This is a genomic window from Cryobacterium cryoconiti, from assembly GCF_004403065.1.
In the GTDB taxonomy this organism is placed as follows: Bacteria; Actinomycetota; Actinomycetes; order Actinomycetales; family Microbacteriaceae; genus Cryobacterium; species Cryobacterium cryoconiti.
Window position 1 is genome coordinate 1 of sequence record NZ_SOHA01000012.1, and the last position, 57,671, is coordinate 57,671.

Sequence of the window (57,671 nt, forward strand, 5' to 3'; positions counted from 1 at the left end):
CCGTCCTCGCACGGACCGTCCGGCGTACAACAACGACCGTCCGTCCTACGGTGACCGCGCTCCGCGCACGGACCGACCGTCGTACAACAGCGACCGTCCCCGCACCGACCGCCCCGCGTACAACAACGACCGTGCCCCGCGCACCGACCGCCCCTCGTACGGCAACGACCGTCCCCGCACCGACCGTCCGGCGTACAACAACGACCGTCCGTCCTACGGTGACCGCGCTCCGCGCACGGACCGACCGTCGTACAACAGCGACCGTCCGCGCACGGACCGTCCCGCGTACAACAATGACCGCCCGGCGCGCACCGAGCGTCCGTCCTACGGCGACCGCCCGGCCCGCANCCCGCGTACAACAATGACCGCCCGGCGCGCACCGAGCGTCCGTCCTACGGCGACCGCCCGGCCCGCACCGACCGTCCTGCCTACAACAACGACCGTCCCTCGTATGGCGATCGTCCCGCCCGCCCCGAGCGCGGCGGCTACGACCGTTCCGAGCGGGCGAACTCCGACCGTCCGTCGCGTCCTGCCCGCTCGGCGTCCGACGGCGGCCACTCCAGCAATTTCTACCCCGACCGCGACACCAAGGCGCACTTCGCCGCCGGTGACGACGTCGTGCTCGAGCGCCTCGAAGCCATCGCGACGACGGCTGCCGAAGTCGTCGGCGTGACCTTCGGCGACCTGGGGCTCGGCGAGAACATCGTGCGTGAGCTCGCCACCCTCGGTGCCGCAACGCCGTTCCCGATCCAGGCTGCGACCATCCCGGACGTGCTGGCCGGGCGCGACGTGCTCGGCCGTGGCAAGACCGGTTCGGGCAAGACCATCGCCTTCGGTGCTCCCCTTGTGGAGAAGCTGCTCGAGAACAACGGGGCCAAGGACCGCAAGATGGCCCGCAAGCCGCGCGCGCTCATCCTGGCGCCGACCCGTGAGCTGGCCCTGCAGATCGACCGCACCATCCAGCCCATCGCTCGCAGCGTCGGCCTCTTCACCACCCAGATCTACGGCGGCGTTCCGCAGTACCGTCAGGTCAGCGCCCTCCAGCGCGGCGTGGACATCATCATCGGCACCGCCGGCCGCATCGAAGACCTGATCGAGCAGGGTCGTCTCGACCTCAGCGAGGTCGTCGTCACCGTCCTCGACGAGGCCGACTACATGTGCGACCTGGGCTTCCTCGAGCCGGTTCAGCGCATCCTGCGTCAAACCAAGAAGGGCGGCCAGAAGCTGCTCTTCTCGGCCACCCTCGACAAGGGCGTTGCCTCGCTGGTCAAGGAATTCCTGATCAACCCGGCCGTGCACGAGGTTGCCGGCGAAGACCAGGCCTCCTCCACGATCGACCACCGCGTGCTCGTGATCGAGCACCGCGACAAGAGCGCCATCATCGGCCAGCTTGTCGACCGCCAGGGCAAGACGCTGATCTTCTCCCGCACCCGTGCCTACGCCGAGCAGCTCGCCGAGCAGCTCGAAGATGCCGGCGTGAAGGCCACGAGCCTGCACGGCGACCTGAACCAGGCCCGCCGTACCCGCAACCTGCAGATGCTGACCAGCGGTCGCGTCAACGTGCTGGTGGCAACGGATGTCGCCGCTCGCGGCATCCACGTGGACGACATCGACCTGGTCATCCAGGCCGACGCCCCCGACGAGTACAAGACCTACCTGCACCGCTCCGGTCGCACCGGTCGCGCCGGCAAGTCCGGTACCGTCGTCACGCTCATCCCGAAGCAGCGTCGACGCCGTATGGACGACCTGCTCGAGCGCGCCGAGATCGAGGCCTCGTTCACGAACGCGGCCCCCGGCGACACGTCGGTCCGTGACCTCGCCGGCATGTAGTCAGCAGCACCCGCACTAACGCGAGAAAGGGCATCCACCGTCACGGTGGATGCCGTTTCTCACGTTCCGGGGCAGGACGGCCTCAGCGGCGAGCGGCGCGCCGCCCGGTTGCCCGCACGATCGCCTTCCGAATCTCCTCGATCCAGAGCACGGACGACCCGACCAGCACGCAGAGGCCCCACTGGCTCCCCGTGAGTGCGGTGGTGTCGAAGAGTCCCTGGAGCATGTCGATCTGCACCACGAGAACCTGCAGGATGATCACGGCGGCGAGTGCCAGCCAGATGCTGCGGTTGGTGAACGTCTGGAGTGAGAAGACGGAGTGGGTGTCCGAGCGCACGTTGAGCAGGTTGAACACCTGGAAGAAGACGAAGGACGTGAACGCGAGGGTCGTCGCGAAGGCGGCGTCCCCGGCACTCTCCGGGAACAGGGCGGGCGCCTGGGTCAACACCGTCAGGGTTCCCGCGGCCATGACCAGGCCGAGCCCGAGAATCCGCAGCATCCGGTCCCGGGTGAGCAGAGGCTCGTCGGACGGGCGCGGAGGCCGGCTCATCGTTCCGGGTTCGGCCGGATCCAGACCGAGGGCCAGGGCGGGAGGGCCGTCCATGATGATATTGACCCAGAGGATCTGCAGCGCCGTGAACGGTGCACCCGCCGCCCAACCGGTGACGCCCGCGATCAGGAAGATGAGCACGAAACCCCACGCCGTGGTCAGCTGGAACCTGACGAACTTCAGGATGTTGGCATAGATGCCGCGTCCCTCCCGCACCGCGGCGACGATCGTCGAGAAGTTGTCGTCGGTGAGGATCATGTTCGCGGCGCCCTTGGAGACATCCGTGCCGGTGATCCCCATGGCGATCCCGATGTCGGCCTGCTTCAACGCCGGCGCGTCGTTGACGCCGTCACCGGTCATGGCCACGACGTTGCCGCCGGACTGCAGCGCCCGGACCACCCGGATCTTGTGGGCCGGGGTGACCCGGGCGAGCACCCCGTAGTCGGCGGCGCGGGCGGCGAGTTCGTTGTCGTCGAGCTCGTCGAGCGTGGGACCGGCGGCAGCCTCGCCCGGCAGGCCCAGGTTGCCGGCGATGGCCGAGGCCGTCACGAGATGGTCGCCCGTGATCATGTGCACGCGGATGCCTGCGCCGAGCGCCACCGAGATGGCCTCAGCAGCCTCGACGCGGGGTGGGTCGACGATACCGACGATGGCGTAGAGCGTCAGTCCGGTGACCAGCGAGCGACCCGAGTCGTCGTCCGGAACGGTCTCGGCATCGAGGGTGCGTCCGGCGATCATGATCGTGCGCAGGCCCTCCCCGGCCAGCTCCTGGATGGTGTCGTGGATTCGTTGCTGCAGCGTGTCGTCCAGAGAGCGGATGCCGTCGTCGGTGAGTACCGAATCCGTCAGGGGCAGCAGGGCGCCCGGTGCGCCCTTGGCGAAGCAGCGGTGACCGGATGGTCGCGGTCCTCCGGTCGTCGGCTCTGCCGGACGGTGGAACGTGGCCATGAATTTGTAGTCGGAGTCGAAGGGAACTTCGGCCACCCGGGGGTAGGTCCGTCGTGCCCCCGCGACGTCGATGCCGCCCTTCTCGGCGAGCACGGCGAGGGCCCCTTCGGTGGGGTCGCCGACCAGCACGCCGTTGTTCAGCACTGCGTCGTTGCACAGGGCCATGGTCAGGAACGCCTCGGTGAGGTCGGGCATCGAACGGTCGTCTCCGGTGAGGATCCGGCCCTCGGTGGAGTAGCCCTCGCCGGTGATGCGGAAATCGCGGCCGTGGGTGTGCAGGCGTCGGGCCGTCATCTCGTTCATGGTCAGCGTGCCGGTTTTGTCGGTGGCGATGTGGCTGACGCTGCCGAGCGTTTCCACCGCCGAGAGTTGCTTGATGATCGCGCCCTGGGCGGCCAGCCGCGAGGCACCCATCGCCAGGGTGAACGCGACGACCGCGGTGAGACCCTCCGGAATGGTCGCGACGGCCAGCGAGACGGCGGTGATCAGCAGCTCGGTCCAGGACTCGCCGCGCAGGAGCCCCAACACGAAGACGATCGCCACCACGACCAGCGCCGCGACGGTGAGCAGCTGGGCGAGCTGGTCGATCCTGCGCTGCAGGGGTGTCTTCTCGGTCGTCACTTCGTTCAGCAGCCCTGCGATACCGCCGACGGCCGTGCCCATGCCGGTGTCGGTGACGACCATGGTGGCCCGGCCGCGGGTGACCAGGGTGTTCATGAAGAGCATGTTGGTACGGTCGGCGAGCGGCAGTCCGGCATCGTCCAGCGCGGGGATCGTCTTGCCGACCGGCTCGGATTCCCCGGTCAGGGTTGCCTCGGCCACCTGAAGCCCGGAATGCTCGATGAGGCGACCGTCGGCGGGAACGGAGTCGCCGGCGTCGAGCAGCACGATGTCGCCCGGCACCAGCTCGGAGAACTGAACCTCGACTTCGGTGCCCCCCCGGCGAACGACGGCCTTGCCTTCCGACAGTTTTTGCAGCGCCTGGAGACTGCTCTCGGCGCGTCGCTCCTGCACATAGTTCAGAACGGTGTTGAGGATGATCACGGCCAGGATCACGATCGGAGTCTCCAGCTCCCGCGAGACGACGGCACTGACGACCGCGGCCACCATCAGCACGATGGTCATCTTCTCGCCCAGAAGGCGCACGATCTTGCGCCAGGTCGGCACGCGGTTGGGCTTCTGCAGCAGGTTCGGTCCGGACTGCCTCCGGCGGTCGTCGACCGCGGCCGCGCCGAGCCCGGTCCGAACGTCGACGTCCTGCGTCGCGAGGGCCTCAGCGGCCGAGAGTGTGTGCCAGGCGGTGCGCTCGGTGGTTGCCGCTACGGGAGAGGGGATAGGCATCCGGCTGAATCAGCGTTTCGCTGGTTTGCGCGTGACCAGAACCGGGCAGACCGCGAGCCGGGTGCATTGGTCGCTGACCGAGCCCAACAAAAGGCCGGCCAGGTTGCCGCGGCCGCGGGAACCGACCACGAGCATGCGTGCCTCCCGGGACACCTCGATCAGGCTCCGGGCGGGCCCCGCGTGCACCGCCCGGTAGTCGGCGCGGACGTGCGGGAAGGCGTGCACGATCGCAGCGGTGTCTTCGATCAGAGCGCCCCGGACCGCTTCAGAGTATTCCTCGAACGATGACACGAAGCCGAACTCCCAGTTCGCGGGCCGGGGGGCGGTGTCGATCGACCAGGCCCGCACGATCACGATCGGGGCGTGCAACTGGTCGGCGAGCCCGAAGGCCGTGCTGAGCGCGTAGTCCGCAAAGGGTGATCCGTCGTGGCCGACGACGATGCTGCCGGCCGGCGCCGGCGCAGGGCTGGAGCCCTCGGCGGTCTCGAGGGGTGTGCCTGCGGGGGTTGTGCCTTCGGTGTTCACGGCGGACTCTCCGAACTGAGGGACGAGTGGGGCAGAACGATCAGAACACTCCCAGATTACCGAACTGCAGTTCAGGTGTCCAGCGGGTGGGGCGGGATCGGCACGAGCACGGCCAGCAGCTCGTCGAGTTCGTGGCCGTCCGCCACGGGATGCCGGAACGGTCGTCCGGTGGCGATCTCGTAACTGTTGCGCCGCCCGATCCTGGTTCTCGTGATGTAACCGTCCGCCACGAGGTCGGCGATGATCTTCTGGGCTCCGCGTTCGGTGACGCCCACCCGGGAGGCCACGTCACGCATCCGGCACTGGGGGTCGCGCGCGATCGTGACGAGAACGTGCGCGTGGTTGGTCAGGAAGGTCCAGCGGGCATCGCTCCCGGCGGTGGGCCCAGGCTCCTGGTCGGCGTCCGATGCGTTCATCTAAGCGAGATTAGTCCACCGGAGTCGTTCTGTCCCGGCCGTCTCGCGCCGGGCGGGGGAGCCTATGCGCGATCGGGCGCGTCGATGATCAGGTTGGTGATGCGCGCGGTGCACAGCCGGCGGCCCTGGTCGTCGCTGATCACGATCTCGTGGCAGGCGATCGTGCGCCCGAGACGGATGGCCGTGGCCACGCCGGTCACGATCCCTGAGCGGGCGGCGAGGTGGTGCGTGGCATTGATGTCCAGCCCCACGGCGCTGCGCCCCGGGCCGGCGTGGATCACGGCCGCCCAGGAACCGAGCGCTTCGGCGAAGGCGACGGATGCCCCGCCGTGCAGCAGCCCGAACGACTGCCGGTTGCCCTCCACCGGCATCGTCGCGACGACCCGCTCCGCGGACTGCTCGACGATGGTCACGCCCATCTTCTCGTCGAGTTCGCCGAGGGTGATCTTCCAGTTCCCGTTCACGCGTCTCCTATCGGTGGTCGAGCTTGCCGAGACCCGGTGGTCGAGCTTGTCGAGACCCGGTCGAGCCGGCCCGGTGGTCGAGCTTGTCGAGACCGGTCGAGCCGGCCCCGACCGGCACCCGCAGTCCGTCGAGTGCCACCGCGAGCACATCGCTGGCCAGCTGCCCGGCGTCTTCCGGGCCCTCCGGCCGGTACCACTCCACGATCGAGTTGACCATGCCGAACAGAAGCCGGGTCACGATGCGCGGGTCGATGTCGCCGCGCAGCGAGCCCTCGTCGCGGGCCTCCACCACGAGGGCGGACACGGACCGGTCGAAGGCGCGGCGGCGGGCGAGCGCTGCGCGCTCGACATCCGTGTTGCCGCGAACCCGCAGCAGCAGTGTCACGTAGGGCAGCCGGGAGGTGAGCACTTCCACGGCGCCGCGCAGTACCGCGGCGAGCCGATCGATGGCCGGGCCGACCTGGGCGCTCTGCTCGAGCAACACGCCTTCGAGTCCGCCGAGAGCCTCGTCGAGAGCCTGTTCCAGCAACTCCTCCTTCGAACTGAAGTGGTGGTAGATCGCCGATTTCGACAGGCCGAGGCGGGTCGCGAGCACCCCCATCGACGTGGCGTCGTAACCGAACTCGTTGAAGGCGCCGACCGCGACCTCGAGAATGGCGCGCTGGTCGTAACCGGGGCGGCCGCGTTTGGTGAGGGCTGGTTCAGACATAATCGAGAAGTCTCTCACGGGCCGGGTTCTTGGGGGAACGACCGGCCCGTGACGGCTGGGTTGTGGCAGGCTCAGCGCAGGTCGTAGACACGCTTGTGCTTGCCCGTGCTGCGCTCGAGCGTGCCGGGTTCGACGATCAGCACGCTGACGCTTGACCCGATCAGGTCCTTGATCCGGTGGATCAGCAGTGCCGAGGCGATGTCGGAGGCGACATCCGTGGCGTGCTCGTGCCGTTCGATCCGCACGGTGAGCTCGTCCATCCGGTTCGGCCGGGTCAGCTCGATCACGAAGTGCGGGGAGAGGCTCGGGATACTCAGCACGATCTCCTCGATCTGGGTCGGGAACAGGTTGACGCCGCGCAGGATGATCATGTCGTCGTTGCGGCCGGTGATCTTCTCCATCCGGCGCATGCCGGGGCGCGCCGAGCCGGGCAGCAGGCGGGTCAGGTCCCTGGTGCGGTACCGGATGACCGGGAACGCCTCCTTGGTCAGCGACGTGAACACGAGCTCACCCTGGGTGCCGTCAGGCAGCACCAGGCCGCTGTCGCCGTCGATGATCTCGGGCAGGAAGTTGTCCTCCCAGAGGTGCGGACCGTCCTTCGTCTCGATGCACTCGTTGCCCACGCCCGGGCCCATCACCTCGCTGAGCCCGTAGATGTCCAGGGCGTCGAAGTCGAGGCGGTCTTCCAGTTCGAGCCGCATCTGGTTGGTCCACGGCTCCGCGCCGAGCACGCCGGCCTTCAGGCTGGAGGAGCGCGGGTCCATGCCGGCCGCGACCATGGCATCCGTGATCGTCAGGAGGTAGCTGGGTGTGGCCATGATGACGTCGGGCTCGAAGTCCTGGATCATCTTGACCTGCTTGTTCGTCTGGCCGCCGGACATCGGGATCGCTGTGGCCCCGAGCGCCTCGATGCCCGCGTGCGCACCGAGGCCGCCGGTGAACAGGCCGTAGCCGTAGGCGTTGTGCACGCGCATGCCGGGACGCACGCCCGAGGCTCGCAGGCTTCGGGCCACCAGGCCCGCCCACATCGCGAGGTCGTTCTTCGTGTAGCCGACGACGGTCGGCAGCCCGGTGGTGCCGGAGGAGGTGTGGATGCGCGCAACCTGGTCCATCGGCACCGCGAACATACCGAACGGGTAGGAGACCCGCAGGTCGTCCTTGGTCGTGAACGGCAGGAGGGCCACGTCCTCCAGGGTGCGGATGTCGTCCGGGTGCACACCGACCTCGTCGAACTTGCGTGTATATAGAGGTACGTTCTGGTAGGCGAGCCGAACCGTCTTCTGCAGGCGCCGCAGCTGCAGGGCCTGCAGCTCATCGCGGGACATCCGCTCTTCGGGGTCGAGTTCGTCCTGCGCCGGCGCGTGCAAGCGGGTCTTGGTCATCGTTGACATGAGGCCTCCTGGTGAAGTGCGGGGTTAAAGTGCGGGTGCGGCCGGGGCGGGCAGGGGGAAGTTGGTGGTGCGGCTGCGCCCGCGGAACTCGGCGACCGGCACGCTGTGTTCATTGGTGACGCGCACGTCGTAGAGGCCCGAGCGCCCGCTCTTGGTGCGGAGTACGGCCGTGGCCGTGAGGGTCTGCCCGGCAGCGGTCGGCTTCAAAAAGGTGATGTCGGCCCCGGAGGCGAGCGTGACATGGTGGTCGTCGTTGCAGGCGATCGCGAACGCGGTGTCGGCCAGGGCGAAGACGATCCCGCCGTGGGTCACGTCGAAGCCGTTCATCATGTCGTCGCGCAGGAGCATGGAGACCACGGCACGGCCCGGTTCCGAGGAGCGCACGACCATGCCGAGTGAGGCGGAGGCCCGGTCGTTCTGCATCATGGCCCCATTGGAGGGCGGTAAAGCATCCGTCATGTGGTTCTCCTCATTGAGTTCCGCTGGCTGCAACGCATGGTTGCCGGGGTAGTAGGGAAACCATATACTAACTGAACGATCGGTTGGTAAAAGTTCGCCAAACCCAGGAGTCAACGATGACAATCCCGCCAGTTCCCTACGCTATCGCCCCGGAGAACGCCGCAACGGTGTCCGCCGAGGAGCAGCAGTTCAACGACCTGATTGCCGCCGATTCTCGAATCGAACCGCGCGACTGGATGCCGGACGGCTACCGCAAGACCCTCATTCGCCAGATTTCCCAGCATGCGCACTCCGAGATCATCGGCATGCAGCCGGAGGGCAACTGGATCACCCGGGCGCCCAGCCTCAAGCGCAAGGCGATCCTGCTGGCCAAGGTGCAGGACGAAGCCGGCCACGGCCTCTACCTCTATTCCGCCGCGCAGACGCTCGGCGTCAGCCGTGACCTGATGACGGACCAGCTCATCGCCGGCAAGGCGCGCTACTCCTCGATCTTCAACTACCCGAGCCCGACCTGGGCCGACATGGGCTCGATCGGCTGGCTCGTCGACGGCGCCGCGATCTGCAACCAGGTGCCACTCTGCCGGGCGTCCTACGGTCCCTACGGCCGCGCCATGGTGCGCATCTGCAAGGAGGAGTCGTTCCACCAGCGGCAGGGTTTCGAAATCCTGCTCGAACTGATGAACGGCACGCCCGCCCAGCGCGAGATGGCCCAGGACTCGGTCAACCGCTGGTACTGGCCGGCCCTGCAGATGTTCGGCCCGCCCGACGACGACTCGCCCAACTCGGCGCAGTCGATGGCCTGGAACATCAAGCGGTTCTCCAACGACGACCTGCGCCAGCGGTTCGTCGGAATGCTCGTGCCGCAGGCCGAGGTCCTCGGCGTCACGCTGCCGGACCCGGACCTGCGCTGGAACGAAGAAAAGGGTGCCTACGACATGGGTGAAATCGACTGGACCGAATTCCACGAGGTGCTCGCGGGCCGTGGCCCGGCGAACGCGAGGCGCCTCCAGCGCCGCCGCGACGCGCACAACGAGGGTCAGTGGGTGCGTGAGGCTGCTGCCGCGTACGCCGCGAAGCAGGCCGTGAAGGCGGTCGCATAATGAGCGCTCCCGGTGCATCCGAGAAGGAGATCTGGCCCCTCTGGGAAGTTTTCGTGCGCTCCAGCCGCGGAATCAGCCACACGCACGTGGGCTCATTGCACGCCCCCGACGCCACCCTCGCGGTGCGCAACGCGCGTGACCTGTATACCCGCCGCAACGAGGGCGTCTCGATCTGGGTCGTTCCCGCCGACGCGATCACCACGAGCGACCCGGATGCGAAGGGCGCCTTCTTCGAATCGCCCGCCGGCAAGAACTACCGCCACGCCAGCTACTACACGAAGAGCGAAGGGGTGAAGCACCTGTGATGGATCACGGACAGGCCCCGGTCGCCACCGAGCCCGACGCTCACGGCCACGTCGACGTCGACACGGTCCAGCTCTCCGCGGAACTGGTCGAAGCGGCATCCGTCGCCTCGCACGACGTGGCGGAGTATGCGCTCTGGCTCGGCGACGACTCGCTCGTGCTGGCCCAGCACCTGGGCTGGTGGATCTCCCGCGCCCCGGAGCTGGAAGAGGACATCGCCCTCGGCAACATCGCCCTCGACCTGATCGGGCACGCCCGCTCCCTGTTGCACTACGCCGGGGCCGAGTCCGGCCGCACCGAGGACGACCTGGCCTACTGGCGAGACGAACCCCAGTGGCGGTCCGCGCACCTGTTCGAACAGCCCAACGGGGACTTCGCGCACACGATCGCCCGCCAGTTCATCGCCGCGCACTACCTGTTCGAGCTCTACAGCGCCCTGATGGAGTCGACGGATGCGACGCTCGCCGCGATCGCGGCCAAGGCCGTGAAAGAGGTCGACTACCACCGCGACCACTCCATCCAGTGGGTGCTGCGCCTCGCTCAGGGCACCGACGAATCCCGCCGGCGCATGATCACGGGCCTCTCCGACCTGTGGCCGTTCGTCGACGAGCTCTTCGTCGACGAACCGCTGATCGACCGGCTCGAGGGAGTCGCCGTGCGACCGTCATCGCTCCGTGCCACGGTCGAAGCCGCCATGATTCCCGTTCTCGCTGAAGCTGAGCTCGAGGTTCCCCGCGGCTTCATCTCCTCCGGGGGCGGACGCCGCGGCGACCACTCCGAGAATCTCGGGCCGCTGCTCGCCGAGCTGCAGGTGCTGGCCCGGGCCCACCCGGGCGCGAAATGGTGACCGTGGCATCCGTTGCCCGCCCGCGCCCGAGCGACGCGGCCTCCCAGCAGGCCTGGGACATCGCCGCCGAGGTCTGCGACCCGGAGGTCCCCGTGCTCACGATCGAAGACCTGGGTGTGCTCCGGTCGGTCACCGTCACGGACGCCGGAACCCACGTCATCCTCACGCCGACGTACAGCGGATGCCCTGCCATGGAGGCCATGCGCGACGACGTCACGGCGGCCCTGACCGGGGCCGGCTACCGAAACGTCACCGTCGAACTCGTGCTCGCTCCGGCCTGGACCACCGACTGGATGAGCGAGGAGGGCAAGGCGAAGCTGGTCAGCTACGGCATTGCCGCCCCCACCGGCCACTCCGGCGTGCGCCCCACCGGCGCCGTCCGGCTCCAGCTCGCGGTTAAGTGCCCGCGCTGCTCCTCACTGAACACGCGGGAACTCGCCCGCTTCGGTTCGACGTCGTGCAAGGCGCTCTACGAGTGCCGGGACTGCCTCGAACCGTTCGACTACTTCAAGGTGTTGTAACCATGGCCGCACTCAATCTGGGCAGTACCGATTCCGCCGTTCTCGACCCTGCCGACTCGGTCGCCGATTCCTCCGCTACCGACCCCGCCGGCGCGCCCGCGAAGCGCCGCGCCCGGTTTCACACGCTCACCGTCGGCGAGGTGCGCCAGCTCACCCAGGACAGCGTCGAGGTGACCTTCCTGGTTCCCGACGAGCTGCACGGGGAATTCGACTACGACCCCGGGCAGCACCTCGCCCTCCGCGCCACGATCGACGGCCGGGAGCTGCGGCGCAGCTATTCCATCTGCCGCCCCCGCACGGTCGGTTCGGTCAGCGTCGCCATCAAGCGTGACCTCGGCGGCGTCTTCTCCAGCTGGGCGAACAGCGAGCTGCGCGCCGGCGACCAGCTCGACGTGATGAGCCCGCAGGGCACCTTCACCACCGCTCTGGAGACCCTCGACGACACGCACATCGTCGGCATCGCCGCGGGCAGCGGAATCACGCCGCTGATGTCGCTCGCGCACACCGTGCTCGAACGCTCGGACACCTCCCGTTTCACGCTCGTCTACACGAACCGCACCGCGCTCGACGTGATGTTCCTCGACGAGCTCGCCGACCTGAAGGACCGGTACCCGGCCCGTCTCGCGCTGCACCACGTGCTCTCCCGCCAGTCCCGCTCCTCCGCGCTGCTCTCCGGCCGCATCGACGAGGAGAAGCTGCGCCTGATGCTGGCCAGCATCATCCGCCCCGCCTCCGTCGACGAATGGTTCCTCTGCGGGCCGTTCGAGCTGGTGCAACTGTGCCGCGACACGCTGGAGAGCGTGCAGGTCGACCCGCGTCACATCCGCTTCGAGTTGTTCACGACGGGCGAGCCCACGCATGCCGCCGGTGACACCGGGCGGCCCGTGGTCGTCGGGATCGGCGACAAGACCTTCGAGATCGAGTTCACCCTCGACGGCGAGAGCGCCACGGTGACCACGCCGGTCAACGCGAAGGAGAGCATCCTGAACGCCGCTCTGCGGGTTCGGCCGGACGTGCCGTTCGCCTGCGCCGGGGGAGTGTGCGGAACCTGCCGCGCCAAGCTCGTCAGCGGCGACGTCACGATGACCGAGAACTACGCCCTGGAACCCGACGAGATCGCCCGCGGCTACGTGCTCACCTGCCAGTCGCACCCCACGACCGACAAGGTCGTCGTCGACTACGACGTGTAGCGCGTGTTGAAGCGCTGATCATGTTGACGCGCTAATAAATAGGTACGGCGCGCAAGCGCGGAAAGTGGTTCCCGTGATCGATCTGACCATCATGGACGACGTGGCCTACGTCGTCCTGAACGCCCCGGACAAACTGAACGCCCTCGACGAGGCGGCCCTGGCCGAGCTCGACGCCGCCTACGAGACCGCGGAAGCGGCCGGCGTGCGCGCCCTCGTGCTGCGCGGCGAGGGACGGGCGTTCTGCGCCGGCCGCGACATCTCGGGTGTCGACCCGCGGGACGACGATGTGATGGGTTTCCTGGGGGGACTCGTCACGCCGTTGCTGCAGCGCATGAGCGCCTTCCCGGCCCCCACCTTCGCCGTCGCGCACGGAGCCTGCCTCGGGGTGGGCCTCGGCCTGCTGATCGCCACGGATGTCGTCTATGTCGCCGACACCGCGAAGATCGGGTCCCCGTTCGCGAATCTCGGTGCCACGCTCGATTCCGGCGGCCATGCCCTGTTCGTCGACCGACTCGGCGCGCACCGCACCCTCGACCTGATCTACTCCGGCCGGCTCATGTCGGGAGCGGAGGCCGTGGCCTCCGGTCTGTTCAGCCAGGTCTTCCCGGCCGCCGAGGTGACGGATGCCACGGTCCAGGCCGCCGAGCGGGCCGCACACGGTGCGACGCAGGCGTTCCTCGCCAGCAAGGAGCTCGTGCGCGCCCTCCGCGACGACCGCCTCGGCCTCTGGCAGAGCGTCGCCGCGGAGAACCGGGCCCAGGCGGCCCTCTGCGACACTGCGGATTACCGCGAGGGCTTCGCCGCCTTCCAGCAGAAACGCCAGCCCGCCTTCACCGGCCGCGGCTGACCTGGCCCGCGCGCGTGCTCCGCGCGCGTGCCGTGCCGAACACCCCGTTCCGGTCGAGAGTGCCCGTTCCGCCGGTCACTCTCGACCGGAACGGACACTCTCGACCGGCGCAATACCCGCGTGCCGCTTCGGGCGTACGCAACGGATGCCGCGCGCACGACGAAAGGAGAGGCACGCACCCGCAGGTGCGTGCCTCTCCTTCGCGTATGGTGCCGCCGCGTGCCGCGGTTACGCGGCCGCGCCGCCCAGGTAGGCGTTATGCACCTCGGGCAGTTCCACGAGTTCGGCCGGCGTTCCCGTGAGCGCAACGCGCCCCCGGTGCATGACCACCGCTCGGTGGGCGATCTTGAACGAGGCGCGCACGTTCTGTTCCACCAGCAGCACCGCGAGTTGCTTCTCGACGCAGAGCCGGGAGAGCACCTCCATGATCTCGGCGACCACCTTCGGGGCCAGGCCGATCGACGGCTCGTCCAGCATGATCGCCGTCGGGTCCGCCATCAGGCCGCGGCCGATGGCCACCATCTGCTGCTCGCCGCCGGAGAGGGTTCCCGCGGCCTGGCCCATCCGGGTGCGCAGCCGGGGGAACAGATCGAGGATCGACTCCACGTCGCCGTGGCCGTTCTTCGTCCAGGCGCCCAGCATGAGGTTGTCGCGCACGGAGAGGGTCGGGAAGCACAACCGGTTCTCGGGCACATGGGTCAGGCCGAAACCGGCCATCTTCTCCGCGGGCTTCGCGGTGATCGTGCGACCCTCCAGGGTCACGCTGCCCGCGGTCGGCCGGATCAGGCCGCTGACGGCCCGGAGCAGGGTTGTCTTTCCGGCTCCGTTCGATCCGACCACGGCGACGATTTCCCCGCGGGCCACCTCGAAGCTGACCTCGTGCAGCACCGCGAGCTTGCCATAGCCGGCGTCCAGCCCGGAAACGATCAGTGTCATGCGTGCTCCTCCAACTCGGTCAGTTCGGCTTCGGCCTCGTCGAGGTCCGTGCCCAGGTAGGCCACCACCACGGCCGGGTCGTTACGCACCGACTCCGGGTCGCCGTGCGCGATAAGCACGCCGTCGTCGAGCACCGCGACATGGTCGGCGAGAGACATGACCTGCGCCACATCGTGCTCGACGAGCACGATCGTGAGCCCGGACGCACGCAGCCGCCGCAGTAGTTCGGCCATCACCTCGCGTTCAGTGCTGGACAGGCCGGCCATCGGCTCGTCGAGGAGAAGCAGGGCCGGCTCGGCGGCCAGGGCCCGGCAGACCTCCATGATCCGCTGCTTGCCGAAGGAGAGGTCCGAGGCCGAGTCGTCGGCGGCATCCGTGAGCCTCATCGATTGCAGGATCTCGTAGGCCGCCGCGCGGTGGGCGCTCTGCTCACCCGATTGCAGCCCCAGCATCCCGCGGAGCACCCCCGCGCTGCCCTTGCGGTACCGCCCCATGTAGACGTTGCCCACGACATCCGTCGACGAGAACACCTGCAGGTTCTGGAACGTGCGGGTGAGCCCGTGCGCGGCGGCGACGTGCGGCTTTCTGCCGGAGATGACCTGCCCGAGGAACGTGACGGTGCCCTCAGTCGGGGCCAGGGCCCCGGAGATCATGTTGAAGCAGGTCGTCTTGCCGGCGCCGTTGGGCCCGATCAATCCCAGGATGCTGCCGGCCGGCACGGTGAGGCTCACGTCGTTGACGGCGACGACGCCGCCGTACCGCTTGGTCAGCCCCTCGAGGACCAGGATCGGCTCGCCGGCCGCGACCGGCGTGCTCACCGCCGGGAGGAGCGGGATCGTCGTGTCGTCCTCGGCGGCGTGCGCATGTGCGTCGACGGGCGGGCGTTTCCCGGCGAACGGCAGTTTCTGCCACAGGGTGGTCGCCGCCTGGTGGAGGCCGCCGGGGAGCAGCAGGATCACCAGGATCAACACGATGCCGTAGCCGAGCAGCTGCACCTCGCCGGTGGCACCGGGGAAGATGGCCGGGATGACGTCGCGCATGCCCTCGCCGAGGAACTGCACCAGGAAGGCGCCCGCCACGGCGCCCCAGACCGATCCGAGGCCGCCGATGACGACCATCAGCAGGATCGAGACCGACAGGTGGAATTCGGCGGTGGTCGGGCTCACGATCGCGACCTGGTAGGCGTAGAACACGCCGCCCAGGCCGGCGAACCCGGCGGAGAGCACGAAGACCTTGAGCCGCAGAGCATAGGTGTTCACACCGAGACTCTCCGCTGCGAGTTCGGAGTCGTTGACCGCCGAGAGGGCGCGGCCGGCACGGCTGCGGGTGAGGTTGAGGGCTAGGATCAGCCCGATCACCACGAACGGCGTGACGAACCAGAGGAAGAATCCGCTGTTGTCGATCGGGACCCCGAAGACCGTGGGCCGCGAGATGCCGTAGATGCCCGTGGTGCGTCCGGTGACGTCCCATTCGCGCACGCCGATCATCACGATGAAGCCGAGTCCCAGTGTCGCCAGCGCGAGGTAGTGGCCGCGCAGGCGCATGAGCGGAAGGCCCACGAGCAGGGCGACCAGCATGGCGGCGAGCACGCCGACGGTGGCCGCGACCGGTCCGGGCAGATCGAGCTTGGTCAGCAGGATCGCGTGGGTGTACGCGCCGATCGCGAAGAACGCGGCCTGCCCGAGGCTGACCTGCCCGGCCAGACCCATCAGCAGGTTGAGCCCGATGGCCGGCAGGGCGAAGATCATCGCGAACACGACGATGTTCATGACCGAGGAATTGGCTGTGAAGGGAACCACGATCATCAGCGCGACGAGGATGCCGCAGCCGATCAGCGTGCTCTTGTTGTCCGTCCAGAACCGCGCCCGGCGAGAGCTGATCCCGGCGGGGGCTGGTGTGGTTGCATGTGTCATATCGCTACACCCTGACCGCTGTGGGCTTGAGAACGAGGCCCTGAGGACGGACGACGAGCACAAGGATGAGGATGAGGAAGGCGGCGCCGTCCCTCAGGCCCGACGAGACGTAGCCGGCCACATACGCCTCGATCATGCCGAGCAGGAGCGCCCCGACGATCGCGGCCCGGAAGGAGACGAAGCCGCCCAGGACGGCGGCGACGAAGCCCTTGAGGCCGAGCAGCACGCCCCCCGACCAGAGCGAGAGATAGATCGGGGAGGCCACCACGCCTGCGACGCCCCCGACGAAACCCGCAATCGCGAAGGCCAGCACGGATGCCGCGACGGGGCTGATGCCCACGATGCGCGCCGCAACGGGTTGTTCCGCGCAGGCCCTCAACGCTTTGCCCCAGCGGGACTTCTCGTAGAAGAGCACGATCCCGCCGCCGACGACGACGAGCGCGCCGATCATCCAGAATTCCTGAGAACGGATGCTCACCCCGCCGATCAGGATGTTGGTCCCCGGGAACAGGGGCACGCCCTTGGCCTCGGGGCCCCACGCCAGCAGCATGATCGCCTGCAACAGAGTCGAGACGCCCAGGGTCAGGATGATGGAGATGAGCGGAGTCAGCTTCTTCACCCGCGCGATGATCAGCCGGTCCATCGCGATGGCCACGAGGGTCACCGAGAGGATGGCGACCAGGATGGCCAGTAGGAGAGGCATGCCGGCGGCGGTCAGCCAGACGCTCCCCAGTCCGGCCAGCATCGCGAACTCGCCCTGGGCGATGTTGATGACGTGGCGGACCGTGTAGACGGCGATCAGGCCGACGGCGAGCAGGGCGTACACAGATCCCTGTGAGAGCCCTGCCACCGTCAGCTGCAGGAAATCGGTGAGCACAATCAGTCCTTGAGGAGGTTCCAGCGACCATCCTCGGCCTCAGCCAGGATGAGGGCGGAGGCGTCGAGGCCGGAGTGGTTCTTCGCGGTCATCTTGAAGACTCCCGAGATCCCGGTCCACTCGGCGCTCTCGAGTTCGTCGCGCAGAGCGTCCGCGTCGGTTCCGGCGGCGTCGATCGCGTTGACGGCGATGTGCCAGGCGTCGAAAGCGTGGCCGGCGAAGCCGGACGGCTGCTCACCGTAGGCCGCGTTGTAGTCTGCCTGGAACTGCTCGATCACCTTGCGCTGCGTGTTGTCGGCAGCCAGCTGGTCGGCGACGAGCAGGCGGCCCATCGGGGCGATGACGCCGTTGGCGGACTCACCGGCCGCGTCGAAGAACGCCTGGTTGGAGATGCCGTGAGAGTGGTAGACCGGCTTGTTCACGGCGAGCTGCATGTAGGCCTTCTGGGCCAGGCCGGCCGAGGGGTTGATGCCCCAGATGATGACGGCGTCGGCGTCGGAGCCGCGCACGTTGGTCATCTGCGGGGTGAAGTCGGTGGCGCTCGGCTCGAAGGCCTCCGTCGTCACCAGTGTGATGCCGCGCTCGGCGCCGAGCTCGGTGATGTAGTCGGCGACCCCTTCGCCGAACCCGGTCGCATCGCGCACGAGGGCCAGCTTGGTGTAACCCTTGGCCTCGGCGTCATCGAGGATGCGCTCCAGCACGACCACGTCGTTCTGCGCGGTCTTGAAGACCCACTCGGAGCCCTCGACGATGGCCACGTTGGCTGCGACGGAGATCATCGGGATCTTCGCGGCCTCGGCGATGGGGCGCATCGCCAGGCTGGGGCCGGTGCGGGACGCGCCGATGATGATGTCGACCTGGTCGCTCTCGATCAGCTTGCTGGTTGCCTTGGCCGCGCCGTCCTCGGTCGACTGGTTGTCGATGATGATGAGCTCCACGTCGCGCCCACCGATGCCGCCGTCGTCGTTGAGCTGCTTGGCCAGCATGTTGAGCGTGTTCTGTTCCGGCACGCCGAGGCTGGCGCCCACGCCGGTGACGTCGAGGACGGCACCGATCTTGATCGGGCCTGCCTCCGCGGCAGGGTCGGCCTCGGCCGTTCCTCCCAGGTTCGAGGTGCTGCATCCGGCCAGCACAAGGGCTGTGACCACGGCAATCGGCGCGATGAAACGCAGACGAGACTTCTTCATTGGAATCTCCTTCAGAGGAACAGATAATTAGTGACCGACCAGTCGTTCACTAATTCAGGTGTGGGCCTGACAGTACCGTGGCACCGTCGCGCGCGGCAAGACCCTTGCGGCGGCCCAACGTAACGAGTGGGTGACGGTGTCGGCGACGACCGGATGCGCGCCGGCGGCCGGTTTCTCAGGCCAGCGCGAGCATTCCGGCCGGGGCGAGGGCGAGCGCGAGGCCCAGCCACTGCACCGGCGCGATGCGTTCCCGCAGCACCACGGCGGCCAGCAGGATCGTCCCGGCCGGGTACATGGCCGTGAGCACGCTCATCACACTCAGGTCTCCCGCGCGCATGCCGAGCAGCAGGAGCACGTTGGCCACGACGTCGACCACGCCGCAGGCCACGGCCAGGCGGAGCCCGATGGCGAGCGTCGAGCGGCCGTGCGCGGCGGCATCCGTGGCCACCGTCGCCGGCGTCGTGGCCGGCGCAGCCTGCGTGGTCGCCGCTGCCGCCACCACGGCCCGGCGCAGCGTGACCAGCGCGATCACGCCGACGACGGAGAACATGATGCTCGCATTCACGGCGCGGTTCATCACCAGTGGTACGAGCCCGCTGTCTGCCGGGGTGAGGTCGATCATGACCATGAAGGCGCCGATCATGGCGCCGGAGCCGAGGGCCATCAGCACGCCGAGCAGGCTCGGCCGCACGGCGCCGCGCTCAGGCACGAAACCCACCAGCACCACCGCCACGAGGGCCAGGCCCAGCGCCCAAGAGCCGATCGGGGCGAGCCGGTCGCCACCGGCCAGCCCCACGGTCATCGGCACCACCGCCGACACCACGGCGGTGAGGGGCGAGAGGATGCTCATCGGACCGATCGCCAGGCAGGCGTACAGCAGCGAGATGGCGATGGCGCCGCTGATCCCCGACACCGCACCCCAGAGCACGGCCGATTGAGACCAGACCCCGGCCACGAACGGCAGGGCCAGCAGCAGAGCCACGAGCCCGGACGCGGCGGCCACGGCCGTCACGAGCAGCGAACTCAGGCGCTTGGCGGCGAGCCCGCCGAGGAAGTCGGCGCTGCCGAAGATGAGTGCGCCGGTGAGGCCGAGGACCGCGGTAAGCATAGAACCCGAGCCTAGCCAGAGGTCGGCACCAATCCCCAAAGTGAGCTATTCTCCGACCTAGCGCGAGTGCACGCACAAACACGTCAGGCGGCGGGCCCTTCTCGAAGGGCTGCTCGCACCGCGCAGGCCGGCAGTGGGACTCATCAGATCATTCTGGGGGGAATTCATGACAGGGACGACGGATGGCACGGGCGAGCGATCAGTTGAGCGAGTTGCCTGGGTTTCGGGCGCGTACGGCTATAACGGAGAACTGGTCTACTTCCAGGACATCTTCGCCGAGTTCCTCAGGCGCTTCCCGAACGGGATCATCCCAGTGGCGAAGGACTTCCCGGTCGGGCGGTATCCCGGGCTGGCACTCTCGCCCATTCTTGCGTTCCACCGCCTGGGGCGAACACGCCGAAACGTCGGCGACATCACCTATATCGGTGTCAGGCGGCTGCCGACCGCCGCAACGTGGGTCAGGCTGATTCGGCTCAGGGCAGACGTGTTCATTCTGATCGAGTTCAGTCCGACCTCGCTGGTCGGGTTCCTCATCGCGCGTGCAACCCGGCGCCGCATCGTGCTCCTGATCGAATCGGATCCCTCGTATCGCGGGGCTCCCAGCGGTCGCCTGAGCCTCGCGATCAAGAAATTCGTGGCCGAGCGGGTGGATGCCGTCCTCGTCAGTAACGAGATCGGGGCGAACTTCGTGCGCGACACACTCCGGGTGAGCGAGGCCAAGACGGTCGTCGGCCCCTATCTGACCTCCTGCCCGGCTCCGTTGACCGAGGGCGCTCCCGCCGAACGGCCGCCCGGGGTCGTGCGGATCCTCTTCCTCAACTCCCTGACCGCCCGCAAGGGACTCGCCGAGCTGATTCAGGCGCTCGCCGCGGTGGCCGGCGCGCGGACGCGCTGGGTCCTTGATGTCGTCGGAACCGGCATCGAACTCGAAGCGATTCGCCGCCAGGTCGACGCGCTCGGGCTCGGTGACAACGTCGTCTTCCACGGCCGGGTGGCCTATACCGGGATCGGACCCTTCTACTCGTCAGCGGACCTCGTTGTCTGCCCGACCCTGGCCGACTACCGCTCGCTGGGCGGATTCGAGGCTGTCAACGCCGGAAAGCCCGTGCTCGTGTCCTGTTATGACGGTGCCCACCAGGAAATCCTCCGTTACGCTCCCGCCGCGCGGCTCATCGACCCCCGAGACACCGCCTCATTCACCAGTGTGCTCGAGCAATTCATCCTGGACGAGCCGGCACTCGAGGCGGCCCGACGGGCGGCCGGTTCGCCGCCTGAGCAGTTCTCGATGACCAGCGTCGGCGGCAACCTGCAATCCGCCGTGTTGTTGGCTTTGCGCACGAAGACCCTGATTGGAGCCCAACGTTGACCGGGACCACTTTTCCACGGGGTGGCCGACATGCACGGGCAGGACGTAGCCGGGGGCGCGGTGATTCGGACCGGTTCGTCCACGAACCCGGCCCTGACGATGGTGGCCATGGCGTTTCGTCTGTCCGCCCATCTCACCGGTGCCTGGCGTCATGACCTGCGCTGATCCCCGGTCCCTCCGGAGCAGGTCATGATCCGGCGGGTCTGGACCGGCGCGGTCCGGGTGGGCGGGTTCACGTCGAGCATGGTGCTGCTCGCGGTCGCATCCCTGCTGATGATTCCGGCAATGATCCGATCGGGCGGCGTTGACGCGTGGGGCTCGATTGTGATCGGGCAGGCCATCGGTGCGATCGCCGCTACCGTTATCGGGTATGGCTATGGTGTGACGGGTCCGTCAGCGGTGGCCCGCGCGGACGTTCCGGAGGCGCGGTCGGAGTTCCTCGGCTCGCTCCTCACCCGTTCCGTCATTCTCGGTCCGGGCCTCGCGATCGTGTGGGTGCTCAGCATGATCATTCCAAGCCCGGACCGGCCACTGGCCTTCGTGGCGTCGTTGCCCATCGTCTTCGGTGGCATCACGGCAAGCTTTTTCTACATCGGCCGCAGCTCGCCGGTGCAGTTGCTCCTTCTCGAGACCATGCCCCGATTCCTCTTCACGTTGCTCGCCGTCTGGGTGATGGTCTCCGGAGGGTCCGTCTTCTCGGGGCTGCTCCTCCAGCTTGTCGGGGTTGTGGTGGGGCTGTTGGCTTCGATGGCGTGGATTCTTCGTTTCTGGAGCAGGAATGATCGGCGCAGGGTGCGAATCAGGCCCCTGCGACAGATGCTCCGTGAACAGCTGCAGGCGCTGACGACCACCCTGCTCACTGCGCTCTACGGGGGTCTCCCCGTGATCATCGTCGGGTTCGTGTCCCCGGTGGGCCTGGCGTCGTTCGGAGTCTTCCACAAACTGCAGCGACAGCTGGCCGTCGCAGTATCGCCGGTGAGCACGGTCTTCCAGGGCTGGGTTCCACGCCACTTGAAGGCGGGGTATTCGCCCGTGAAAGCCATCTCCACCGCGCTGGGCGGAACAGCGGTCGTGGCGGCGATGATCGTACTGGTCATGGGAGTCGCCGGGCAGGCCATCTTCGACTGGCTGAGCGCCGGACAGCTGCATGCGGAACAGGGGCAGGTGCTCCTCTCCGGTCTGATCGTTGCAGGGGGCCTGATCCAGGCAGCGCTGTCCTATGCGTGCCTGGTCCCCCTCGGTGGCATCCGGGACGTCATGCTATCCAACGTCGTGGGTATCGCTGTGGGCCTGGGGCTGCTGCCGCTGCTGGCCGGCAACGCGGGGACGACCGGCGCCCTCGCGGCGCTCCTGATCGGGGTGCTCACCCAGATCCTGATCCAGGCCGTGGCACTGGCACGCCGGATTCGCACCGAAGGCGCCTCCGATGCACTCCCGCGGCGAGCGGAACCACTTCGTGAGCAGCAGTAGCATGAGCGCCGCGTTGATCGCGTATCGCTCCAACGGCACGCCATGCCCTTGTGCGCTCGGCTCGGTGCCAATACGGTGCGTGCCAGTTGCGTTCTTCCCGCGTCGGAGATCACCCGATTCCCCCGACGTTCGAGGTTCGTGACGAGTTCTGTTTACCCGCCGCCTTCCACGGACCCTAACGTGATCGGTCGCCTACCCGAGGGATAAATAGCTATGCGAAAATCAATAAGTGTCGTGGCGGCCGTGGCCGTTGTGGCGGGTATGATTCTGGCGGCTCCGACCGCGCTCCCGGCCTCGGCCACCTCCGCCGACGTGCATTTCAGCGCGGACAACCTGCCCACCTGGCAGGCCAACGGCGTCGTGTACGCCGTCGCCCACTCGAACGGGAGGGTCGTCGCCGGCGGAACGTTCTCCCAGGTGCGGCCTCCGACGGGGGGCGCCGGCGAGGCGCGAAACCTGAACGCGCTGGCCATCTTCGACGCGGAAACGGGGGCGCCGGACAACTGCCAGCTGCCGGCCGCCCTCACAGGTGGAACGGCCACCATCCGCGCCGTGGTGGCCTCACCCGACGGCAATACGATCTACGTCGGCGGCAACTTCAGTAGCATCGGCGGCGTCAACGTCAACCGTATAGCCGCCATCGACCCGGTGACCTGCACGGTCAGGCCCTTCCGGGTCAGCGCCGTATCCTCGTTCGTCTACGGCCTCGCCGTGACAGAGAACACGGTGTACCTGGCCGGGGCATTCACGACCGTTGCGTCCGCGCCCCGCGAACGATTCGCCGCGGTCAACGCTACGACCGGGGCCCTCCTGCCCTGGGTGGCGAACGCGGAACTGGCCGGTCGCGCCGTCACGGTGTCGCCCGACCGCACAAAGGTCGCCCTCGGCGGTGACTTCTTCACCGTCAACGGTGCCGACTCACATGCCCTCGCAGTGGTCGACGCCGTCACCGGAGCCAACGTTCGCACCTACCCCGTCGGATTCATCCACCGCAACTCCGTCACCCGTGCCCTCGCCTCTGACGACACAGCGTTCTACGCCGGTGCCGAGGGAACCGGCGGCGGCGTCTTCGACGGCGCGTTGTCGATTGACTGGACCACACTCGACCAACGTTGGCGTAACACCTGCCTCGGCGCCACCCAGGCCGTGTTGCCCTACCAGGGCACGCTTTACCAGGCGAGCCACCGCCACGACTGCTCCAGCATGAACGAGTTCCAGGATGGCCTGCGGTACTATTTCAACGCATCGCGGACCGACAACCCGACCCATTTGGGCTGGTTTCCCGCGGCGAACGACGGCATCGGTGAAGGCATCGGGCCGCGGGCGCTGACGGTGGCGATCGGTCGAACGACCGGCCAAACCTATCTCTGGTCCGGCGGCGAGTTCACCTCGATCAATGGTGCAGCGCAGCAGAGCCTGACCCGGTTCGGAACGACCGACTCCGGCGCTCCGCCCATTGCGCCGGTCGCGGCCGAGGCTCTGACCTCTGGAGCTATTCAGGTGCGGGTGCGCTCCGTGGTCGACCCTGACGACAGCCTGCTCACCTACCGTATCTTCCGTAACAACGGCGCGACCCCGGTCTGGACCGGGACGGCATCGTCGCTCTGGTGGACCCGCCCGCAGATCACCTTCGTCGACAACGCCGTGACCCCTGGAACGAATTACACCTACCGGGTCACCGTCAGCGACGGTGTCAACACCAGTGGCCTCTCCGCCACGGCGTCTGCCCGGGCGGTGGCCAAGCCGGTGGACTACGCCGGCCAGGTCATCGCCGATGGCCCGAAACTCTACTGGCGTTACGACGAGGCGACCGGGGTGTGGGCGCAGGACAAGTCCGGCGACAGCACGACCGGTCTGAACGGCCTCTACGAGAACGACGTCCGCCGCGACACGGTGGGAGCGATTCCCGGAGACGCGAGCACGGCTGGGCAATTCGACGGATCGAATGACTACGTCTGGAGCGACCAGATGAAACCGGCCCCCGGTACGTACTCGATCGAGACCTGGTTCAAGACGAATACCACCCGCGGTGGAAAACTCGTCGGCTACGGGAACGGCCGGCCACGCACCAACACGGGCGGTATCCAGACGAGTTCCAGCTACGACCGGCATGTCTACATGGAGAACTCCGGACGCATCCGGTTCGGCGTCTACACCGGCACGACGCAGACAATCCGCACAGCCACCTCCTACAACGACAATGCGTGGCACCACCTCGTGGCCACGCAGGGACCCAACGGCATGGTGCTCTACGTAGACGGTGTCGCTGTCGGCCAGAACTCCATCGCGACGGCGCAGACCTACTACGGCACCTGGCGGGTCGGCGGTGACAATCTGAGCTCCTGGCCCGGCGCGCCGAGCAGTCGGTACTTCGCCGGAGCCATCGACGACACCGCGATCTACGACTTCCCGTTGACGCACCAGCAGGTGGTCAAGCACTACTCACTTGCCGGTGGCGCCGTCACCGTCAATGAAACGCCGGCGGACTCCTACGGTGCTGCTGTCTTTACCGACGGAGCCGATATGTACTGGCGCCTCGAAGAGACGGCCGGGACGGTCGCGAATGACTCGTCGTTCCTGGGTCAACGCGATGGAGCCTACGGCGCCCTCGTGGAGAAGCAGCAGGCAGGTCTCGTCAACGGTGGGTCCGCCGTGCGCGCCACGGGCTCGCCCCTGAGCGTTGTTGCATCTGCGCAAACCGGGGCGCCGACGTCGTTCTCGGCCGAAGGCTGGTTCAGGACCGGCACCACGAGCGGGGGGAAGCTGATCGGCTTCGAAAACACCGCCACCGGGACCGGCAGCAGCTACGACAAGCAGGTCTACATGACCGACAACGGCAGCCTGATCTTCGGCGTCTACAACAACGGGTACCAGACGGTCCAGACACCCGGCAGCTACAACGACAATCTGTGGCACCACGTCGTCGCCTCCCAGGGACCCGCCGGCATGACCCTGCACGTCGACGGTGTCCTCACCGGGACCAATGTCACCTCGGTCAACCAGGCGTTCGCTGGATACTGGAGGGCGGGCGGCGGTAACCTCACCGCGTGGCCGCAGCGGCCGTCGAGCGACTACTTCGCCGGCGACCTCGATGAGATCGCGATTTACCCGCGGAGTCTGACCGGAGCGCAGGTCGCGTCGCATTACACCCTGGGCGTCAATGACACCGAGGCTCCGACAGTGCCACAATCCGTTGAAGCTGCACTGGTCGACGGCGGCGCCCACGTGACCTGGGCGGCATCCAGCGACAACATCGCCGTCACGGGCTACCGAGTTCACCGCGGGAGCGCAGCCGACTTCACCGTCGGCGACGCAAACAAGGTCTACGAGGGGCCGACGACCGAGTGGACCGACCCGGCATTGGGCACAGGCACCTATTTCTACAAGGTGGTGGCGATCGACGCGGTCGGCAACACCAGCGGCCCCAGCGAGCCCGCCCAGGTCATTGTGGCCGACACCGAGGCCCCGTCAACCCCGCAGGGAGTGAGCGCAACCGCGTCCGGCGGTACCGTGACACTGAACTGGACGACCTCGTCCGACAACGTGGCCGTCACGGGGTATGAGGTGCATCGCGATGCATCAGCGGACTTCGTCGCCGGCCCGTCGACCCGGATCGCCGAGACGACTTCGGCGAGCTACGCCGACTCCGGCCTGGATGTCGGTACCTACCATTACAGGGTGCTGGCGATGGATGCGGCGGGCAACCTGAGCGAGGCGTCCGCGTCGGCCTCGGCCACGGTCGCCGCCGCTCCGGTGGACCCGGTGGTCATCTCCGTGCCGGTGAGTGAGGATGCCATGGTGGCCCAGGTGAATCCGAACTTCGCCTACGGCAGTTCCAACCAGCTGTCTGCCCGAGGAGGCACGTCTGCTATCGAGTCGTACCTGAAGTTCGCGCTCCCTGCCGCGCCGGCGGGCATGACGCTCACCGGCGCGACACTTCAGGTGCGAACGTCGACGGACAGCACCGCAGCATCGACTGATGCCCACACCTTCAGGATCCTGCTTGGCGAGTGGAGCCAGGGCACGGTGACATGGGGCAACCGGCCAACGGGCCGCGGACCGGACCTGGGGATCCTGACGGGAGCGACGGCCCTGAACGCGAACTACTCGGTGGACCTGAACGCCGCGGAACTGAGCGGGATGACCGGCACCACAGTCTCGTTCGCCATGGTGTCCGGGGGCGGCGACAACGTGAGGCTGTGGTCGAATGAGGCACCCGCCGCCGCCGCCCGCCCGCTGCTGACGCTCACCTACACGCAATAGCAGCGCCGACCTGAGCAGGGACCTGCCGGCGAACCATCGCACCGCGATGAATCGCCGGCAGGTCCCTGGCTTCGGCGGCTAACCCGTCCGCCCCGCCCATCCGTGGGGCGCGGCCGTGTCGGAGGGCGCAGGTAGAGTTGCCGGGTGAGTTGGAACGCCGAAATGCCGTGGGACCCTGACGAGATCGAGCCACCCGACGAGTTCGACGCCCCGCCGCCACCCGACGGTTATTCCGGGGGAGCCACGGCGTGGGAGTCCGCTCCGGCAGGTCAGCCAGGCCCGGCCGGTCGCACCGGCGCATCCGCGCTGCGCACGCCCGCAGCCCCGCCCGCAACCGCCACCGCGAAGTTCGCGACCGCCGCCGAGGCCCTGCGCACGGTCTTCGGCTACGACTCCTTCCGCGGTGAGCAGGCCGCCATCATCGATCAGGTCATCGGCGGAAACGACGCGGTCGTGTTGATGCCCACCGGCGGCGGTAAGAGCCTCTGCTATCAGATCCCCTCGCTCGTGCGCGAGGGCACCGGTATCGTCATCTCGCCGCTGATCGCCCTCATGCAAGACCAGGTCGACGCGCTCACCGCCGTGGGCGTGCGTGCCGCGTTCCTCAACTCCAGCCAGGACTCCGCCGCCCGCGGCCAGGTCGAGCGCGACTACCTCGCCGGCAACCTCGACCTGCTCTACGTGGCGCCCGAGCGACTCTCCTCCGAGGCCACCAAGCGCTTCCTCGACCGGGGCACCATCGCCCTGTTCGCCATCGACGAAGCCCACTGCGTGTCGCAGTGGGGGCACGACTTCCGGCCCGACTACCTGGCCCTGTCCGAACTGGCCGACCGCTGGCCCGACGTGCCCCGCATCGCGCTCACGGCCACGGCCACCGACGCCACCCACAAAGAAATCACCACCCGACTGCAGATGGGCGACGCCCGGCACTTCGTCGCCAGCTTCGACCGGCCCAACATCCAGTACCGCATCGTCGGCAAGGCCGAGCCGCGCAAGCAGCTGCTGGCCTTCATCAAAGCCGAGCACCCCACGGATGCCGGCATCGTCTACGCCCTCAGCCGCAAGACCGTCGAGGCGACCGCCGACTTCCTGCGCCAGAACGGGCTGAACGCGCTGCCCTACCACGCGGGCCTCGACCAGGGCCTGCGCGCCCGCACCCAGTCCCGGTTCCTCCGCGAGGAGGGCGTCATCATCGTCGCCACGATCGCGTTCGGCATGGGCATCGACAAACCGGATGTACGCTTCGTCGCCCACATCGACCTGCCCAAATCCGTCGAGGGCTACTACCAGGAGACCGGCCGCGCTGGCCGTGACGGCCTGCCCTCCACCGGCTGGCTCACCTACGGTCTGCAGGACGTCGTGCAGCAGCGCCGCATGATCGACGAGTCGCCCGGCGACCTCGGCCACCGGCGCAAACTCTCCGCCCACCTCGACGCCATGCTTGCGCTCTGCGAGACCGTCAGTTGCCGCCGGGTCAACCTGCTGCGCTACTTCGGACAGGCGAGCGAGCCCTGCGGCAACTGCGATACCTGCCTCGAGCCGCCCGTCGGCTGGGACGGCACCGTCCCCGCCCAGAAACTGCTCTCCACCGTGGTGCGCCTGCTGCGCGAACGCAACCAGCGGTTCGGCGCGGGCCAGCTCATCGACATCCTGCGCGGCAAGGTCACCCCGCGCACCACCCAGCACAGTCACGACCAGCTGGCCACCTGGGGCATCGGCGCCGACCTCAGCGACCAGCAGTGGCGCGGCGTCGTGCGGCAGCTGCTGGCCCAGGGTTTCCTGGCCACCTCCGGCGAGTACGGCACTCTGGTGCTGACGGATGCCGCGGCGGAGGTTCTCGCGGGCCGCCGCACCGTCGAGCTCCGCACCGAGCCCGAGCGTGCCGCCCGCCCGGCGGCAGGGGCTCGCAAGAGCGCGGCGAAGGCCGCCGCGGCCGACCTCAGCCCGGAGCAGGAGACCCTCTTCGAGGCACTGCGGGTTTGGCGGTCGGCCCAATCGAAGGAGCAGGGCGTTCCCGCCTACATCATCTTCGGCGACGCGACCCTGCTGGCCATCGCCGCGCAGAAGCCGGCCACCCTGGCCGACCTTGACGGCATCTCCGGCGTCGGCGCCAAGAAGCTCGATGCCTACGGCTCCGCACTACTCGAGGTCGTCGCCGCCGGCACGGCCGGGTAGCGACGCATGGACTGGACTGAGTTCTACGACAACCAGGCCGGGCGAGCCGCGCGGCCGGTCCTGCTGCAGGCCCTTGAGTTGTGCGGAGTCGATCAGCCCGGAACCGCACTCGACCTGGGCTGCGGCGAGGGAACCGAGTCCCGCCATCTGCTGGTGAACGGATGGCGTGTGCACGCGTTCGACGCCGACCCCGCAGCCGAGGCGCGCGTCAAGGCAGGTCTCGACGAAGACCAGCTCGGTCGGCTGGCCTTCCTCCAGGCCCGGTTCGAGGGGCTCGGAGAACTCCCCGCGGCTGATCTCGTCTACTCCGGATTCGCCCTGCCATTCTGCGACCCGGTGGCCTTTCCTGGCGTGTGGGCCGGCATCCGTTCAGCGCTGAAGCCCGGCGCCGTGATAGCTGCCGAGCTCTTCGGCCCGCACGACTCATGGGCAGACCGCGCAGACATGAATTTTCACGACCGAGCGGCCGTCGAGGTGCTGCTCTCGGGGCTCGACGTGCGCAGCCTCGTCGAAGACGACCGCCCCGGCCAGTCCGGCCTTGGCCCCAAGCACTGGCACGTCTTCCACATCATTGCCCGCAACCCCGACTGACGCGTTCACGCCTGCCCGCCGGTCAGTGAGCCGACACCGACCGCCGACGCCGTCCGCCGGCGCGACCAGCGGCGCACGAACTTCTCCACTTCGACGATGACCAGCACGGTGGATCCCACCGCGGCGCAGATCGCCCATTCGCCGGCCGACAGCGCGGTCAGGCCCAGCACGTTTGCGGACGCAGACCAGGTCATCGCGCCCCAGTGCAACAGCAGCGTGCCCAGCGAGGCGACGATCAGCGGTTTGTTCGCCAGGAATCTTAATTGGAATAGGGATTTCAGCTCCGCGCGGGAACTGAACACCTGGAAGAAGTTGAAGAGCACGAGCATCGTGAGGGAGAACGTGCGGGCATGCTCGAGGCTGTAGCCGGCGCGCAGATTGAGGATGAAGGCGAGGAGAGCGCCGACGGCCATCCACAGCCCCGTGATCGCGGCCCGGAACCAGAGGGTGCGGGACAGCAGGCCCTCCGTACGCGCTCGTGGCGGCCGGGTGAGTTCGTCGCCTTCGCCCGGTTCCAGGGCGAGTCCGATGTCCTGCACACCCTTGGTGACCAGGTTCAGCCACACCATCTGCACGGGGATGAACAGCAACGGGATGGCGGCGAAGACACTCAACGACACCGCGATCATCGCCGCTATTCCCGTGGATACCAGAAAATATGTGACTTTGCGGATGGCGGCGAACGTCACCCTGCCCTCTTCCACCGCGTGCACGATCGTGACGAAGTTGTCATCGGTGAGCACCACATCAGAGGCTTCGCGGGCCACATCCGTTCCGGACCGGCCCATGGCCACTCCGATCGTTGCCGCTTTGAGCGCCGGGGCGTCGTTGACCCCGTCGCCCGTGACGGCCACGATCCGGTCACCCCGTTTCAGCGCTTGCACGATGCGCAGCTTGTCCTTGGGGGAGACCCGGGCAGCCACGCTGGTCTGATCGAGTCGCGCCGTGAGCATATCGTCGTCGAGCTGGGCCATTTCGCTGCCTGTCAACGCGGGCTTGTCCGTCGGCAGCCCCAGCCGGGCGGCGATGGCCAGCGCCGTCACCGGGTGGTCCCCGGTGATCATTTTCACGGTGATCCCGGCCTGCTGGCACTGCTTGATCGCGTCGGCGACACCGTCGCGAGGAGGGTCGGTCATCCCCTCCATTCCCAGGAAGGTCAGCCTCGACGGTGGAGGCAAGGGCTCGCTCAGCGTCTCGTCGTCGGTGAGTGTCCTGCTCCCGGTGGCGAGTACCCGCAATCCGGCCCGGCCCATCTCCTCATTCGCCTCATGGATGTGACGCTCAACCAGGGACTCGGCTCCGTGAGCGTGTGCAACGTGGGTCGACGCCTCAAGCAGAGCCTCCGGGGAGCCTTTGACGTACAGGACGCGTTCTCCCCGGTCGTTCTCGCGCACCGTCTGTGAGCACCGCAGCTCGGGCTCATACGGCTGGTGGGCGACCGTCCGGCACGAACGCTCGCCTTCGGTGACGGCCCCGCGGCGCACCGCGACGGCGGCCATGGCCGCGTCGACCGCGTCCCCGGTGTGCTCGCCGGTCTCGAGGGAGAGGGTGGCCTCGTTGGTGAGTGCTCCAGCCCGCAGCACGGCGCGCACCAGAGGAGTGTCCTGGCCCGCCTCCGCCGTGTTCCTGACCACGTCCAGCACTCCGTCGGACGTCCAGATCTTTTCAACCGTCAGGCGGTTCTCGGTCAGGGTGCCCGTCTTGTCCGAGCCGATGATGGTCGTCGACCCCAGGGTCTCCACGGCAGGCAGGGTCCGAACAATCGCGTTTCGCCGCGCCATGCGGGACACTCCGGCGCTCAGGGCGACGGTCAACACGATGGGAAGGGATTCGGGAATGGTGGCCACGGCGAGGGCGACCGACGTGCGGAACATGATTGATGCGTCGGTGCCCAGAAGGATGCCGGTGATGAAGATGAGCACGAGTGCGACCAGGACAACGACGCCGATGAGTCGTTCCAAGTCGTGGATCAGGACCTGCAGGGGCGACTTCGAGCTCGGTCCCTGCACGAGTTTGTTGATCGTGCCGAGCGCCGTGTCCTCGCCGGTGGCAATGGCCACGCCGGCGCCCCGTCCGCTGGCCACGAAGGTGCCGCTGAACGCGATGTTGGTCTTGTCCGCGTCGACGAGCTCCTCGGCCAGCGGCTGGGTCTGCTTGGTGGCGGGCATCGATTCACCGGTCAGCATGGATTCGTCCAGTAGCAGGCCGTTGGCGTCGGTGAGTCGCATGTCCGCGACCACCCGCTCGCCGCTTTCAAGCAGCAGCAGATCGCCCGGAACAACAGTTCCGGTGTCGACGACCTGCTCGACGCCGTCGCGGCGAACCCGGCAGGTCGGCGTCGCCAGTGACCGCAGGGCCCGAACATCCCGCTCCGCCTTGCGCTCCTGAATGAAGCCCAGTGCGGCGTTGATGATGAGAACCAGGAAGATCGCAGCCGAGTCGATCCAGTGCTGTTGCACGGCCGTGATCACGGCGGCGACGAGCAGGATATAGATCAGCGGGCTTCTGAATTGCCGCAGCAGGGTGAGCCACCAGGGGGTGCTGGTGGCGAAATCGAGTTCGTTCGGCCCATGATGGCGCAACCGTTCGGCTGCCTCGTCGGAACTGAGGCCACCCGGACCGCTCCCCAACGCCTCCGAGACATCAGCGGCGCTCCGGCTGTGCCACGAGTTCTCCTGGTCGGTGACGTCACTCAGCCTGCTCGTCATTGCCGGTCCTCCACTCACACTCGATGCCATCAACTTATGCCTGATCGACCTCGGGCTATCGATCTCGGTCAAATCGGTCGGATCCCGGCGGGAGGACCGCCCCGTTTGTGGGTAAGGGTGGCCCTCAGCGCGCTACCGCTGTGGAAACCTACAAATCGAATGCCGGGCGACGCATGCTTCGTTGTAGGCCCGTCACGCACTATTTCCGTGCTTCGGGAGAGCCACCTAACGTGTAAGAAAATTTCGAGTTTCGCGCGAAGACGAAGGACCAATGATGGTTGACACTGCCCAGCGCTCCAACAGCAAGAAGCCCGCCCGCACTCCGGGCAGGACCTCTGCCAAAACGACGAAGACCCCGGCCCCGACCGCCGTCACGCCTCCCGTGGTTCCCGGCGTCGACACCGGCCCGGTCATGATCGCCGGTCAGTCCGGCGCCCCCACGGTCAACATCGAGTCGCTGCACCGCCAGCTGCTCGGTACCTGGGCCGACGTGCGCCTGCGTGCCCGTGAGCTCACGGCCCAGCCTGCGTTGCAGCGCATCGAGGGTCAGTCCATGGCCGAGCACCGTGAGCGCGTGCTCGGCCAGCTGCACATCCTGGCCGAAAACGGGCACGTGCACCGCGCGTTCCCCAAGGATCTCGGCGGCGAGGACGACCACGGCGGAAACATCGCCGGGTTCGAGGAACTCGTCACGGCCGACCCCAGCCTGCAGATCAAGGCGGGCGTGCAGTGGGGCCTGTTCGGTGCGGCGGTGCTGCACCTCGGCACGAAGAAGCACCACGACGCCTACCTGCCGGGCATCATGACCATGCAGGTCCCGGGTGTCTTCGCGATGACCGAGACCGGGCACGGCTCGGATGTCGCGGCCATCGGCACCACGGCGACCTACGACCCTGCCACGCAGGAATTCGTCATCGACACCCCGTTCCGCGCGGCGTGGAAGGACTACCTCGGCAACGCCGCGAAAGACGGCATTGCCGCCGTGCTCTTCGCCCAGCTGATCACCGCCGGCGTCAACCATGGCGTGCACGCCTTCTGGCTGCCGCTCCGCGACGAATCCGGGGCCTTCCTGCCCGGCATCGGCGGCGAGGACGACGGTCTCAAGGGTGGCCTCAACGGTATCGACAACGGCCGGCTCCACTTCGACGGGGTGCGCATCCCGCGCGAGAACCTGCTCAACCGGTACGGCGACGTCTCCGAGGACGGCACCTACTCCAGCCCGATCTCCAGCCCCGGCCGCCGCTTCTTCACCATGCTCGGCACCCTCGTGCAGGGCCGCGTGTCGCTCGACGGTGCCGCCACCCAGGCCTCTGCGATGGCCCTCACGATCGCCATCACCTACGGCAGCCAGCGCCGGCAGTTCAACGCGGGCAGCGACACCGACGAGGAGGTCATCCTCGACTACCAGCGCCATCAGCGACGCCTGCTGCCGCGCCTGGCCACGACATATGCGCACACGTTCGCCCACGACGAGTTCCTGGTCAAGTTCGACCAGGTCTTCAGCGGCCAGGCCGACACGGATGCCGACCGGCAGGACCTCGAAACCCTCGCCGCCGCCCTCAAGCCGCTCTCGACCTGGCACGCTCTCGACACCCTGCAGGAGGCTCGCGAGGCCTGCGGCGGCGCCGGGTTCCTGGCCGAGAACCGGCTGGTCGGCCTCCGCGCCGACCTGGACGTCTTCGCCACCTTCGAGGGTGACAACAACGTGCTGCTCCAGCTCGTCGCCAAGCGTCTGCTCACCGACTACAGCCGCAAGTTCGCCTCGGCCGGCCCAGGCGTGCTCGCCCGCTACGTCGTGCAGCAGGCCGCCGGCCGCGCCTACCACGGCACCGGGCTCCGCACCCTCGGCCAGTCGGTCGCCGACTTCGGCTCCACCGCTCGCTCGGTGGGCCACCTCCGCGACACCGCGGTGCAGCGGGAACTGCTCACCGACCGGGTTGAGACGATGATCGCGGAGATCGCCGGCAAGCTCCGCTCGGCCGGCAAGCTGCCGGCGAAGGATGCCGCGGCCCTCTTCAACGCGAACCAGAACCAGCTGATCGAGGCTGCCCGTTCGCACGGGGAGCTTCTGCAGTGGGAGGCGTTCACCCGGGCGGTCGAGACCACCGAGGACGCCGGCACGAAGCAGGTCCTGACCTGGCTGCGCGATCTGTTCGGCCTCGGGCTGGTGGAGAAGCACCTGGCCTGGTACCTGGTCCACGGGCGCATGTCGGCGCAGCGGGCGCAGTCGGTCACGGCCTACATCGACCGCATCATCGCCCGGCTCCGTCCGCACGCCGTCGACCTGGTCGACGCGTTCGGCTACAGCCAGGACCACCTCCGGTCGGCAATCGCCAGCGGTGCCGAACAGGAGCGCCAGAACGAGGCCAGGGACTACTACGCCACCCAGCGCGCCAGCGGAACCGCCCCTCGCGCCGAGAAGGCCCCGGCCAGAAAATAGCCCCGTTCCGGTCGAGAGTGCCCGTTCCGCGGGTCACTCTCGACCGGAACGGGCACTCTCGCAGGGAACCCGGTTCCGGCCGATTCCGCGCCGGTGCACCCGGCGAATAGGCTCGGGGTATGCGCACCTTCTATCCCGAGATCGAACCCTACGAAACCGGACTGCTCGAGGTCGGTGACGGGCAGACCATTTATTGGGAGGCATCCGGCAATCCCGACGGCAAGCCGGCGGTTTATCTGCACGGAGGCCCGGGCGGCGGGTCGAGCCCCAAGCAGCGGCGCGTTTTCGACCCGGAGAAGTACCGCATCATCCTCTTCGACCAGCGTGGCTGCGGTCAGAGCACGCCGCACGCAAGCGCGGCGGATGCCGACCTCAGCACCAACACAACCTGGCACCTGGTCGCCGACCTGGAAAAACTGCGCGAGCACCTCGGCATCGACCGCTGGCTGGTCTGCGGCGGCTCGTGGGGCAGCACCCTCAGCCTCGCCTACGCCGAAAGACACCCCGACCGCGTCACCGAACTCGTGTTGCGCGGCATCTTCACGCTGCGGCCGATGGAGCTCGACTGGTTCTACGAGGGTGGCGCCGCGGCGATCTACCCGGATCTCTGGGAGAGCTTCATCGCGCCGGTTCCGGTGGCCGAGCGCGGTCATCTGATCAAGGCCTACGGGCGCCTGCTGCATGACCCCGACCAGTACGTGCGGGAGCGTGCCGGCGTGGCCTGGTCCACGTGGGAGTCGTCGACCATCACGCTCCTGCAGCAGCCCGACACCATCGCGCGCTTCACCGAGCCCGCGTTCGCGGTGGCCTTTGCGCGTATCGAGAACCACTACTTCACCAACCTGGGCTGGTTCGAGCCGAACCAGCTCATCCGCGACGCGGACCGCCTGAAGGACATCCCCGGCGTCATCGTGCAGGGCCGCTATGACATGTGCACCCCGGCATTCACCGCCTGGGACCTGCACCAGAACTGGCCGGAAGCGGATTTCAAGCTGATTCCGGATGCCGGTCACTCCTTCGACGAGCCCGGGAACCTGGATGCCATCATCGAGGCCACGGATCGCTTCGCCGGTTGAGCCCTGCTTGGACAGGCCCGACAGTGACACGGTCAACCGAGGGCCACGTTCAAAGCTGAGGATTACCCCCGAATAGGGGGCGCGAAATTGTGAATCGATATAAGCTCACCATTCTGGGTCGCTCGCCGGCGACGAGGAATGGAAAGAGATATTTTGAACTTCAAGAGTCACGGTCGACCGCCCAGAGGGCACGGAACAGCGACCAGGACCGGTGATCGTCCGGGGCTCCGGGTCGCTCTCGCGTCAATCGCCGGCCTGGCGATGGTTTTCGCACTCATCGTCCCCGGCGCAGCGACCGCCGCACCCGCACCTGCACCCGCGCAAGCGGCAGCAGACGCTGCGGTGGTCTTGAACCCGACCGAGGCCAGTTTCACGACCGTTCGTCAGCCGGGCACTGCACACGCCCAGTATCCCTACTTGAGCGCAACGAACACGGCGGACCGGACGTACCTGAAGTTCAAAACCGACGCTCTCGGCCCCGACAAAAAGATCGTTTCCGCAACGCTGGAATTCACGGTCGCCAGTACCGGTGCGACCCGGCCCGGCGTTCAGGTCTACCCGACGTCCTCGGCGTGGACGTCCAATCGGCTCACCCGCAACAATCAGCCGGCCCTTCAGAATGCCCCGCTCAGTGACGGGTCGATCCGGGCGGTAGCCGGAAAAACCATCCGCGTTCCGCTCGGCAATCTGGCCACGATCAGTACAACCGGACCCACCTCATTCGCGGTCGGATACACGCAGGTGGGGGTCGGCACCACATTCAAAAAGGGTGCCTCCGGCCCCCGGCTTCATCTCGTGGTGAAGGATGTCAGGGAGGCTTCCCCGGTCACTTCCCCTACGCCCCCTCCGGTCGCTGCCCCCACCGCTCCCGTCAATTCTGGCGCGCTCCCGATAGCGGTCGCACCCATCGGAACGACGGCTAAGAAAGTCTTCGCGCATTACTTTCCGCCGTATCCGGTGTCGTTCGACAACAAGCCGCCGGCGTCTGACTACTACGCCGTCAACTACCTTCAGCCGGGCGGGGAGAGTGGCAAACACGCTTCCTATGGGGGGCTGCTCCGTGACCGACCCGAAAAGCGCGATCCGCTGACGGGGGACTGGCAGGCGAGGGATTTCCTGGATGAGGTGAACGATGCGGCTGATGCGGGCATCGACGGCTTCACCGTGGATATCATGAGCTTGTCGGGTCAGAATTGGACCCGTACCGTCGGAGTCATGCAGGCGGCGGCGGCGGCCAACCGCAATTTCGTTGTCGTGCCGAACATCGATGCCAGCGCAAGCGTCGCCACAGCCACACCCACCGACGTGGCGATGAAGCTGTCCCAGCTGTTCGCGTCGCCGGCCGCGTACCGACTGAGCACCGGTGAATACGTGCTGTCCTCGTTCAAGGCCGAGGCACAGTCGCCCCAGTGGTGGTCAGACATCGCGACCGTGCTCAAGACGAAGTATGGAATCAAGGTGGCCTTCATCGCCGTCTTCAACAACGCGAGTGACGCAAACATGAAAAGCTTCGCTCCGATCAGCTATGCCCTGGGGAACTGGGGCTCACGGACACCGGTGACGGTCGCCTCGGGCGCGAACAACGCAGCCAAGGCCCGGGCACTCGGCGTGAAATGGATGTCCCCTGTCGCCGTACAGGATGTTCGGCCCAACGGTGGCAAGTACGCGGAGGCCGGGAACACGGAGACCCTGCGCGCGAGTTGGAACCGCGCGATCACCGACGGCGCCGACTTCGTGCAGATGGTGACGTGGAATGACTACAGCGAATCGACATCCTTCGCGCCGTCGGAAGCGCACGGTGAGGCTTTCCTGGATATCAGCGCCTATTTCGTGCGCCAGTTCAAGATGGGGTCTCCGCCCGCCGTCACCGGTGACGCGTTGTACGTGACGCACCGCATTCAGCCGTTCGCCGCACAACCATCGACTCCGAGCCGGCTGATGGTGCCGACTCTGGATGGGACCGCCATGGCACCTCGTGACACCGTCGAAGTTCTCACTCTGCTCCGCGCGCCGGCCAGCGTCACAGTCAACATCGGTGGCACCAAGCGCACCTTTGATGCTCCCGCCGGCTTGTCTGCCGTGACCTTTCCGCTGCTGCTGGGATCGGTCTCGGCCACCGCGAGCCGAAGCGGCACACCGATTGCGACCGTGAATTCCCCCTTCCGGGTCGTCAGCACTCCCAATGTGCAGGACCTCCAGTACTACGCGGTCAGCAGTTTAGGTCGGTAATGGCGGTCACGGCCGACTGGTCAGATCGGCCAGGGACGCAACGATGGTCCGCACCGGATCGTGCATACCGTCCAGGGCGCGCCGATAGACAGCTCGCGATCCGTTCCAGGGATCTTCCACATCGTCGGTCGCACCTCCGGCTGGCTGAGTGGTGCCGCGCAGCCCTGCGACGTGTTGGACCAAATCCCGGAGGGGTCGTCCGTCCGGCATCTCCGGGGGGGCGATCGCAGTGAGCCGGGCGAATTGGCGCAGGGTGAAGACCCTCCGGAGAGCGGGCGGGAAAAGTCGGGCGACCTCGGACCTGTGCGACGCCTCCGCTGTCAGGATGACGTCAGCGTGTTCGACGAGTGCACGCGTGAGGATCTGAGCGCGAAACCGGCTCCCGTCGATGCCGTCCTCTGCCAGTGCCTCCAGAATCGGATCGGCCATGGGATGCCCGATCAGGGCTTGGGTCCCGGCGGACACCACCTCTACATGGGAGATCCCCTGTGCGGCCAGCCCATGCCGGATGGCGTATTCCATGTACGGTGATCGGCACACGTTTCCCGTGCAGACGACGAGAATCGTTTCTCGGTTGCCCCGATAAGCTGCTTGATCGACCATGGCTCCTGCCCGCAACGCGTTGGATTGATGCAGTGGTGATGTGGTTGTCCCCCCTGCGCAGCCGTGTGGCGACGCGTGCCCGTGTCTCAGCCGGGCAGGCTCGGCACGACTTCCCGGTCCTTCGTCCGATGTTCCGGTTTTCTGGTCCGGCGCTCAGATTGAGCGTGCCCGGAAGTCTGCCCGTATGTCTGGTATCGGCCTCGAGTGCCGGCCGGGACGAAGTTGGCGATCACGCCGAGAATCGGTGCGCCACTCGTGGTCAACGCGTCCATCGCCATTTTGAGCTCTCGCGTCTCGACGCGGTCCACCCCGACGACGAGGATCGCTCCTCCGAACGCCCGGGCGACCACGGCCGCATCGGTCACCGGCATGAGCGGAGGGCAATCAATGATGACGACGTCGAAACGAGCCTTGAGGGTTCTCAGGAGGTTCTGGGCCTGGTTGGACTCAAGCAACTCGCTGGGGTTGGGAGGCACCTGTCCCGAGAGCAACACCTGGAGCTGGTGCGGGCCCCAGGACTGAAGGGCTTCGTCGAGAGTCGCGTCACCAGCGAGAATCGTGGTCAGGCCGACACCCCCTTCAAGGTCAAGGTAGTCACCCAGGGCCGGCTTCCTGAGGTCGGCCTCAACGAGACAGGTTGCGATTCCTGACGCGGCCAAGGTGACAGCGAGGTTGGCCGAGGTCGTACTCTTGCCCTCTCCGGGAATGGACGACGTGACGACGAAAACCTTATGGCTCTCATCCGGATGCAGAAAATGGACGTTCGTCCTGATCTGACGGTATTCCTCCGACCGGAGCGATTGGCTGTTCGACTGAGAGAAGAGTGGACTCGTCACGGCGGCCTTGTCGTCCGAGACCGTGCCGAGGATCGTCAGGTTCGTGATCTCTTTCAGGTGATCGACTGACCGGACCTTGGCACTGATCAGCTCCGCGATCGCCGTGAAGCCGAGGCCGGCCAACAGGCCCAGGATCCCGGCGAATGCCAGCACGACGCGAGGGTTGGGCGCCGACGGCGACGTGGGCACCCGAGCGGGCTGCACGACCTGCAGATTAACCGGCGAAGACCCGTCACTGCGCTTGGGTACGAGCCGGATCACCGTATTGGCCAGACTGGTGCCGACGGCGTCTGCTGTGGCTGCGGCGCGGGCGGGAGACGAGTCGGTCACGGAGATGGAGATCATCGACGAGTTAAGAGGAACAGAGGCTGAAATCCGGTCACTCAGTTCGTCCGGTGTCGTTTTGAGTCCGAGGGCTGTGATCACGGGGACGAGCACAATGTCCCGCTGGGCGACGATGCTGTAGTTGCGAGCCTGTTGCTGCGCAAAATTACTGCCCTGAGCGAGGTCGGCGGTGTTGTCCCCGCTCACGGTGGATACGAAAAGCTCAGTTTTCGCGGTGTATTCGGGGGGCGTCACGACCACGTACGCAGAGCCGATGACGACACCGAGCAGGGACAACGCAGCGATCACGAACCATCGTTTGCGCACCAAAATCCAGAATCCACTGTGAGTCACCCGGCCGCCTCCGTTTCGATGCCCGTCAGATTTGCTGCGGCATTCAAGTGCAGGATACCCACACGGGTGCCCGAAAACGTCACGACGTGTCATTATGAGCGAATGGCAGTGCGTGGGCGCGGTTTGCATTCGTCTCGGTGGAAGCTTTTCTTCCTCGGTCTCTTTGCTGTGGGTGCGATCACGATGGCCACACTTGCTCTGCAGGGGCAGACGCCGGAAGCCGCAGAGGGTTCCGCGCAGTCCTGGCCGGTCTTGACACTGGATGAGGATCGTCCAGTCGCCGTCTTCCTCGGGGGGTCTTCCGCTGCCGGTGGTGGATCGAGTGACGAGGTCAACCGGTGGTCGTCGATTCTCTCCGAGGCTCGCGGCTGGGAGGAGGCCAACCTCGCCCGGAACGGCACGGGCTACCTCATCGGCGCCCAGCCGGACGAGTGCGGACAGCCGACCTGCCCGAACATTCGGGACGCTCTGGCCGAAGCCGTGGAAGCCGGCCCGGGCATTGTGGTCATCTCGGGTGGCGAGTTCGATCAAGCGGAAGACTTCGAGACTGTCAATGATGCTGTCAGGACGACGTACCAGGGACTTCGGGTCGGATTGCCGAACGCGAGCATCATTGCCGTCGGCCCAGTATCGACGGTGTCAGAGCCGACGGCGCCGATTGTCGCCATCGATGCGGCCGTGCAGCGGGAGGCAGCTGCGATCGGGGCCACCTACGTCAGCCTTCTGGCGCCCAATGTGCTGAGCCGGGCCATGCTGTCCGCGGACGGCGCCGTCATCAATGATGCAGGCCATGCTGCCATCGCCGCACGCATCGCAGCGGCACTTAATTGACACCCACCGGTATCCGATACGGGAGCGCTTTCGGCTATCTCGTCATCGGCGCTGTGCTTGCCGGCGGCATTCCCCTGCTGCTTATCACGGAGATCGCCGATGTCGGCCGCAGCGACGGTTGGCCGCTGACGCTGGCCCTTGTCGTGTGGGCCGGCGTGCGATTGACCGCCGTGATCGCAGCGGGGCAGCCCACCCTCTTCAACTTCTTCTTCTGGCTGTTCGTTTACATTTTCATGGGTATCGCCCCCACGGTGCAGATGCGCAGCGGCCTCCTCTCGCCGACCACCGCAGGTGTTGATCAGGGCTTCGACGTGCCAACGGCCCTGCTGGTCTGGCTGGGGGTGTTGTGTTACGAGGCCGGGCGCTATGCGGCTTGGCTGAAAGCTCGATCCACGCGCAGGCGCACGGGTGCGTCAGCGGTCGCGATTCCCGGTCCGGAATCTGTACGCGGTGTCAACTCGTCGGCGACGTTCCTCCTGGTCGGCGCGGGTGCACTCGCCAGCGCCTGGTTCATCTACAAGGTTGGTATCGGCTCGCTCTTCGGCAGTCGAGACCAGGGATTCGCGGCTCGCAACGCTGCGTGGCCGGATCCCGCGATTCGGTCCATCATGTACGCTCTGGCGATCTACCCGCTGCTGGTGGGTATCGGTGCTCTGGCCCAGCTTCGACGGCGGTCCGAACGGACCGCTGCACGGCGCTACACCGCCCTGATCATCGCCGCAGCAGCCGTGCTTCTGGTCGTTGTCAATCCGGTCAGCAGCGCCCGCTACAGCTTGGGTACCGTTCTCTTCGCGCTCGCGGCATTCGCGGGAGCCCTCGCCACGCCGAGGCGCCTTCGGACCTCGCTGCTCGGGGCACTCTTCGGGCTCATGTTCTTGTTCCCGATCGCCGACGCATTTCGACGGCCGGACCCGAATTTCGTCCGGAACGGTTTCTTCGGTGAGTATCGCGGAAATTCCGACTACGACGCATTCTGGCAAATCGCCAACGCCTATTCCTACGTCGTCGACGGCCTCGTTGAACCTGGACGGCAGGCGCTCGGGGTGATCTTCTCCTGGGTGCCCCGCGCCCTCTGGTCCGATAAGCCGGTTGACACGGGCATCCTCCTGGCCAATTACCGCGGATACAACTTCGACAACCTGTCTTCCCCCTTGTGGGCCGAGTTCTTGGTGAACGGAGGGATACCTGCTTTGATCGCGGGTTTTATTTTCGTCGGTTACGCCGTCAAACGGCTGGATATCAAGCTGGCGCCGGCCTTCGCCGCCGGCGGGGCGTGGGCGATCGTCGGTTCGATTTTCCCGGTGTACATGACCATCCTGCTTCGCGGTTCGCTGCTGCAGGCTGCCGGCGTGGTGTGGGTCGCACTGCTGTGCCTGCTGGTCGTGACGGCACGAACTCCCTCTGGGCAGGCATCGACGGAATCGGGACTGAGACCGCCGAAACCCCTGAGCGCGGAGGGTCTACCGCGAAAGATCGGCTAGCGTCCTCTTTCCCGGCGGGCGCTCACGCCAGGTACGCGGCCTCCAGGGCCTCAGCGATCATGGGCATTCCAAAGTGCTCCCTGGCCGCGTGAGCCCCCGCTCGTCCCATGGATCGAGCCAGGGCGGAGTCGCCCAGCAGCAGACGCACTGCTGCGGTGAGTGAATCCAGTGAATTGTCGACGACGATTCCGCAACCGGTTGAGCGAACGATGGGAGCCAGGCCGCAGGAGTCGGTGATGACGACCGGAAGACCGAGCGCCATCGCTTCCAGTACGGACATCGGGTACGGCTCGTCAACCGACGGCAAGACGAAAATTCCTGCGCGCTCCATGCGCGCCGCTGTCAGCCCCGGTTCCAGAGGCCCCTCCCACGCGATGTCGACGGTTCCAGTCGAAGCGGAGATCCGCCGGGTGATGGCATCCCCTTCTCCCTCATCGGGCCCGACGAGCCGGAATGATGCCTGAGGGAACGCGCGTGCGAGCCGTTCGGCCATCTCCACGAACATCATGGGTCGCTTGCGAGCGGCGAGGCGTGCCAGATACAACACCTCGGCACCGGTCCGTTCGGACGTTCTGGCCAGTTGGGGCACACCGTTTGGCAGCTCGCGCAGCCGGAGCCCTGATCCGCCCACTGCGATCAAATCGCTTCGTTCGCGCGGAGTCAGATAGAAGACGTGCCGGGCCGCGCGTAACACGGGGCGGGTCATCACGGCATCCAGCGGCACAGCCAACACGTTGCGGCTCGCGTCGATCATGCCGTGAGTCTGCAGCACGTACGGCACGTTGTGGCGCCGGAGCCAATCTGCGGCACGGAGACTCACAAGATCTCGGGCTGCGTGCACATGCACAATATCCACGCCTGCCACGGCGGATGAGAGCCAGCGGTGCAAGGCCGGGGACGCGAGTCCTGCGAACCCGGTGCCCGCCAGGGCCGTTCGCACAGGAAAGAGCGCCATCGGCACCGTGTCCATGACCGTGGGCACATGCGCGCCATAGCCCCTTTGGCCCCCCGCGAGAGTGACCTCATGTCCCCGGGCGTTCAGGGCTTTGGCCTGGTTCAGGGCCACCCGTAGCGGACCGCCGTAGGCGCCGTCGGGGCTCACGAGGGTCACGAGAGAAAGGACCCGCACGACGTCTAACCCTTTTCCGTGGCTAGAGGACCCGCGACGAGAGAACCGGGAGCGACGTTCCCGGCGACGAGCGCTGTCGCACCGACCACGCTGTTCCGCCCGATCCGGCTGCCACGAAGCACCGTGGCGCGCGCGGCTACCCACGCCCCGTCCTCCACGACGATCGGAGCGTTGTCGAACTCGAAAGTGGGCGATTCGCGGTCATGGCTTCCAGTGCAGAGGAAGACACCTTGAGAGATGCAGACGTCCTGGCCGATAGTGACCTGTTCGAGGTTCAGAATCCAGGCGTCCTCACCGATCCAGGAGTTGTCGCCCACCGTCAGCTTCCAGGGCCAATGAATTCGAACTCGATGGCGAATGAGAACGTCCTGCCCGATTCGGGCTCCGAAAGCACGCAGGATAATCACTCGGAGGGTCGGCGGGCACCACCAGCGCACCACGATGAGGCCAGAAATGAAGAACCAGGCGGCCTGCCACAGCCGGCCGCGCCCTTTGTCATAGCCGCGTCCCGTGAACCCGGACAGGCTGCGATGTGCCGGCAGGGCGCCGTCCGGCCTCGCCGTGGGGACGTCCGGCACTTCGCCCGTGGGAACACCATTCTCCGACATAGGCATGAGTGTACGCACAAACTGAATGTGCACGACTGTCTGCTCGACGCTTCCTCCTTGCCGCGGAATTCGGGGTGACGGGCGCATTCGTTGCGATCCTGGCTGGTGTCATCCTCCAAATTGTCACGCTGATGGTGTCCGTGGAACTTCGGCTTCGGGTGTGGGAGGGCAGTGCGAGACCTCACGCAGCGCGCGGAACCACCTGTTGAGCAGGAGCACCATGATCACCAGATTCGCGGCAAAGAGGAGGCCGTACCCGGTCAGGAAAAGGGTTGGCCATCCCCAGAGAACGAAGCTCGCGGCGAGTATCCCGTAGTCCGCCGGCAAGAGGCCAACGGCGCGCAGCGTCGACGGTGAACGCTCCTGATCCACGGCGGCTGGGCTACGCCTCAGCAGCTCGACGAGCAGCCCTCCGACAAAGGTGACAATGCCTACCACCTGGAAAGCCAGCGGAACCAGATACCAGCCGTCTGCGGCATCAGTGGAGCGGAAGACTGCAATGAGCACAGCGCTGTGCACAGCGACGATCTTCCCGGCGTCGACGACGTGGTCGAGCCACTCCCCGGCCGGCGACCGCAGGCCGGTCAGGCGTGCGAGTTGGCCGTCGGCGGAGTCAAGGGCGAACCCGAGCATGAGGAGGAGGGCCACACCCAACCCGCTGGCCGGAGTCGGCGTGGCTGTGACCAGGAGCGTCAAACCCAGCACGGTTGCGACGGCCGAACCGAGGGTCACCTGGTTGGGGGTCATTCTCAACACGAAACACGCGGCGGCTAGCACTCGCCCGATCGGACGATTGACGAATCTGCTGTAGATCGATACTCCGCGCTTACTTTTCTGTGCTGTTGACAACCTGTCGAGGGCTTGCCCGAACGAGCTCATGGTGCTGCCTTCCGTTTGGAGGTGGCCGGGAGAACCCGTGCGGGATCGTGCCGAGCGTATCCCTGACCGGGAATCTTGGCATGCCTCCCGTGGAGGGGGTGAATTACCGGTTCTTGGCATTGTGGTTACCGAACAGGGCGGAGTACGGTGCGGGCAGATTCTTTTCTTGTGCACGTCTGAAAATCAGTTTTTCGATCCGCAGTTCGATCCGCAGGCAGCCCCGTCCGATATTTAACCCGCAGCATTCGCGAACCCTAGCGCGGAGCGCTGATTACCCGAGGGATAAATTGGCTATGCGTAAACTTGTCAGTGTTTTGGCGACCGTTGGTGTCGTATCCGGGATGCTCCTGGCGACACCCATCGTCTCCGCATCTGCGATTTCCAGTGGAGTCCAGTTCAGCGCAGATAATCTCCCCGCCTGGCAGACGAACGGTTTGGTTTACGCCGTCGGTCAGGCCAATGGGCGGGTGGTCGCCGGTGGTGAATTCTCGCAGCTCCGGCCGCCGAACGGCGGAACCGGCACGGTGAGGAACGTCAGGTCCCTTGCGATCTTTGATGCGGAGACAGGGGCACCTGACAGCTGTCAGCTGCAGGCCCTCCTTGCGGGAGGTACGCCGAGCGTAAGGGCCATCACGACGTCACCAGATGGAAACACGGTGTACGTCGGCGGCAGCTTCAGCAGCATCGGCGGTGTCAGCGTCAATCGGATCGCAGCGATCGACCCGGTTGCCTGCACGGTCAAGCCCTTCCGGGTCGCTGCCGTGTCCGGCCCCGTTTACGCCATTGCCGTGACGGAGAACACCGTGTATCTCGGAGGCCAGTTCACGACGGTCGCCTCCCAGCCGCGGCAGCGTTTTGCGGCGGTCAATTCCACCACAGGCGCTCTGCTGCCCTGGGTGGCAGACGTCGAACTGCCCGGACGTGCCGTCACGGTGTCCCCGGACCGCACCAAGGTTGCCATCGGAGGCGACTTCTTCACCGTCAACGGGCAGGCCTCACACTCCATCGGTGTCGTTGACGCTGTCACCGGTACGAACGTCAGGAACTACCCGGTCGGATTCATCCACCGGAACTCAGTGACAAAATCGCTCAGCAGCGACGCAACGAGCTTCTACGGAGGCAACGAAGGCACAGGCGGCGGTGTCTTCGACGGCACGTTCTCCATCGACTGGAACACGCTCAACGAGCGCTGGCGCAACACCTGCCTCGGCGCAACGCAGGCGGTCCTCCCGTATGAGGGGACTCTGTATTCGGCAAATCACCATCACGACTGCGCAAGCAACAACAATGCGTTCGCTGACGGGAAGCGGATTTACTTCACCGCCAACAAGACCGACAATCCCACTCTCCTCGGCTGGTTCCCCGCCGCCAACGACGGAACCGGCGAGGGAATCGGACCGCGCGCGTTGGTCGTCGCCACCGGAAAGACCACCGGCAAGAAGTACCTCTGGGCCGGCGGCGAGTTCACGGTTATCAACGGCGCAGCGCAACAGGGCCTGACTCGGTTCAGCACGACCGACACGGGTGCTCCTCCCGTACCGGAAGTTGCCGCGGAGGCGTTGACTTCCGGCGCCGTTCAGGTGAGGTTCCGCACGGTCGTCGATCCCGATGACAGTCTTCTCACCTATAACGTCTACCGAAACGGTGCGGCTACTCCGATCTGGACCGGTACGGCTTCTTCGATGTGGTGGGTGCGGCCGCAGGTGACATTCGTCGACACCACGGCGGTGCCCGGCACCACCTACACCTACCGGGTAAGCGCTAGCGACGGAATCAACGTGAGTGGGCTTTCGGGCACAGCGTCGGCGCGAGCCGTGACGAAGACGATCGACTACGCAGGACAGGTTGTAGCTGATAGCCCTTCGCTCTATTGGCGGTACGACGAGCAAACCGGTGTCTGGGCTCAGGATAAGTCCGGGCCGACCACGACCGGACTCAACGGGCTCTACCAGAACGGCATGCTGCGAAATGCCACCGGTGCTGTTCCCGGTGCGAGTACCGCAGCCCAGCTGGACGGAGTGAATGACTATGCGTTGAGCGACCAGATGCGTCCAGGCCCGACCAGCTACACGATTGAGACGTGGTTCAACACGAACACAACGAGAGGCGGCAAGATCATCGGCTACGGCAACGGCCGCCCGAAGACGCATACAGGCGCCTATGTTGCGAGTTCCAGCTATGACCGCCACGTCTATATGGAGGACAGCGGGCGCATCAACTTCGGCGTGTACGTCGGCAATGCTCAGACCATCCGCACCCCCTTGGCGTACAACGACAGCAAGTGGCACCACCTTGTCGCCACGCAGGGCCCGGCCGGTCTCGCGCTGTACATTGACGGGGTTCAGGTCGGAACCAACTCGACAACAACAGCCCAGCCCTACCAGGGAACCTGGCGGGTCGGCGGTGACAATCTCAATGGCTGGCCCAACCGGCCGAGCAGTTCCTTCTTCGCCGGCGCGATCGATGAGACGGCCGTTTACGATCGCGCTCTGACACTCAACCAGGTTGCCAGGCACTATCAGCTCGGTGGCGGCACGGTCGTGACACAGGAGCCGCCAGCGGATGCCTACGGTGCGGCGGTGTTCAACTCCAACCCTGACCTGTACTGGCGCCTCGACGAGGCATCGGGAGCAGTCGCAGCGGATTCCTCGTTCCTGGGGCAGCGCAACGGCAGCATCGGCAGTCAGGTTCAGCTACAACAGCCGGCCGTCGTGAACGGGGGATTCGCGGTGCGGACCACCGGGTCCGCGGACAGTGTCGTCGCCTCGCCGGAGGGCGGTTCGACCGCAGCGTTCTCGACTGAGGCGTGGTTCAAGACCGACACCACCGCAGGCGGAAAACTCACGGGTTATGAGAACGCAGCCACCGGATCGGGAAGCAATTACGACAAGCAGGTGTACATGACCAATGCTGGCAACCTGATCTTCGGCGTCTATGCCGGCGGCTTCCAAACGGTGACTACGCCGGGCACGTACAACGACAATGTCTGGCACCACGTGGTCGCTGTGCAGGATTCCAGTGGCATGAAACTCTATGTCGATGCTGTGCTCACCGGCACGAACGCCACCGCAGTGAATCAGGCCTTCACCGGTTACTGGAGGGCGGGCGGGGGAAACCTGAACTCGTGGCCCCAGCAACCGTCAAACGGTTACTTCACCGGCGACCTGGACGAGGTGGCAATCTACCCCAACGGGTTGTCCGCCGGTGAGGTGTCCAGCCACTACTCACTTGGCATCAACGACACCACCCCGCCGACGGTTCCGCAGGAAGTCCAGGCGACGCTGGTCGCCGGGGACGCCCAAGTGAACTGGGCCGCGTCCACGGACAACAACGCGGTGGCCGGCTATCAGGTGCATCGGGGTGCGGCCGAGTCCTTCCCGGTCAGCGCGGCAACCAAGGTCGCCGACGTGACCGCTACCACCTGGACCGATCCGGCGGTTCCCGCGGGCACCTGGTACTACAAGCTCGTCGCTGTGGACACGGCGGGTAACGCCAGTGCTGCTTCCGCGGCAGCCTCGGTGACGGTGGCGGCGCCCCCGGATGCCGAGGCACCGAGTGTGCCGGCAGGTCTCACCGCGTCGGCGTCCGGAACGTCTGTGGCGCTGACCTGGTCGGCGGCGACCGACAATGTGGCGGTCACTGGCTATCAGGTCTATCGAGGCTCGTCGGCTGGGTTCGTGGCCGAGCCGTCGTCGAAGATCGCCGATGCGACCGGCACGAACTACTCAGATTCCGGTTTGGCCCCCGGTACCTGGTATTACCGAGTAGCATCCCGCGACGCGGCGGGGAACGTGAGTGGTGCATCGGAGTCCGTCGAAGCCACGGTCTCGCCAACCCCAGTGGAGCCGGTGGTGCTGACGGCCTATCCAACCGGTGATGCGATGGTGTATCGGACATCACCGACGACCAACTACGGCTCAGACAGTCAACTTTCCTCGCGTGGCGCCGGCGGGAATTCTCCAATCGAGTCCTATCTGGCGTTCAACCTTCCGGCCGCTCCGGCGGGCATGGTGCTGTCCGGAGCGACGATCCGGCTGCGGACTTCGGGAGATCCGTCGGCAGGGTCGGTCGACTCGCACACCCTCAGGCTTGTCGCGGGTGCGTGGACCGAGAGCACAGTGAACTGGAACAACCGGCCGACCGGTGACGGGGCGGCGCTGGGCGCCGTGACCGGGGCGACGGCGACGCACACGCCGTACACAATCACCCTGAACGCTGCGGAGCTCAGCGGGTTGGCGGGCTCCACGCAGTCCTTTGCACTGTTCTCCAGTGGTTTGGACAACTTGCGCCTGTGGTCGAACAACGCTCCGAGCGCGACGTACCGACCGTTGCTGACGCTCACCTACACCGCTCCATGACGAGGGCTGGCAGGGCGGGGGTCCCGTTCAACCGACGGACTTTGTTCGTCATGGGCGGCTCCGCCCTCCTGCTCAGCGCTTGTCAGGCAGATCCGCGGCGGGCCACCCCTGTCCCCGGCCCCGCGAAATCGCCAGCTATCTCTGGCCAGGTTGCCTCCACTGTGGACACCCTCTTCTCGGCCAAACCGTTCTATATCGGGCACCGCGGGTCGGGCGACAACTGGCCCGAGCACACCCGGGAGGCATACTCGAAGGCGGTCGAGCTCGGAGCCCAAGCCATAGAGATTTCAGTGAACGCGACCTCGGACGGCGTTTTGGTGTGTCATCACGACAAGTCCACCCTGCGCTCCACTGGTCAGGACCTCATCATCTCCGAAACAACCTGGGCGGAACTCTCGACGCTGAGAGTCGATGCGCGAGACTGGCTCGGGCCTGCCGCCGAACCGCAGCCCATCCCCCGGCTGGACGATGTCCTGGACCTGTTCGCCGCGACGCACGTGATATTCATCGAAGACAAGCAGGGAACCAACGCCGTCGCGCTCCTCGACCTGATGGACACGTATCCGGACGCCACCTCGCATTTCGTCTGGAAGCAGTGGGGGGGTGCCGGACAATACGCCCTCGCCGCGGAGAGAGGGTACAAGTGCTGGGGTTACTTCGGACCGGAGCTCTTCGGCGACCTGGACAGGCTCGCCGGGCGTTTCGACTACCTGGGTGTTCCGCACACGGCATCAGACGCAGAAATTGCCCGCGTCGTGGCATTCGGGAAACCGGTCATCGCCTGGGAAATACATTATCGGTGGATGAAGGATCGAATGGGCGCACTCGGTGTTGCCGGTTTGATGTGTTCGAACTTGCCCTATGTCACTGAGATCGCCCAGCCGGAGACGGTCGACCACTTCGCCTCAGGGTTGCGGACCGCCGGGGACCTCCCCTGGACAACGGACAAGGGCTGGGGCGTTCAGCCGGCCTTCGTTGAGAAGAACGAATCCATCTCGCTGTCTCACCAGGATATTCAGAGCTATCTCATGGGTTCGATGAGTCCCTCGGGGGCGGACACCTATCGCATCCAGTGTGAACTGTGCTGGCCGGACAGGCTACCGCAGGCACGTGAGCACGCCGGAATCGCGTTCTGCGCCGACGACGACCGACCGTACCGTGTTCGCATCGCCGGCGAAGTCTCGGCCTACCATGTCATCCTGCGCCCGACCGGATCCCTCGAGCTCTTTCGGCGAGCCGCCGGAGACGTGGATGGGACGTTGCTCGGCTCTGTGGACACAACGGCTGCCCGTGCCGGTCAATGGGTCCAGCTCGAGGTCGCGGTGACTCCCGTCGGGATCACCGTCTACCGTCTGGATGGCCGGGGATGGTCGTTTGAAACGAAGGACGCCGCCTATCGGGGGAGCTACTTCTGGCTCTGCAAGAACTATCGGGGTGCCCCGCCAGTGGAATTCCGCGCAGTCAAAATCCTCTGACGGGTGGCGGCGGCACTATTGGAGCTCGGTCGTCACGTTCTTCGCGCTGGCGGGGGGCAAGCCGCTCCAGGATGGCCTGGAACCGTGTGATTGCCGGTCCCACCCCGAGAATATCGGCCGCGAAGCGACGACCTGCAACGCCGTAGGCGTGAGAGGCTTTCGCGTCGAGCCCGAGCCTTTCAGCCGCCTCTACGAGGGCGTCGGGGGCGGCGGCATCCACTCGTAACCCCGCGCCCGCGACTGCAAGCTCCTCGGCTGTGATGCTCGATCTGTCGGTCGCTGCGATGACCGGCAGGCCGGATTGGAAATACGACGTCAGTTTGCTGGGAACCGACATTTCGGTCAGGCCGGGTCGCTCGTTCAACAGCAGAACGTCCGCCGCCGCCAGAGTGGCTCGGAATTCGTCCTCAGGGAGCGGGCGGAGAAACTCGAGGTGGCTGTTCCCACCTTCGGCCTGAAGAGCCGGCCGCTGGTTTCCATCGCCTAGAAGGACGAATCGAACCCGCGACCCACGAGACTCAGCGATCCTGGACGCAGCCACAACATTCTCCAGGCCCTGCTTCATGCCCATGTTGCCCGCATGAAGCACGATGATGTCGTCCGGGCCCCAGCCCCGTGCGCGTCGCGTCTCCACCCGGTTGCCGGGGGCGTCTTCGATGTGACACCAGTTGCGAACGACTTCCACCCGGTCTGCTTCGATCCCCAGTTCCGCAACGAGGTAGCGCTTGAAGCGTTCGTGGATGACAACGATGGTCGACGCCGACCCCAGCACCGCCCGCTCCACGCGTCTCAGCGCCAGCGCGGCGATCCGCCCGCCGGCGCCGCTCTCGGAGACTCCCAGAGAATAGATGTCCTGAACCCAGATGCACGTCCTGGTGCCCACGAGGCGGGCACGGAGGGAAACGATCGCGGCGGAGAACAACGCGGGAGTGACGAGGAGAAGGACCTCGGGTCGGTCCCACGAGCTGAATGCGGCCCGAAGCCCGAACTGGATCTCCATCGCGAGGCGGTTGATGAGGCGCGGCCTCGATGGAATGTAATGCCTCAGCCGTTTCACCGTGACGCCGGCCGACTCGTCCGTCCGGCTCAGTCCGGTGAATCCTGCGTGGACTCGCCACTCCGGGTAGTGCGGGTACCCGGCGATGACATGGACTGAGTTCCCACGATCAGAGGCGAGTCTCTCAGCCAGGCCCGTGGTGTACACCGCGATGCCCGTGAGCTCGGGGCGATAGTTGAGTCCTATGACGGTGAGCCGCATGCGCCCTCCAGGATCCGGCCACGGAAGTCGCCCTGGTGGACGAGGAACCAGTGATAGGCATCGCTCAGACCGTCTTCCAGGCTGATGGTCGACTGCCATCCGAGCGAGCGCAGGCGTGACACGTCCAGCAGCTTGCGCGGGGTCCCATCCGGTTTGGTGGAATCGAAGGTCAGGCGGCCCGTGAAACCGGTCACGGATGCCACCAGTCCAGCAAGCTCTGCGATGCTGCATTCGACGCCTGTTCCCACGTTCACGTGCGAGAGCATCGGCTGGGTTTTCGCGCAATAGTCACTGCGCTCCAGCTCCATGACGTGCGCGGCAGCCGCTGCCAGATCATCAACATGCATGAACTCACGTTTCGGGGTGCCGCTGCCCCAGATGACAACCTCATCGAGCCCGTTCGCGGCGGCCTCGTGGAAGCGCCTCAGCAGTCCGGGAATGACGTGACTGTTCACAGGGTGGTAGTTGTCACCGGGACCGTAGAGATTCGTGGGCATCACGCTGCGATAGTCGCGCCCGTATTGACGATTGAAGCTCTCGCAGAGCTTGATCCCCGCGATCTTTGCCACGGCGTACGGCTCGTTCGTCGATTCCAGTGCGCCGGTCATCAGGGCCTCTTCACGTATCGGCTGGTCGGCGAGCCGGGGATAGATGCAGGACGAACCGAGGAAGAGGAGTCTCGGAACGCCGAAGTCGTGTGAGGACTTGATGATGTTGGCCTCGATCAGGAGGTTGTCGTAGATGAAATCGGCCGGGGACGAGTTGTTGGCTTCGATCCCGCCGACTTTCGCGGCAGCGAGATAGACCTGATCGATGCGATTGGCCTCGAAAAAGGCCCGAACGGCTCGCTGGTCGACAAGGTCGAGTTCCGAATGACTGGCGGTCACGATGTTGACGTAACCCAACGACGTGAGTCGTCGCACGATCGCCGATCCCACCATTCCGTTGTGTCCCGCGACATAGACAGCAGCGCCGGTGTTTCGGGTCACCAGGTATCCCAAGACACGAGGGAAGGGAAACCGTGACTCTCCAGGAGGACGCTCTTCTGGGCGATCACGAGGTCTGAGGCAACCATTTCCGCGCACATCTCTCGCACGCTGATCTCCGGCAGCCAGCCCAGCTTGAGACGGGCCCGTGTCGAGTCGCCGAGCAGGGTCTCCACTTCGGCCGGCCTGAAGTAACGGGGATCGACTCTCACTATGACGTCACCGGGGTGAACAGCCGGCGCGAGGTCCCCGACGACGCTGTCGACGATGCCGATCTCGTTCAGACCTTCACCCTCGAATCGCAGGGTGATTCCAGCCTCATTCGCCGACCATTCGACGAATTCGCGCACCGAGTACTGGACTCCCGTGGCAATCACGAAGTCCTCCGGCGAATCCTGCTGCAGCATCATCCACTGGAGGCGAACATAGTCGCGTGCATGGCCCCAGTCTCGAAGCGAGTTCATATTTCCGAGGAACAGGCAGGACTCGAGACCCTGGGCCATGTTGGCGATGGCCCGGGTGATCTTCCTCGTCACGAACGTCTCACCGCGGCGCGGGGATTCGTGATTGAACAGAATCCCGTTGCAGGCGTACATCCCGTAGGACTCTCGGTAATTCACGGTCATCCAATAGGCGTACAGCTTGGCGACCGCATACGGAGAACGTGGATAAAAGGGAGTGATTTCGCTTTGCGGTGTCTCCCGGACCAACCCGTACAGCTCTGATGTCGAGGCCTGGTAGAACCTGACCCTGTCCGTCATCCCCAGCAATCTCACCGCTTCGAGGAGACGCAGAGTTCCCAGGGCGTCGATGTCAGCGGTGTATTCGGGCATTTCGAAGCTGACAGCCACATGGGACTGTGCACCCAGGTTGTAGATCTCATCCGGCTGCACCTCCTGAATGATGCGGGTGAGGTTCGACGAATCGGACAGATCTCCGAAGTGCAGGAAGAAACGCGCGTCGTGCTCGTGCGGGTCCTGATAGATGTGATCGATTCGCTGGGTGTTGAGCTGCGACGACCGGCGCTTGAGGCCGTGAACCTCATAGCCCATGGACAGGAGGAACTCGGCCAGATATGAGCCGTCCTGGCCGGTTACCCCGGTGATCAACGCCCTTTTCGGCACCATGGTCGTCCTATCGCTCGCTGTTGCTGTAGTCATGAACCGGTCGATGGCCGGCGGCGTTCGGGGCCAGAGCCTTCAGCGCAAGCCGGAGGGCCGTGCTCGAGGTCGAAACGGTGTACGGAAAATAGACGACGTCCACGCCGACCTCGGCGAACTGGCGCTCAAGAAGGCGACCTCTCTCGGTGCCCTTCCAATCGTCGCCCTTGAAGTAGACGTCGAAGCGAAGCGTGCGCCAGGTGTCCATCTTGTCTTCAGCCACTTCCGCTATCGCTTCATCGACGAAGGCGATGTGACGAACGATCTCAAGCCTCTCGGCCAGTGGCACAACGGGTACGGCGCCCTTGGTCACCAGGAGCATTTCGTCAGACAGCACGCCGGCGATCAAATAGTCGCACTGGCTCTTCGCGTGTTTGAGGATGTTGAGGTGACCGATGTGGAACAGGTCGAAAGCCCCGCCAGCGTAGCCGACTGTTCGTGTCAAGATGTACCTCCCTTGATCGATGCTTTTTCGTAGGTCATCAGTACGCACCCACTGGTCGCATGACCGTTTTGAAGGTGCGCCAGATGATGATGAGGTCACCGGCCAACGACCAGTTCTCGACGTAGTAGAGGTCCAGTCGCACACTGTCCTCCCAGCTCAGGTTCGACCGACCGTTGACCTGCCACATCCCTGTCAGGCCCGGTTTGATGTACAGGCGCCGATGCACGTGGGTCTCGTAGGCTTCGACCTCCACCGGAAGCGGCGGGCGCGGGCCGACGAGGCTCATGTTCCCGACCAGGATGTTCCAGAGCTGAGGCAATTCGTCCAGCGAGTACTTGCGGAGCACACGACCCACCCGAGTGATGCGCGGGTCATTGCGAATCTTGAAGAGGGCCCCGGATGCCTCGTTCTGGTCGAGCAGCCCTGCGAGGTCGTCTTCTGCCGTCTGAACCATGGAGCGGAACTTGACCATTTGAAAGGTGCGCTCATTGCGCCCGCATCGCTCCTGGTGGAAGAGGACGGGGCCGGGTGAGTCGAGCTTCACGGCAATCGCGATGGCCAGCAGGAGCGGCCAGAAGAAAAGGAGTGAAATTCCGGACACCCCGATGTCGAGAACGCGCTTGAGCACATGCTTCGCTCCCTCGAATTGCGGTATCTCCACGTGGATCAGGGGCAGCCCCTCGACCGGGCGGAAATGGATGCGGGGACCGGCGACATCCGTGAGCTGGTTGGACAGCACCAGGTCAGCGGAGGTCCCCTCCAACTGCCAGCCGAGCGTGCGGATGTATTCGCTGCCTCCAGCCGGCTGGCCTGCGACGATCACCGTGTCGACGGCAAGATCGGAGGCCGCGATCGCAACGTGCGCGGGGTCGGAAACCACTGGGATCGTGCGGCTCTCGCTTTTCACAGCGGTCGTCGAACCGTTCGCGAGTGCGACCCCCACCACGTAATAGGTGGCGCCGGCCTTCTCGATCTGGCCGACCACGTATTCGACATCGGCACGATTGCCGACCACGATGACGCGCGCGAGGTAGTGGCCGAACAGCCGCTGGCGCAGCAACCACCGCCGCCACAGCCAACGTTCCAGGACGAGGCCGCAAATGCCGAGGGGGAGTGCGAGCACGAAGAAGCCGCGTGCAACGTCGACCTGGAACGCCAGGAAGCCGATGGCGAGGAGGCCGAAAGCGATCGCGCTCGCGTTGATCACCTGCTTGTACTCGGTCGCCCCGATTCCAATGACGCGCGAGTCTCTGGTGTGGAAGACGCCCAGGGTGGCGATCCAGCTCAGTGCGATGAGCAGCGCGACCAGCCAGTAGTCGGCCTGATATCCGCCGATGGATGCCCGGGCATCCTCCCCGCGGAATCTGACCAGCAGGGCGGTCGTGACCGCGACCATGACGATGCCCACGTCGCTCAACAAGAGTTTCGCGCGAAACTGTCGGGCCCAGACCAGACCGGACGACCTCGCGTCGACGCTGACCGGGTTCGTGACTGCCGGTGCCGGCACCAGGGCAAGCTTCGGCTGGGTTCTGGGGAGACGCCCGGCGTAAGGCAGGCGCGGTCGTGGATCCGTCACCGTGTGCTCACCCCGCCACCGAAGATTCGCGGGCGGGCGCAGTGCAGCGCTGGGGACGCGGCCGGGGTGGGGCCGTCAAAAATGGGTCGACGAACACGTCGACACGTAGCAAACGTGTTCACGGAATCCTCTGCATTTCGGGTTTACAGAGCGGGTGGGATTCGCGCGGGGGACCCGTCTAGGGAACGGGCCACCCGGGCGAACCAATAAGTGATGGATTTTCAACTGCTTGCGAGGAGACCATACCCCGGAACGCGCAGGAAGGCTGGTGCCCCGAACGGGGGGACGCAGAAACCGTGTGCAGTGGTCCGGTCATCGGCCTGAGCGCACTGCGCAGACCGCGCCGGAAAAGACGCCCCGTTTCACCGGGTAGCTTTTTCTCATGACGTTCAACGACAACGCGAATATCGGCGGCGGCCGGGTCAGCAAGCGGGGCCGCAATACGGGGATCGCCGTGGGCGGCGGCGGAGTGGGTGTGATCGTCCTGTTCCTGCTCTCCCAGGTCCTGGGAGTGGATCTGAGCGGCCTGGCCGGCGGTGGCACGCAGCCCGCCGACGCCGGCAGTGTGTCCAATCTGTCCGAGTGCACGACCGGGGCCCAGGCGAACGACGACGTCGAATGCCGGATCAAGGGCGCCGCGGCATCCCTTGACGTGTTCTGGGGCGAGGAACTGCCTGCCCGCGGAATCGAGTACCAGCAACCGCCGGTCGCACTGTTCACCGACAGCGTCGGCACGGCGTGCGGCGGGGCCACGAGTGCAACCGGGCCGTTCTACTGCCCGCCGGATGCGACCATCTACATCGACACCGCATTCTTCGGCGACCTGCGCACCCGCTTCGGTGCCTCCGGCGGTCCCCTCGCCGAGATGTATGTCGTGGCGCACGAATGGGGTCACCACATCCAGAATCTGGAAGGCACCCTCGCGGCCGCCCAGGACGGACAGACCGGGGACGGCTCCAACGCGGTGCGGGTCGAACTGCAGGCAGACTGTTTTGCCGGCGCGTGGGCCGGTGCGGCCTCTGACACCCGCGACACCGGGGGAGTTCCCTTCCTGAAGCCCATCACGGCGGCACAGATCCAGGATGCGCTCAGCGCGGCATCCGCGATCGGAGACGACCGCATCCAGGAGTCCATGCAGGGCCAGGTCAACCCGGAGGCCTGGACCCACGGCTCCAGCGAGCAACGCCAGCGGTGGTTCCAGACCGGTTTCAGCGACGGTGTCGGCAGCTGCGACACGTTCGCCCCTTCTGACGCGGAGCTGTAGCGCCGGCCGATCAGTCGCGCGTGAGCAGGCCGTCGTGCTCGGTGTACTCCTCGCCGGTGACCGGGCAGACGAGGCTGCCGTCGGCGCCCGCCCGGAGCGGCATCCCGCTCCGCCCGACCCAGCCGATGCGCTGGGCGGGCACGCCGGCCACCAGGGCGTAATCGGGGACGTCCTCGGTGACCACCGCGCCCGCTGCCACCATGGCCCAGCGCCCGATCGTGAGCGGCGCGATGCACACAGCATTTGCCCCGATCGACGCCCCGGTGCGCACGGTCACCCCGACCAGGTCCCGCTCATCGATCGCCTTGCGCGTTCCGTCGGGAC

General features: G+C 66.3%; 42 protein-coding genes and 2 pseudogenes (1 of these 44 running past the window's edge). 20 read left to right on the forward strand and 24 right to left on the reverse strand.

The features are described 5' to 3' along the window. Positions 1-1,830: pseudogene (locus E3T49_RS05480) on the forward strand (DEAD/DEAH box helicase); the annotation flags it as partial. A gap of 82 nt (positions 1,831-1,912) precedes the next feature. Here the strand turns inward: E3T49_RS05480 and E3T49_RS05485 are convergent. The 7 genes and pseudogenes from E3T49_RS05485 to paaI form a co-directional block, all read right to left on the reverse strand. Then, entirely contained in the window at positions 1,913-4,669 is a 2,757-nt protein-coding gene (locus E3T49_RS05485; RefSeq protein ID WP_134423962.1) for a cation-translocating P-type ATPase, read from the reverse strand. A 9-nt stretch (positions 4,670-4,678) separates the two neighbouring features. Beyond that, a complete protein-coding gene (locus E3T49_RS05490; RefSeq protein ID WP_166785477.1) occupies positions 4,679-5,194 on the reverse strand; it encodes a universal stress protein in 516 nt (171 codons plus the stop codon). Between the two features lie 71 nt (positions 5,195-5,265). Next, positions 5,266-5,610 (reverse strand): helix-turn-helix transcriptional regulator, encoded by a 345-nt coding sequence (locus tag E3T49_RS05495; protein ID WP_134423964.1) that lies wholly within the window; start codon positions 5,608-5,610, stop codon positions 5,266-5,268. A 62-nt stretch (positions 5,611-5,672) separates the two neighbouring features. Further along, on the reverse strand, positions 5,673-6,029 hold the full coding sequence (locus E3T49_RS05500) for a hotdog fold thioesterase (RefSeq protein ID WP_134423999.1): 357 nt from the start codon (positions 6,027-6,029) through the stop codon (positions 5,673-5,675). A gap of 166 nt (positions 6,030-6,195) precedes the next feature. Further along, positions 6,196-6,783: pseudogene (locus E3T49_RS05505) on the reverse strand (TetR/AcrR family transcriptional regulator); the annotation flags it as partial. A gap of 71 nt (positions 6,784-6,854) precedes the next feature. Further along, entirely contained in the window at positions 6,855-8,165 is a 1,311-nt protein-coding gene (paaK, locus tag E3T49_RS05510) for a phenylacetate--CoA ligase PaaK (RefSeq protein WP_134424000.1), read from the reverse strand. Between the two features lie 33 nt (positions 8,166-8,198). After that, positions 8,199-8,633, reverse strand: a complete 435-nt coding sequence (paaI, locus tag E3T49_RS05515) for a hydroxyphenylacetyl-CoA thioesterase PaaI (protein WP_134423966.1) — start codon at positions 8,631-8,633, stop codon at positions 8,199-8,201. Between the two features lie 116 nt (positions 8,634-8,749). Here paaI and paaA point away from each other — a divergent pair, with 116 nt between their 5' ends. The 6 genes from paaA (at position 8,750) to E3T49_RS05545 (ending at position 13,441) form a co-directional block, all read left to right on the forward strand. Further along, entirely contained in the window at positions 8,750-9,733 is a 984-nt protein-coding gene (gene paaA / locus E3T49_RS05520) for a 1,2-phenylacetyl-CoA epoxidase subunit PaaA (protein WP_134423967.1), read from the forward strand. Next, on the forward strand, positions 9,733-10,038 hold the full coding sequence (paaB, locus tag E3T49_RS05525; RefSeq protein ID WP_104102564.1) for a 1,2-phenylacetyl-CoA epoxidase subunit PaaB: 306 nt from the start codon (positions 9,733-9,735) through the stop codon (positions 10,036-10,038). Before paaA ends, paaB begins: the two co-directional genes overlap by 1 nt. Further along, positions 10,038-10,883, forward strand: coding sequence for a 1,2-phenylacetyl-CoA epoxidase subunit PaaC (paaC, locus tag E3T49_RS05530; RefSeq protein ID WP_134423968.1), 846 nt, complete (start codon positions 10,038-10,040; stop codon positions 10,881-10,883). The genes paaB and paaC overlap by 1 nt, the downstream gene beginning before the upstream one ends. Further along, complete coding sequence (paaD, locus tag E3T49_RS05535; RefSeq protein ID WP_134423969.1) at positions 10,877-11,404, forward strand: 1,2-phenylacetyl-CoA epoxidase subunit PaaD; 528 nt, start codon at positions 10,877-10,879, stop codon at positions 11,402-11,404. Before paaC ends, paaD begins: the two co-directional genes overlap by 7 nt. A 2-nt stretch (positions 11,405-11,406) precedes the next feature. Then, positions 11,407-12,594 (forward strand): 1,2-phenylacetyl-CoA epoxidase subunit PaaE, encoded by a 1,188-nt coding sequence (gene paaE / locus E3T49_RS05540; protein ID WP_134423970.1) that lies wholly within the window; start codon positions 11,407-11,409, stop codon positions 12,592-12,594. Between the two features lie 73 nt (positions 12,595-12,667). Next, the gene (locus E3T49_RS05545) at positions 12,668-13,441 is read left to right on the forward strand and encodes an enoyl-CoA hydratase/isomerase family protein (protein ID WP_134423971.1); all 774 of its coding nucleotides are present in this window, start codon (positions 12,668-12,670) and stop codon (positions 13,439-13,441) included. Between the two features lie 228 nt (positions 13,442-13,669). Here E3T49_RS05545 and E3T49_RS05550 read toward each other — a convergent pair whose 3' ends face one another. The 5 genes from E3T49_RS05550 to E3T49_RS05570 form a co-directional block, all read right to left on the reverse strand. Continuing rightward, positions 13,670-14,377: an ABC transporter ATP-binding protein gene (locus E3T49_RS05550; RefSeq protein WP_134423972.1), complete on the reverse strand. Its 708-nt coding sequence runs from the start codon at positions 14,375-14,377 to the stop codon at positions 13,670-13,672. Next, a complete protein-coding gene (locus tag E3T49_RS05555) occupies positions 14,374-16,290 on the reverse strand; it encodes a branched-chain amino acid ABC transporter ATP-binding protein/permease (protein ID WP_134423973.1) in 1,917 nt (638 codons plus the stop codon). The genes E3T49_RS05550 and E3T49_RS05555 overlap by 4 nt, the downstream gene beginning before the upstream one ends. 4 nt (positions 16,291-16,294) lie before the next feature. Beyond that, on the reverse strand, positions 16,295-17,167 hold the full coding sequence (locus E3T49_RS05560) for a branched-chain amino acid ABC transporter permease (protein ID WP_166785478.1): 873 nt from the start codon (positions 17,165-17,167) through the stop codon (positions 16,295-16,297). A gap of 2 nt (positions 17,168-17,169) precedes the next feature. Beyond that, positions 17,170-18,354, reverse strand: coding sequence for an ABC transporter substrate-binding protein (locus E3T49_RS05565; protein ID WP_134423975.1), 1,185 nt, complete (start codon positions 18,352-18,354; stop codon positions 17,170-17,172). Between the two features lie 175 nt (positions 18,355-18,529). Continuing rightward, positions 18,530-19,462, reverse strand: a complete 933-nt coding sequence (locus E3T49_RS05570) for an EamA family transporter (protein ID WP_134423976.1) — start codon at positions 19,460-19,462, stop codon at positions 18,530-18,532. A 166-nt stretch (positions 19,463-19,628) separates the two neighbouring features. Between E3T49_RS05570 and E3T49_RS05575 the strand changes: the two genes are divergently transcribed. The 5 genes from E3T49_RS05575 (at position 19,629) to E3T49_RS05595 (ending at position 29,327) form a co-directional block, all read left to right on the forward strand. Continuing rightward, positions 19,629-20,828, forward strand: coding sequence for a glycosyltransferase family 4 protein (locus E3T49_RS05575; protein ID WP_134423977.1), 1,200 nt, complete (start codon positions 19,629-19,631; stop codon positions 20,826-20,828). 189 nt (positions 20,829-21,017) lie between these two features. Then, positions 21,018-22,298 (forward strand): hypothetical protein, encoded by a 1,281-nt coding sequence (locus E3T49_RS05580; protein ID WP_134423978.1) that lies wholly within the window; start codon positions 21,018-21,020, stop codon positions 22,296-22,298. A gap of 213 nt (positions 22,299-22,511) precedes the next feature. After that, on the forward strand, positions 22,512-26,561 hold the full coding sequence (locus tag E3T49_RS05585) for a LamG-like jellyroll fold domain-containing protein (RefSeq protein WP_134423979.1): 4,050 nt from the start codon (positions 22,512-22,514) through the stop codon (positions 26,559-26,561). 162 nt (positions 26,562-26,723) lie between these two features. Continuing rightward, a complete protein-coding gene (recQ, locus tag E3T49_RS05590) occupies positions 26,724-28,736 on the forward strand; it encodes a DNA helicase RecQ (RefSeq protein WP_134424001.1) in 2,013 nt (670 codons plus the stop codon). Positions 28,737-28,742: 6 nt separating this feature from the next. After that, entirely contained in the window at positions 28,743-29,327 is a 585-nt protein-coding gene (locus E3T49_RS05595; RefSeq protein ID WP_134423980.1) for a class I SAM-dependent methyltransferase, read from the forward strand. Between the two features lie 5 nt (positions 29,328-29,332). On the opposite strand, the gene E3T49_RS05600 is transcribed toward E3T49_RS05595, so the two are convergent. Continuing rightward, positions 29,333-32,035, reverse strand: a complete 2,703-nt coding sequence (locus E3T49_RS05600) for a cation-translocating P-type ATPase (protein ID WP_134423981.1) — start codon at positions 32,033-32,035, stop codon at positions 29,333-29,335. Positions 32,036-32,309: 274 nt separating this feature from the next. Here E3T49_RS05600 and E3T49_RS05605 point away from each other — a divergent pair, with 274 nt between their 5' ends. The 3 genes from E3T49_RS05605 (at position 32,310) to E3T49_RS05615 (ending at position 37,780) form a co-directional block, all read left to right on the forward strand. Further along, on the forward strand, positions 32,310-34,475 hold the full coding sequence (locus tag E3T49_RS05605; protein ID WP_134424002.1) for an acyl-CoA dehydrogenase family protein: 2,166 nt from the start codon (positions 32,310-32,312) through the stop codon (positions 34,473-34,475). Positions 34,476-34,594: 119 nt separating this feature from the next. Further along, a complete protein-coding gene (gene pip / locus E3T49_RS05610) occupies positions 34,595-35,551 on the forward strand; it encodes a prolyl aminopeptidase (protein ID WP_134423982.1) in 957 nt (318 codons plus the stop codon). Between the two features lie 348 nt (positions 35,552-35,899). Beyond that, positions 35,900-37,780, forward strand: a complete 1,881-nt coding sequence (locus E3T49_RS05615) for a glycoside hydrolase family 71 protein (protein ID WP_166785479.1) — start codon at positions 35,900-35,902, stop codon at positions 37,778-37,780. A 6-nt stretch (positions 37,781-37,786) separates the two neighbouring features. Here the strand turns inward: E3T49_RS05615 and E3T49_RS05620 are convergent, their stop codons facing one another. Both E3T49_RS05620 and E3T49_RS05625 read right to left on the reverse strand, forming a co-directional pair. Next, positions 37,787-38,383: an arsenate reductase/protein-tyrosine-phosphatase family protein gene (locus tag E3T49_RS05620; protein WP_134423984.1), complete on the reverse strand. Its 597-nt coding sequence runs from the start codon at positions 38,381-38,383 to the stop codon at positions 37,787-37,789. Between the two features lie 86 nt (positions 38,384-38,469). After that, positions 38,470-39,990, reverse strand: coding sequence for a tyrosine-protein kinase domain-containing protein (locus tag E3T49_RS05625; RefSeq protein WP_166785480.1), 1,521 nt, complete (start codon positions 39,988-39,990; stop codon positions 38,470-38,472). A gap of 9 nt (positions 39,991-39,999) precedes the next feature. Here E3T49_RS05625 and E3T49_RS05630 point away from each other — a divergent pair, with 9 nt between their 5' ends. Together E3T49_RS05630 and E3T49_RS05635 are read left to right on the forward strand one after the other, a co-directional pair. Beyond that, entirely contained in the window at positions 40,000-40,728 is a 729-nt protein-coding gene (locus E3T49_RS05630) for an SGNH/GDSL hydrolase family protein (RefSeq protein WP_134423986.1), read from the forward strand. Beyond that, entirely contained in the window at positions 40,725-42,209 is a 1,485-nt protein-coding gene (locus tag E3T49_RS05635) for a hypothetical protein (RefSeq protein WP_134423987.1), read from the forward strand. Before E3T49_RS05630 ends, E3T49_RS05635 begins: the two co-directional genes overlap by 4 nt. 22 nt (positions 42,210-42,231) lie before the next feature. On the opposite strand, the gene E3T49_RS05640 is transcribed toward E3T49_RS05635, so the two are convergent. From E3T49_RS05640 to E3T49_RS05650, 3 genes are all read right to left on the reverse strand, one after another. Then, a complete protein-coding gene (locus E3T49_RS05640) occupies positions 42,232-43,338 on the reverse strand; it encodes a glycosyltransferase (RefSeq protein WP_134423988.1) in 1,107 nt (368 codons plus the stop codon). A gap of 5 nt (positions 43,339-43,343) precedes the next feature. After that, positions 43,344-43,979, reverse strand: coding sequence for an LbetaH domain-containing protein (locus tag E3T49_RS05645; protein WP_241972670.1), 636 nt, complete (start codon positions 43,977-43,979; stop codon positions 43,344-43,346). Between the two features lie 90 nt (positions 43,980-44,069). Then, complete coding sequence (locus tag E3T49_RS05650) at positions 44,070-44,825, reverse strand: CDP-alcohol phosphatidyltransferase family protein (protein ID WP_134423989.1); 756 nt, start codon at positions 44,823-44,825, stop codon at positions 44,070-44,072. Between the two features lie 80 nt (positions 44,826-44,905). Here E3T49_RS05650 and E3T49_RS05655 point away from each other — a divergent pair, with 80 nt between their 5' ends. Both E3T49_RS05655 and E3T49_RS05660 read left to right on the forward strand, forming a co-directional pair. Further along, positions 44,906-49,183 carry a LamG-like jellyroll fold domain-containing protein gene (locus tag E3T49_RS05655; RefSeq protein ID WP_134423990.1) on the forward strand — a complete coding sequence of 1,426 codons (4,278 nt, stop codon included), beginning with the start codon at positions 44,906-44,908 and terminating at the stop codon, positions 49,181-49,183. Positions 49,184-49,344: 161 nt separating this feature from the next. Further along, positions 49,345-50,658, forward strand: coding sequence for a glycerophosphodiester phosphodiesterase (locus E3T49_RS05660; protein ID WP_166785481.1), 1,314 nt, complete (start codon positions 49,345-49,347; stop codon positions 50,656-50,658). Here E3T49_RS05660 and E3T49_RS05665 read toward each other — a convergent pair. The 5 genes from E3T49_RS05665 to E3T49_RS05685 are packed head-to-tail and all read right to left on the reverse strand — an operon-like array spanning position 50,645 to position 56,014. Continuing rightward, positions 50,645-51,916 (reverse strand): glycosyltransferase family 4 protein, encoded by a 1,272-nt coding sequence (locus E3T49_RS05665; RefSeq protein ID WP_166785482.1) that lies wholly within the window; start codon positions 51,914-51,916, stop codon positions 50,645-50,647. The genes E3T49_RS05660 and E3T49_RS05665 overlap by 14 nt on opposite strands. Further along, complete coding sequence (gene fcl, locus E3T49_RS05670; RefSeq protein WP_134423993.1) at positions 51,898-52,905, reverse strand: GDP-L-fucose synthase; 1,008 nt, start codon at positions 52,903-52,905, stop codon at positions 51,898-51,900. Before fcl ends, E3T49_RS05665 begins: the two co-directional genes overlap by 19 nt. Beyond that, entirely contained in the window at positions 52,902-54,026 is a 1,125-nt protein-coding gene (gene gmd / locus E3T49_RS05675) for a GDP-mannose 4,6-dehydratase (RefSeq protein WP_241972674.1), read from the reverse strand. Before gmd ends, fcl begins: the two co-directional genes overlap by 4 nt. A 10-nt stretch (positions 54,027-54,036) precedes the next feature. Beyond that, positions 54,037-54,507, reverse strand: coding sequence for an FAD synthase family protein (locus E3T49_RS05680; RefSeq protein ID WP_134423995.1), 471 nt, complete (start codon positions 54,505-54,507; stop codon positions 54,037-54,039). Positions 54,508-54,544: 37 nt separating this feature from the next. Further along, on the reverse strand, positions 54,545-56,014 hold the full coding sequence (locus E3T49_RS05685) for a sugar transferase (protein WP_241972671.1): 1,470 nt from the start codon (positions 56,012-56,014) through the stop codon (positions 54,545-54,547). A 451-nt stretch (positions 56,015-56,465) separates the two neighbouring features. On the opposite strand from E3T49_RS05685, the gene ypfJ reads away from it, so the two are divergent. Continuing rightward, complete coding sequence (gene ypfJ / locus E3T49_RS05690) at positions 56,466-57,347, forward strand: KPN_02809 family neutral zinc metallopeptidase (RefSeq protein ID WP_134423996.1); 882 nt, start codon at positions 56,466-56,468, stop codon at positions 57,345-57,347. Positions 57,348-57,357: 10 nt separating this feature from the next. Here ypfJ and E3T49_RS05695 read toward each other — a convergent pair whose 3' ends face one another. Further along, positions 57,358-57,671 carry the 3' portion of an acyltransferase gene (locus E3T49_RS05695; protein ID WP_134423997.1) on the reverse strand. It continues 271 nt past the right edge of the window, so the window shows 314 of its 585 coding nt (coding positions 272-585); its start codon lies beyond the right edge, outside the window; its stop codon occupies positions 57,358-57,360.

Coding starts and splice junctions, on each gene's coding strand:
- E3T49_RS05485 (WP_134423962.1), bottom strand. CDS start 4,669: ATGCCTATCCCCTCTCCCGTAGCGGCAACCACCGAGCGCACCGCCTGG.
- E3T49_RS05495 (WP_134423964.1), bottom strand. CDS start 5,610: ATGAACGCATCGGACGCCGACCAGGAGCCTGGGCCCACCGCCGGGAGC.
- E3T49_RS05500 (WP_134423999.1), bottom strand. CDS start 6,029: ATGGGCGTGACCATCGTCGAGCAGTCCGCGGAGCGGGTCGTCGCGACG.
- paaK (WP_134424000.1), bottom strand. CDS start 8,165: ATGACCAAGACCCGCTTGCACGCGCCGGCGCAGGACGAACTCGACCCC.
- paaI (WP_134423966.1), bottom strand. CDS start 8,633: ATGACGGATGCTTTACCGCCCTCCAATGGGGCCATGATGCAGAACGAC.
- paaA (WP_134423967.1), top strand. CDS start 8,750: ATGACAATCCCGCCAGTTCCCTACGCTATCGCCCCGGAGAACGCCGCA.
- paaB (WP_104102564.1), top strand. CDS start 9,733: ATGAGCGCTCCCGGTGCATCCGAGAAGGAGATCTGGCCCCTCTGGGAA.
- paaC (WP_134423968.1), top strand. CDS start 10,038: ATGGATCACGGACAGGCCCCGGTCGCCACCGAGCCCGACGCTCACGGC.
- paaD (WP_134423969.1), top strand. CDS start 10,877: ATGGTGACCGTGGCATCCGTTGCCCGCCCGCGCCCGAGCGACGCGGCC.
- paaE (WP_134423970.1), top strand. CDS start 11,407: ATGGCCGCACTCAATCTGGGCAGTACCGATTCCGCCGTTCTCGACCCT.
- E3T49_RS05550 (WP_134423972.1), bottom strand. CDS start 14,377: ATGACACTGATCGTTTCCGGGCTGGACGCCGGCTATGGCAAGCTCGCG.
- E3T49_RS05555 (WP_134423973.1), bottom strand. CDS start 16,290: ATGACACATGCAACCACACCAGCCCCCGCCGGGATCAGCTCTCGCCGG.
- E3T49_RS05565 (WP_134423975.1), bottom strand. CDS start 18,354: ATGAAGAAGTCTCGTCTGCGTTTCATCGCGCCGATTGCCGTGGTCACA.
- E3T49_RS05570 (WP_134423976.1), bottom strand. CDS start 19,462: ATGCTTACCGCGGTCCTCGGCCTCACCGGCGCACTCATCTTCGGCAGC.
- E3T49_RS05575 (WP_134423977.1), top strand. CDS start 19,629: ATGACAGGGACGACGGATGGCACGGGCGAGCGATCAGTTGAGCGAGTT.
- E3T49_RS05580 (WP_134423978.1), top strand. CDS start 21,018: ATGATCCGGCGGGTCTGGACCGGCGCGGTCCGGGTGGGCGGGTTCACG.
- E3T49_RS05585 (WP_134423979.1), top strand. CDS start 22,512: ATGCGAAAATCAATAAGTGTCGTGGCGGCCGTGGCCGTTGTGGCGGGT.
- recQ (WP_134424001.1), top strand. CDS start 26,724: ATGCCGTGGGACCCTGACGAGATCGAGCCACCCGACGAGTTCGACGCC.
- E3T49_RS05595 (WP_134423980.1), top strand. CDS start 28,743: ATGGACTGGACTGAGTTCTACGACAACCAGGCCGGGCGAGCCGCGCGG.
- E3T49_RS05600 (WP_134423981.1), bottom strand. CDS start 32,035: ATGACGAGCAGGCTGAGTGACGTCACCGACCAGGAGAACTCGTGGCAC.
- E3T49_RS05605 (WP_134424002.1), top strand. CDS start 32,310: ATGGTTGACACTGCCCAGCGCTCCAACAGCAAGAAGCCCGCCCGCACT.
- pip (WP_134423982.1), top strand. CDS start 34,595: ATGCGCACCTTCTATCCCGAGATCGAACCCTACGAAACCGGACTGCTC.
- E3T49_RS05620 (WP_134423984.1), bottom strand. CDS start 38,383: ATGGTCGATCAAGCAGCTTATCGGGGCAACCGAGAAACGATTCTCGTC.
- E3T49_RS05625 (WP_166785480.1), bottom strand. CDS start 39,990: ATGACACGTCGTGACGTTTTCGGGCACCCGTGTGGGTATCCTGCACTT.
- E3T49_RS05630 (WP_134423986.1), top strand. CDS start 40,000: ATGGCAGTGCGTGGGCGCGGTTTGCATTCGTCTCGGTGGAAGCTTTTC.
- E3T49_RS05650 (WP_134423989.1), bottom strand. CDS start 44,825: ATGAGCTCGTTCGGGCAAGCCCTCGACAGGTTGTCAACAGCACAGAAA.
- E3T49_RS05655 (WP_134423990.1), top strand. CDS start 44,906: ATGCCTCCCGTGGAGGGGGTGAATTACCGGTTCTTGGCATTGTGGTTA.
- E3T49_RS05665 (WP_166785482.1), bottom strand. CDS start 51,916: ATGCGGCTCACCGTCATAGGACTCAACTATCGCCCCGAGCTCACGGGC.
- ypfJ (WP_134423996.1), top strand. CDS start 56,466: ATGACGTTCAACGACAACGCGAATATCGGCGGCGGCCGGGTCAGCAAG.